Source organism: Shewanella sp. 10N.286.52.E4, assembly GCF_041468785.1.
Taxonomy (GTDB): domain Bacteria; phylum Pseudomonadota; class Gammaproteobacteria; order Enterobacterales; family Shewanellaceae; genus Shewanella; species Shewanella electrodiphila.
This window is the reverse complement of sequence record NZ_JBFRJJ010000024.1, coordinates 173,015-230,685: the sequence shown is the minus strand read 5'-3', so window position 1 is coordinate 230,685 and position 57,671 is coordinate 173,015. Positions and strand designations below refer to the sequence as shown.

Annotated in this window: 52 protein-coding genes, 2 tRNA genes and 1 pseudogene (2 of these 55 running past the window's edge); 13 read left to right on the top strand and 42 right to left on the bottom strand. The window is 38.9% G+C overall.

The features are described 5' to 3' along the window. The 4 genes from AB4153_RS14940 to AB4153_RS14925 all read left to right on the top strand — a co-directional run. Nucleotides 1–1,875, top strand: the 3' portion of a protein-coding gene (locus AB4153_RS14940; protein WP_102437152.1) for a tyrosine-type recombinase/integrase. Its footprint begins 327 nt before the window's first position; only the last 1,875 of its 2,202 coding nucleotides appear in the window; its start codon lies off the left edge, out of view; its stop codon occupies nucleotides 1,873–1,875. Then, a complete protein-coding gene (locus AB4153_RS14935; RefSeq protein ID WP_102437150.1) occupies nucleotides 1,875–2,360 on the top strand; it encodes a bacterioferritin comigratory protein in 486 nt (161 codons plus the stop codon). The genes AB4153_RS14940 and AB4153_RS14935 overlap by 1 nt, the downstream gene beginning before the upstream one ends. A 146-nt stretch (nucleotides 2,361–2,506) precedes the next feature. Next, nucleotides 2,507–2,971 (top strand): thioredoxin-dependent thiol peroxidase, encoded by a 465-nt coding sequence (gene bcp, locus AB4153_RS14930; protein ID WP_102437148.1) that lies wholly within the window; start codon nucleotides 2,507–2,509, stop codon nucleotides 2,969–2,971. A 39-nt stretch (nucleotides 2,972–3,010) separates the two neighbouring features. Beyond that, entirely contained in the window at nucleotides 3,011–3,667 is a 657-nt protein-coding gene (locus tag AB4153_RS14925) for a recombinase family protein (RefSeq protein WP_102437146.1), read from the top strand. A 309-nt stretch (nucleotides 3,668–3,976) separates the two neighbouring features. On the opposite strand, the gene AB4153_RS14920 is transcribed toward AB4153_RS14925, so the two are convergent. From AB4153_RS14920 to AB4153_RS14895, 6 genes are all read right to left on the bottom strand, one after another. Then, nucleotides 3,977–4,420 carry a YiiD C-terminal domain-containing protein gene (locus tag AB4153_RS14920; RefSeq protein WP_082419996.1) on the bottom strand — a complete coding sequence of 148 codons (444 nt, stop codon included), beginning with the start codon at nucleotides 4,418–4,420 and terminating at the stop codon, nucleotides 3,977–3,979. Between the two features lie 65 nt (nucleotides 4,421–4,485). Beyond that, a complete protein-coding gene (locus tag AB4153_RS14915; protein WP_055024797.1) occupies nucleotides 4,486–5,130 on the bottom strand; it encodes a DsbA family oxidoreductase in 645 nt (214 codons plus the stop codon). Nucleotides 5,131–5,250: 120 nt separating this feature from the next. Next, on the bottom strand, nucleotides 5,251–5,562 hold the full coding sequence (locus AB4153_RS14910) for an EthD family reductase (protein ID WP_055024798.1): 312 nt from the start codon (nucleotides 5,560–5,562) through the stop codon (nucleotides 5,251–5,253). Between the two features lie 45 nt (nucleotides 5,563–5,607). Continuing rightward, nucleotides 5,608–6,408: an SDR family oxidoreductase gene (locus AB4153_RS14905; RefSeq protein ID WP_055024799.1), complete on the bottom strand. Its 801-nt coding sequence runs from the start codon at nucleotides 6,406–6,408 to the stop codon at nucleotides 5,608–5,610. 141 nt (nucleotides 6,409–6,549) lie between these two features. Continuing rightward, complete coding sequence (locus AB4153_RS14900; protein ID WP_198589623.1) at nucleotides 6,550–7,371, bottom strand: AraC family transcriptional regulator; 822 nt, start codon at nucleotides 7,369–7,371, stop codon at nucleotides 6,550–6,552. 165 nt (nucleotides 7,372–7,536) lie between these two features. Further along, nucleotides 7,537–8,130, bottom strand: coding sequence for a TetR/AcrR family transcriptional regulator (locus tag AB4153_RS14895; protein WP_055024800.1), 594 nt, complete (start codon nucleotides 8,128–8,130; stop codon nucleotides 7,537–7,539). A 109-nt stretch (nucleotides 8,131–8,239) separates the two neighbouring features. Here AB4153_RS14895 and AB4153_RS14890 point away from each other — a divergent pair, with 109 nt between their 5' ends. Together AB4153_RS14890 and AB4153_RS14885 are read left to right on the top strand one after the other, a co-directional pair. After that, nucleotides 8,240–9,058, top strand: a complete 819-nt coding sequence (locus AB4153_RS14890) for a peroxiredoxin family protein (RefSeq protein WP_055024801.1) — start codon at nucleotides 8,240–8,242, stop codon at nucleotides 9,056–9,058. An 18-nt stretch (nucleotides 9,059–9,076) separates the two neighbouring features. After that, nucleotides 9,077–9,634, top strand: a complete 558-nt coding sequence (locus AB4153_RS14885) for a carboxymuconolactone decarboxylase family protein (protein ID WP_055024802.1) — start codon at nucleotides 9,077–9,079, stop codon at nucleotides 9,632–9,634. A 355-nt stretch (nucleotides 9,635–9,989) separates the two neighbouring features. Here AB4153_RS14885 and AB4153_RS14880 read toward each other — a convergent pair whose 3' ends face one another. Both AB4153_RS14880 and AB4153_RS14875 read right to left on the bottom strand, forming a co-directional pair. Continuing rightward, nucleotides 9,990–11,423 carry a DEAD/DEAH box helicase gene (locus AB4153_RS14880; protein WP_102437144.1) on the bottom strand — a complete coding sequence of 478 codons (1,434 nt, stop codon included), beginning with the start codon at nucleotides 11,421–11,423 and terminating at the stop codon, nucleotides 9,990–9,992. Beyond that, nucleotides 11,420–11,944 carry a hypothetical protein gene (locus tag AB4153_RS14875; protein WP_102437142.1) on the bottom strand — a complete coding sequence of 175 codons (525 nt, stop codon included), beginning with the start codon at nucleotides 11,942–11,944 and terminating at the stop codon, nucleotides 11,420–11,422. The genes AB4153_RS14880 and AB4153_RS14875 overlap by 4 nt, the downstream gene beginning before the upstream one ends. A 102-nt stretch (nucleotides 11,945–12,046) precedes the next feature. Here AB4153_RS14875 and AB4153_RS14870 point away from each other — a divergent pair, with 102 nt between their 5' ends. Continuing rightward, nucleotides 12,047–12,283, top strand: a complete 237-nt coding sequence (locus tag AB4153_RS14870; RefSeq protein WP_102437140.1) for a helix-turn-helix domain-containing protein — start codon at nucleotides 12,047–12,049, stop codon at nucleotides 12,281–12,283. Between the two features lie 204 nt (nucleotides 12,284–12,487). On the opposite strand, the gene AB4153_RS14865 is transcribed toward AB4153_RS14870, so the two are convergent. The 8 genes from AB4153_RS14865 to AB4153_RS14830 all read right to left on the bottom strand — a co-directional run bounded on the left by AB4153_RS14865 (nucleotide 12,488) and on the right by AB4153_RS14830 (nucleotide 18,227). Next, entirely contained in the window at nucleotides 12,488–12,886 is a 399-nt protein-coding gene (locus AB4153_RS14865) for a LexA family transcriptional regulator (protein WP_102437138.1), read from the bottom strand. 45 nt (nucleotides 12,887–12,931) lie between these two features. Then, nucleotides 12,932–13,138, bottom strand: a complete 207-nt coding sequence (locus tag AB4153_RS14860; protein ID WP_102437136.1) for a carbon storage regulator — start codon at nucleotides 13,136–13,138, stop codon at nucleotides 12,932–12,934. Between the two features lie 521 nt (nucleotides 13,139–13,659). Continuing rightward, on the bottom strand, nucleotides 13,660–14,133 hold the full coding sequence (locus AB4153_RS14855) for a hypothetical protein (RefSeq protein WP_102437132.1): 474 nt from the start codon (nucleotides 14,131–14,133) through the stop codon (nucleotides 13,660–13,662). A 107-nt stretch (nucleotides 14,134–14,240) separates the two neighbouring features. Next, the gene (locus AB4153_RS14850) at nucleotides 14,241–14,906 is read right to left on the bottom strand and encodes a hypothetical protein (protein ID WP_102437130.1); all 666 of its coding nucleotides are present in this window, start codon (nucleotides 14,904–14,906) and stop codon (nucleotides 14,241–14,243) included. 118 nt (nucleotides 14,907–15,024) lie between these two features. Next, on the bottom strand, nucleotides 15,025–15,552 hold the full coding sequence (locus AB4153_RS14845; protein ID WP_102437128.1) for a hypothetical protein: 528 nt from the start codon (nucleotides 15,550–15,552) through the stop codon (nucleotides 15,025–15,027). An 84-nt stretch (nucleotides 15,553–15,636) separates the two neighbouring features. After that, a complete protein-coding gene (locus AB4153_RS14840; RefSeq protein ID WP_102437126.1) occupies nucleotides 15,637–16,479 on the bottom strand; it encodes a hypothetical protein in 843 nt (280 codons plus the stop codon). Between the two features lie 80 nt (nucleotides 16,480–16,559). Further along, the gene (locus AB4153_RS14835; protein WP_102437124.1) at nucleotides 16,560–17,588 is read right to left on the bottom strand and encodes a glycosaminoglycan attachment site; all 1,029 of its coding nucleotides are present in this window, start codon (nucleotides 17,586–17,588) and stop codon (nucleotides 16,560–16,562) included. A 120-nt stretch (nucleotides 17,589–17,708) separates the two neighbouring features. Next, nucleotides 17,709–18,227, bottom strand: coding sequence for a GNAT family N-acetyltransferase (locus AB4153_RS14830; protein WP_102437122.1), 519 nt, complete (start codon nucleotides 18,225–18,227; stop codon nucleotides 17,709–17,711). A 186-nt stretch (nucleotides 18,228–18,413) separates the two neighbouring features. On the opposite strand from AB4153_RS14830, the gene AB4153_RS14825 reads away from it, so the two are divergent. Beyond that, entirely contained in the window at nucleotides 18,414–19,457 is a 1,044-nt protein-coding gene (locus AB4153_RS14825; protein WP_102437120.1) for an IS110 family transposase, read from the top strand. A gap of 495 nt (nucleotides 19,458–19,952) precedes the next feature. On the opposite strand, the gene AB4153_RS14820 is transcribed toward AB4153_RS14825, so the two are convergent. From AB4153_RS14820 to AB4153_RS14810, 3 genes are all read right to left on the bottom strand, one after another. After that, nucleotides 19,953–20,984 (bottom strand): DUF2157 domain-containing protein, encoded by a 1,032-nt coding sequence (locus AB4153_RS14820; protein ID WP_102437118.1) that lies wholly within the window; start codon nucleotides 20,982–20,984, stop codon nucleotides 19,953–19,955. 157 nt (nucleotides 20,985–21,141) lie between these two features. Beyond that, nucleotides 21,142–21,516, bottom strand: a complete 375-nt coding sequence (locus AB4153_RS14815; RefSeq protein WP_102437116.1) for a hypothetical protein — start codon at nucleotides 21,514–21,516, stop codon at nucleotides 21,142–21,144. A 643-nt stretch (nucleotides 21,517–22,159) separates the two neighbouring features. Next, complete coding sequence (locus AB4153_RS14810) at nucleotides 22,160–22,405, bottom strand: hypothetical protein (protein ID WP_102437785.1); 246 nt, start codon at nucleotides 22,403–22,405, stop codon at nucleotides 22,160–22,162. Nucleotides 22,406–22,782: 377 nt separating this feature from the next. Here AB4153_RS14810 and AB4153_RS14805 point away from each other — a divergent pair. After that, nucleotides 22,783–22,917: pseudogene (locus tag AB4153_RS14805) on the top strand (thioredoxin-dependent thiol peroxidase); the annotation flags it as partial. Nucleotides 22,918–23,025: 108 nt separating this feature from the next. Here AB4153_RS14805 and AB4153_RS14800 read toward each other — a convergent pair. From AB4153_RS14800 to dnaQ, 6 genes are all read right to left on the bottom strand, one after another. Continuing rightward, the gene (locus AB4153_RS14800; RefSeq protein ID WP_102528758.1) at nucleotides 23,026–24,975 is read right to left on the bottom strand and encodes a sodium:proton antiporter; all 1,950 of its coding nucleotides are present in this window, start codon (nucleotides 24,973–24,975) and stop codon (nucleotides 23,026–23,028) included. A 250-nt stretch (nucleotides 24,976–25,225) separates the two neighbouring features. Next, nucleotides 25,226–25,302: transfer RNA gene (locus AB4153_RS14795), tRNA-Asp, on the bottom strand. A gap of 61 nt (nucleotides 25,303–25,363) precedes the next feature. Then, a tRNA-Asp gene (locus AB4153_RS14790) sits at nucleotides 25,364–25,440 on the bottom strand. A 442-nt stretch (nucleotides 25,441–25,882) separates the two neighbouring features. Beyond that, nucleotides 25,883–27,103, bottom strand: a complete 1,221-nt coding sequence (locus AB4153_RS14785) for a DcaP family trimeric outer membrane transporter (protein ID WP_371997978.1) — start codon at nucleotides 27,101–27,103, stop codon at nucleotides 25,883–25,885. Between the two features lie 333 nt (nucleotides 27,104–27,436). Next, entirely contained in the window at nucleotides 27,437–28,747 is a 1,311-nt protein-coding gene (locus tag AB4153_RS14780; RefSeq protein ID WP_229370289.1) for a TIGR03503 family protein, read from the bottom strand. 23 nt (nucleotides 28,748–28,770) lie between these two features. Further along, nucleotides 28,771–29,505: a DNA polymerase III subunit epsilon gene (dnaQ, locus tag AB4153_RS14775; RefSeq protein WP_371997976.1), complete on the bottom strand. Its 735-nt coding sequence runs from the start codon at nucleotides 29,503–29,505 to the stop codon at nucleotides 28,771–28,773. Nucleotides 29,506–29,578: 73 nt separating this feature from the next. Here dnaQ and rnhA point away from each other — a divergent pair, with 73 nt between their 5' ends. Further along, nucleotides 29,579–30,052: a ribonuclease HI gene (rnhA, locus tag AB4153_RS14770; protein WP_102528755.1), complete on the top strand. Its 474-nt coding sequence runs from the start codon at nucleotides 29,579–29,581 to the stop codon at nucleotides 30,050–30,052. Nucleotides 30,053–30,059: 7 nt separating this feature from the next. On the opposite strand, the gene AB4153_RS14765 is transcribed toward rnhA, so the two are convergent. Next, nucleotides 30,060–30,791 carry a class I SAM-dependent methyltransferase gene (locus AB4153_RS14765; RefSeq protein ID WP_248955311.1) on the bottom strand — a complete coding sequence of 244 codons (732 nt, stop codon included), beginning with the start codon at nucleotides 30,789–30,791 and terminating at the stop codon, nucleotides 30,060–30,062. 367 nt (nucleotides 30,792–31,158) lie between these two features. Between AB4153_RS14765 and gloB the strand changes: the two genes are divergently transcribed. Both gloB and AB4153_RS14755 read left to right on the top strand, forming a co-directional pair. After that, nucleotides 31,159–31,950 (top strand): hydroxyacylglutathione hydrolase, encoded by a 792-nt coding sequence (gloB, locus tag AB4153_RS14760; protein ID WP_371997973.1) that lies wholly within the window; start codon nucleotides 31,159–31,161, stop codon nucleotides 31,948–31,950. 143 nt (nucleotides 31,951–32,093) lie between these two features. Then, nucleotides 32,094–33,611 (top strand): LysM peptidoglycan-binding domain-containing protein, encoded by a 1,518-nt coding sequence (locus AB4153_RS14755; protein ID WP_371997971.1) that lies wholly within the window; start codon nucleotides 32,094–32,096, stop codon nucleotides 33,609–33,611. Between the two features lie 154 nt (nucleotides 33,612–33,765). Here AB4153_RS14755 and AB4153_RS14750 read toward each other — a convergent pair whose 3' ends face one another. Genes AB4153_RS14750 through AB4153_RS14740 form a run of 3 tightly spaced genes read right to left on the bottom strand, consistent with a single transcriptional unit; the run spans nucleotide 33,766 to nucleotide 36,678 of the window. After that, nucleotides 33,766–34,308, bottom strand: a complete 543-nt coding sequence (locus AB4153_RS14750; protein ID WP_102528751.1) for a BsuPI-related putative proteinase inhibitor — start codon at nucleotides 34,306–34,308, stop codon at nucleotides 33,766–33,768. Then, nucleotides 34,308–36,125 (bottom strand): AsmA family protein, encoded by a 1,818-nt coding sequence (locus tag AB4153_RS14745; protein ID WP_371997970.1) that lies wholly within the window; start codon nucleotides 36,123–36,125, stop codon nucleotides 34,308–34,310. The genes AB4153_RS14750 and AB4153_RS14745 overlap by 1 nt, the downstream gene beginning before the upstream one ends. A gap of 58 nt (nucleotides 36,126–36,183) precedes the next feature. Continuing rightward, nucleotides 36,184–36,678, bottom strand: a complete 495-nt coding sequence (locus AB4153_RS14740) for a putative 4-hydroxy-4-methyl-2-oxoglutarate aldolase (RefSeq protein ID WP_102528749.1) — start codon at nucleotides 36,676–36,678, stop codon at nucleotides 36,184–36,186. A gap of 172 nt (nucleotides 36,679–36,850) precedes the next feature. On the opposite strand from AB4153_RS14740, the gene AB4153_RS14735 reads away from it, so the two are divergent. Further along, entirely contained in the window at nucleotides 36,851–37,171 is a 321-nt protein-coding gene (locus tag AB4153_RS14735) for a hypothetical protein (RefSeq protein WP_371997968.1), read from the top strand. 298 nt (nucleotides 37,172–37,469) lie between these two features. Here AB4153_RS14735 and AB4153_RS14730 read toward each other — a convergent pair whose 3' ends face one another. From AB4153_RS14730 to pepN, 13 genes are all read right to left on the bottom strand, one after another. After that, complete coding sequence (locus tag AB4153_RS14730) at nucleotides 37,470–39,116, bottom strand: methyl-accepting chemotaxis protein (RefSeq protein ID WP_371997967.1); 1,647 nt, start codon at nucleotides 39,114–39,116, stop codon at nucleotides 37,470–37,472. A 505-nt stretch (nucleotides 39,117–39,621) separates the two neighbouring features. Beyond that, nucleotides 39,622–40,776, bottom strand: coding sequence for a GGDEF domain-containing protein (locus tag AB4153_RS14725; RefSeq protein ID WP_102528746.1), 1,155 nt, complete (start codon nucleotides 40,774–40,776; stop codon nucleotides 39,622–39,624). Between the two features lie 256 nt (nucleotides 40,777–41,032). Then, entirely contained in the window at nucleotides 41,033–41,521 is a 489-nt protein-coding gene (locus AB4153_RS14720; protein WP_229370304.1) for a GNAT family N-acetyltransferase, read from the bottom strand. Between the two features lie 347 nt (nucleotides 41,522–41,868). After that, nucleotides 41,869–42,015 (bottom strand): hypothetical protein, encoded by a 147-nt coding sequence (locus AB4153_RS14715; protein WP_371997965.1) that lies wholly within the window; start codon nucleotides 42,013–42,015, stop codon nucleotides 41,869–41,871. Further along, nucleotides 42,005–42,538: a cell division protein ZapC gene (locus AB4153_RS14710; protein ID WP_102528744.1), complete on the bottom strand. Its 534-nt coding sequence runs from the start codon at nucleotides 42,536–42,538 to the stop codon at nucleotides 42,005–42,007. Before AB4153_RS14710 ends, AB4153_RS14715 begins: the two co-directional genes overlap by 11 nt. Before the next feature lie 189 nt (nucleotides 42,539–42,727). Continuing rightward, nucleotides 42,728–43,750 carry a quinone-dependent dihydroorotate dehydrogenase gene (gene pyrD / locus AB4153_RS14705; RefSeq protein WP_102528743.1) on the bottom strand — a complete coding sequence of 341 codons (1,023 nt, stop codon included), beginning with the start codon at nucleotides 43,748–43,750 and terminating at the stop codon, nucleotides 42,728–42,730. Between the two features lie 65 nt (nucleotides 43,751–43,815). Further along, entirely contained in the window at nucleotides 43,816–48,660 is a 4,845-nt protein-coding gene (locus AB4153_RS14700) for an NAD-glutamate dehydrogenase (protein WP_102528742.1), read from the bottom strand. Nucleotides 48,661–48,926: 266 nt separating this feature from the next. Continuing rightward, nucleotides 48,927–51,281, bottom strand: a complete 2,355-nt coding sequence (locus AB4153_RS14695) for an RND family transporter (RefSeq protein ID WP_102528741.1) — start codon at nucleotides 51,279–51,281, stop codon at nucleotides 48,927–48,929. Nucleotides 51,282–51,419: 138 nt separating this feature from the next. After that, entirely contained in the window at nucleotides 51,420–52,430 is a 1,011-nt protein-coding gene (locus tag AB4153_RS14690; protein ID WP_371997964.1) for a WD40/YVTN/BNR-like repeat-containing protein, read from the bottom strand. A gap of 48 nt (nucleotides 52,431–52,478) precedes the next feature. Then, complete coding sequence (locus AB4153_RS14685; RefSeq protein ID WP_102528739.1) at nucleotides 52,479–53,843, bottom strand: DUF1329 domain-containing protein; 1,365 nt, start codon at nucleotides 53,841–53,843, stop codon at nucleotides 52,479–52,481. Nucleotides 53,844–53,856: 13 nt separating this feature from the next. Further along, on the bottom strand, nucleotides 53,857–55,908 hold the full coding sequence (locus AB4153_RS14680; RefSeq protein WP_229370314.1) for a DUF1302 domain-containing protein: 2,052 nt from the start codon (nucleotides 55,906–55,908) through the stop codon (nucleotides 53,857–53,859). A 315-nt stretch (nucleotides 55,909–56,223) separates the two neighbouring features. After that, a complete protein-coding gene (locus AB4153_RS14675) occupies nucleotides 56,224–56,439 on the bottom strand; it encodes a DUF2835 domain-containing protein (RefSeq protein ID WP_102528737.1) in 216 nt (71 codons plus the stop codon). A gap of 85 nt (nucleotides 56,440–56,524) precedes the next feature. Further along, on the bottom strand, nucleotides 56,525–57,671 hold the 3' end of the coding sequence (gene pepN, locus AB4153_RS14670) for an aminopeptidase N (protein ID WP_371997963.1). Its footprint extends 1,415 nt past the window's final position; 1,147 of the gene's 2,562 nt are visible here — the last part of the coding sequence; its start codon lies beyond the right edge, outside the window — the gene reads right to left on this strand; its stop codon occupies nucleotides 56,525–56,527.

The window sequence follows — 57,671 nt, the reverse complement described above, 5'->3', positions numbered from 1 at the left end:
ATGTGGCTCTCGCCCAAAGATTATTCATTTATGAGCATTGCGCAAACTATCACTGGGTTAAAGAAAGTCGCCACCGCCCTACTGAATAAAGGCCACAATAGCTTTGAGTTATTAAGTTTTGAGCTGTTAGAGGCTTGGGTATTAGGTGATGTTACCGTTTTGGACTTCGAACGAGAACATACTTATGTAGCACTCAAGAAACTGTTCATAGAGGCAACACGACTACCGTTCAAGGTTAACCTGACCAAAGCGTTATCTGCCTCGGATTTTGGTTTAACCATTAACGAGCCAGTGCAGTACACGGTTATCCCGCAGCGGCTGTACTATTTGGGACTTCAACAATCAGAAGCATTAGTGAACGAGCTATACCCCATTCGTGACGAGCTGAGCAAACTATCTAATTACATAGCTGACTACAATGACAAAACCTACCAAGGGTATGCTAAATACCTTGTTAGCGATGAGGCACAGTTAAAAAATGACGGGCTTCGGTGGTATTTTTCTTCAGCAAATAAAGGTTCTAAGGAAAAGAATATAGCCTTTCAATCGGCTTTTCTCGCGCTCAATAACCCAACACAAGAATCAACCCTTGAACTACTCAACAAACACAAGCCTGCACTCCATTATGAATACGTCGACAAATTCCACCCTGAGCGAACATTGACGATTGGCAACAGGAAGATAACCGGACTTAGAGAGGCGCAATCATTATTTAAACAACTCAATGGTGGCTGCCTCTGGGCATTAATGTCCCGCACAGGTATGCGCGCTGATGAAACCTTTCACCTACATACCGCAAATGGGTGCACAACAGAAACCATATCAGGGCAAACCATTTACGTTATTCATGCAGACCTCTCAAAAACCGCCAAAGGCTCTCAGTCAAAGCAGGATGAGTTTGTCACCACAGAGGTCGGCAAAAAGGCTTACGAGATCCTGCAAGCGCTTCATTCGCCACTTAGACAGCGTCACCCCGATAGCCAAGCATTTTTCCACAAGACAAAAGAGGGCTGCGGTGCTACCAACAAAGATAACCTTACTAGACATACAAAGAAGTGGTTTGAAGGCGCACTAGGAAAGAAGCTAGCGCTAACCAATGACGATGTCATCGATTTGAAGATTTCCGACCCTAACCTTTCGTTTAATGTGGGGGATGACTATAACTTCTCAGGACATCAGCTGCGTCGCTCGTTTGCCTACTATCTTATCGGCTTCGAGCTTTGTGCGTTCCCCCAACTCAAGCAGCAGTTCAGCCATGTATCGATGGCGATGACACGCCATTACGCTAAGAATGCCAGTAAGTTCCAAAAAATCAGAAAGCAAAAACAAAGCTTGGCTCACGCCATTGATGAAGAAAGGATTGATCAAAAAGCGCAGGTGTACCTCAACATCTACAAGAAGCTAGCAAACAAAGAGCGTGTCGCTGGCGGCAAGGGCAAAGAGTTTGCCAAAAACATTATCAAGGCTGAGCGTAACCTTTTTAAAGATAAGGTCGATAACGACATGCTCTCGCTCAACTATTGGAAAAATCAAATCCGAGATCAAAAGCGCCACATCCACGCTGTCGCCCCTGGCGTTTACTGCACTTCAACAGGTTGTAGCCTACGTACACAAGTCAACCTATTAGAATGTGTAGACTGTAAGAACGACTATATTGTCGATGCCGTGTTTGCCGAAGCTAAGCGCAAGGAAGCCGAAATTCATATGCTATGGGACATTGAGCATGATGAATTAACGCCTCAAACAGCGTCAGAAGTGTATGTCAAAATCACGGCGGCTGAACGCATTATGAAAGACTTAGATATCAGCTATGAACCCGTTGTAATACCACAAGAAGTTCAAGACATGCTGATACCCTGCGGAGTGACTGCGTAATGACACAAACAACCAAGAATAAGCTCATAAATGCCCTAGAGCGACTGTTAGAGGGTAAGCCTGAAAACCGAGAGCTAAAGAAGAAAGCCCGAGAAGGTAAGCTAAAAATCAACAATAGTACCGTCGAGAAAGAAGCTGGACTTTCTGTTGGGGCATTGCGCAGGCACAAAGATGTTAAGGATATGGTGGAGAATAAGTCACTGGAATTTCGTGTAGCACAAGATGATTCAAGCCAGTCACCTATTGATGTTTTACAGGCGGAAGTGAAACAGCTAAAGCTCGACAAGACTCAAGCTAATAAGAAAAAAAAGGAGTACCTCGACATCGCTAGAAGCCATGAACAAGCACTAGCCAAACAAGCAGCAAGCCACATAAAAATGGTTAAGGAACTCATGGAGATGTTGCATGAAAGTGAGCGAGAGAAGGCAATGGATAAGGTCATCAAAGCAAGGCCAGACAACCTTATCAAAGGCGATTTTAGATAAAAGTATCCTGTTTAGTGTAATCACTAGACAGGACACTGAATTAACGTTAAAAATGTATACTCTAACGTAATATAAATGCACTAAATAGGACATAGCGAACAAAGCTACGCCACATACCATTAATTGAGAAAGTAAGGACAAAACCAATGGCAATCGAAGCCGGACAAACAGCACCAGATTTTACTTTAAATGACCAAGACAATAACCCAGTGAAGCTATCTGAGCTTCAAGGAAAGAAGGTCCTGCTCTACTTCTACCCACGAGCTTCAACACCAGGCTGCACAGTTCAGGCTCAAGGGTTGCGTGACACTAAAGCTGAGTTAGATGCTCACAACGTTGTTGTGTTAGGTCTAAGCCCCGACACCCCGAAAAAACTGACGAACTTTATCAACAAGCAAGAGCTGAACTTCACTCTGCTAGCCGATGAAGAGCACGAAGTGTGTGAGAAGTACGGTGTCTGGCAACTCAAAAAGTTCATGGGCCGTGAAAACATGGGCGTTGTAAGAACAAGCTTTCTGATTGATGAGTTTGGTAACCTTGAGCATGTGTTTAACAAGTTCAAAACCAAAGACCACCATGAAGTTGTATTGAACTACCTAAACAGCAAATAACCGTCCATGAGCAATTAACTCTTCAACTTGGGGGCAGGCATGATTGGCTACATTCGAATATCAGATCCACAAAGAGCCGATGGCGAATCACAAAGAGAAGCTATCAAGGCGTATGCCGCTAAACGTGGCATACAAATATCGGATTGGATAGAAGAACATGTGTCTGCCACCAAGACTGAACTTAGTGAGCGGAAGTTATCTTCCCTCATTACCTCTCAACAAAGCATCATTGTATCGGATATCACTCGGCTGGGTCGCCACAAGGTTATGGAGTTGGTCGGCGCTATCGGCCAGATAGCCTCATACGGTGAGCTGCATTTAGCATACAACGACATCATAATTAACTCTGAGAACGTTGATAATGCTGAAATCATTTTTACAGTTATTGGGCAGTCTTTTGCCAGCGCTGTAGAGGCTCAGAAACGATCTGAACGAGCCAAAGCAGGTCACGCTAAACGAAAGGCCAAAGGGCTATCATCTGGTCGTCAGAAGGGACAGAAGGTTAAGTCCAGGCTTGATGAGCATACGGCGTTTATATTGAACCTCCTCGACACCAAGGCCTCCAAAGCTGAAATCCTAAGAAAACTAAACGAACGCGGTGTTTCGATTACTAGAAGTAGATTTTATTCTTGGTTAGAAGACCGTGGACTTCATAATAAGAAGGCTGAATTCCAGACCGATATGTTCCAAACATAAAGCTAACTAACTTCAAGCCCCGCTAATCACTAACTCGTTTTTGGACAGAAATCATTTAGAGTACTCTGTCTACGTCGACTAATATTGATTAGAAAAAGTATCCGAAATTATCAAAGATCTATAATTAGTTTCACCCTCTTTATCTACAAAACGAGCGGTGAACGGTAGCCGAAGAGTACAGGGCAAGATCACGAAGCTTTACCTTGTGCTAAGTTTTTTATCTTATACTTCTTTTTGATAACAAACCAAGTCAACCATGTCTAAGCTCAATTTATTCAAGTACTTTGTAGCCTTCATTGCATTTTGACCTTATAACTCTTTATTAAAAACGACGTATACTCCCTCAAAAGTAGCAACCAACTCATCCGCACAAAATAGATTGCAGGCTATTTGAACACGACCTTTTCCCTTGCGTTGAAACGCACGATGAAACCGAGACCACGCCGTAAGGTTGTCATATTTACATACTGCTGTTACATCTTTGCTGGCGGGTTTCAAGTATCGAATGCTATTTTTTTGAATAACAATTTGATGTTTTTTACCCTCCAGCTGGGCATAAACTAAAGACCAACCTGCCAAAATACCAACAACAGACAAGCTGCCGCCAAACACCGTATTCATGTGGTTTGTATTCATTCTCAATGGTGCAGTAATCTCGATATTTTTGCTGCTACAAGTATTCACACCGATACCGAGAGACTTTGATACTGGTATATGATGATGAAGGTAGACTTCAAGCTCTCTATGTTTCATATAGACCGTTGCCTTTTTTAGACCGCCAAAATATTGCAAAAGTCCGTTTTAGAGGGATGCAGGAATTACATTTTAGCTAATTCAGTTAATACTTGCTTATACGTATCCACTGATTGGGCTCCAGAAATAGCGCTCTCGCGATTGAATACAACTGTTGGAACACCTGATATACCCGCTTGTTTCCATTTCTGTTCCAGCGACTGGACATGACTTCGCATATTATCGTCATCTAGGCATTGCATTGCTTCGTCAACATTAATACCAAGACTTTGCAACTCTTGCTCGAGGGTACTCTTGCTGGATATATCTTTTTGCTCGCTATAAAACGAAGCAAATAACCGGTTTTTAAGCTCGGTTTGCTTGCCTACACTTTTTGCATGCTCCAGAAGAATATGAGCATCAAGGGTATTTACAGCTTTTAGCCCGTCAAAGTAGTCGAATTTAAACCCAACGTCTTCTCCAAGCTCTGTCATCTCTTTTCTGAAACGAATGCTATCTTCTAATGTAGTACCGTACTTCCTTTTAAGGTGGGCACGTAGGTCTTCACCTTCAAGCGGCATATCTGGATTTAACTGAAAAGGTTGCCACTCAATCTCAATGCGATCTTCTATCCCAAGCTCTTTTATCGCGGTATTTAAACGCTTATAACCGATAATACACCAAGGACAAATCACATCTGACACTATATCCAATTTGATTTTCTTATTCATATTTAACTCTTTTTTATCAAGCGTTTAGCTTCAATTTTATTTCATTAAATAACACTAAGCTGAATCCAAATTGTTTATTATTCGGTATCCTGCTCATTTTCACCGTAGAGAGTTGCGGTTCTATATTTTTTGCTCACAAAGCTGAATTGTTGGAACGGTATTAGTGAAGTTCGGTACATCAGCTTTTATCTTCTCTGCATTTGGGCCAAATGCCGTTTGAAATGACTCTATAGATTCAAATGAAATTGTACTAATCGCCACATATGCCGCTGCTTCACCAGGAACAACACTTGTTAGCCCTGCATCTACTGTCGCCCCTTTTAGTGCGTCTCCCAGAAGCTCTCCTATCATAGGAACATGTTTGTTGCAGTAGTAATCAAAATCAAAAATCACATCATCGTTATTTGGGTATATTACGTATACTTTAATCATTGCTTTTTCCCTTTTTCTTTCACTAAAGTTTTAAACTGTTGGGGGTTACATTTTGTTCTTGGGCATTGCTTTTCCAATCATTGATTCACCCATTATTGCCTGCTTTTGGTGGGAGATGATCCCAGAAAGAATAGCGGTCATTCGATTACGTTTACCTGGAACCACAACTGCTTTTCTACCCAAACCATTGATAGCTATTTCTGCTACTTCCGCAGGATCTTTTGCAACCATAGGTAGTTTTGACCAGTCAACACCATTATCAGCAGTCATCGGTGTAGTTGTTAACCCAGGAGAAAGAACCGTTACATCAATACCTTTGGGTTTAAGTTCGCCATGAAGAGATGCACCTAGCTGAAGAACATAGGCTTTGGTACCTGCATAATTTGAAAAATATGGGGAAACCATATGACCAGAAAGACTTGATACCATTAAAATACCGCCTCTTTTTCTTTCGATCATCGCTGGTGTAAAGTGGTGAGTCAGTTGCAATACAGAGGTAACGTTAAGCTGTATCATCTTCAACTCTTGCTCTAGAGATGATTTAGCAAACGAACCATTAACTTCAATACCAGCGGCTAGTACAAGTAGCCCAATACTTTTGTCAATTTGCTTAACTTTTTCGACGCCTTCTGACGTACTTAAGTCAGCAGAAACTGTCATTGCTTTAATTCCGTAGCGTTCCGTAAGCAACGTAGCTTGCTCTTCAAGCTCTTTTTCTCGACGAGCGACCAAAACAACGTTCAATCCTTTTGCCGCAATCTGGCTTGCCATTTCTGCGCCAATGCCTGATGTTGCCCCTGTGATAAGTGCCCAATCACCATATTTTTCTTTAAAGCTGATACCCATAATTCGTTACCTTTCTCTGTGTTTAGTTGATGGGGTAACTATATGGAATTTGGAGGTACAGAGCTCTCCATAAAAGTTCAAAAATTGCTCACATTAGTTCAAACGAGCCAACCTGAATAGAAAGGTTAAAATGCGGTGGTGTCAAGTTAAACGAAATTGAGAAGGGGATAGGCCTGTTTGTCCTTTAAAGGCACGGTTAAACGTGGAAACCGACTCGAAACCCGTTTCAAAAACGATGTCGGAGATACGTAAGCTATTATCTTTCAGTAACACTTTAGCTTTGTTGATTTTTAATTTGCTAATGTATTTTATTGGGGGTTCTGAATACACCTCTTTAAACTTACGTTTAAAAGTAGAAACACTCATATGACACAGTGCTGCCAACTCATCCACACTCAGATCCGCATACAGATTACTTTGGATAATATCTTCAAATTTGGCAAAGTTAGGTTTAAACATAGAAGCAAGAAAATCGAGTTCAGAAGGTGCGCCGGTTCTTTTCGCCATAAGAATGACAAATTCACGTAGTTTGCTCTCGATAAGCAAATCATCCGCCAACTCTGGAGAATCCAGCAATATACTGATGCTATCACGATAGTGCTCTAGCAATTTGTCCACTTCAACCTGCAAAATATTATAATCGACCCTGTATTTTGACTGGCTAATATCAAAGTTAAACAGTGACTGAAATATTTCAGGATAGAGAAGGATACCAATCGCTTCACCTGCACCTTCATCATTATGATAGCTAGTGTTTTCATAAAAGTAGTTAGTGCATTTTGCCAGTATTCCGCAGTTTTTGTTCAATGAAGCAGATTCTGTCTGTTCCCTGACGTTAAAATCGCCATTTGTGACAAACGCAAAACACGCTTCACTGTCTACAAATACGCGCGGCATACGTTTGAAACTGGGTATATCTTGTTTTTGAAAAACAATACGTCCATTATATTTTATTGTTTTCATTTAAAGGCACCATTCAATAGTATTGCGATAAGGATAAAGCAGTCTACCTGCTCGATTAACTAATTGGCTCAACTAGAATCGTGTTGCTACGGTGCTGCATTCATAATCATTAGACATCTAAAACTCGACAACAAAACTAAAGCTCGAGAATAGCCTACGCATAATCTATTTTTCAAATGTACTCAATACAAGCATGAATACGTGTATAGATCGAGCGAGAGATTCATGTGGTCTTTGCCCTCTTGATTGAACTTTGAGTCCTTGACGAAACGTAAGGAAATAGTCGGTCAAATGCTCCGCATCTATACCATCAATAAGTCGTTCTGTTTTCTCATATTGAGTAAAAAATGCCAGTGTTGCAATACGACCTTGTTCAAACTTCTTAATAACATACTCATAGAGGGCTGGTTCGTTTGATTTTAATTCAACAATACTGTTTGTAATTAAGCAGCCGTAAGTGAGTAGATCATTCTCTGGATTTAAGAACTCACTATCAAATAAATATTGAAGATTCTCTGATATTAATTTATCTGAGTCGAGTTTCCTGAGTACCACAGACATGTGATGCTCAACATAGAAATCTACTATACATTTAAACACGGTTTCTTTGTTGCCAAACGCGTTGTAAATACTGGTTTTAGTTAATCCTGTAACGGTCGATAATTGATCCACCTTAGTCGACGCATAACCATGCTGCCAAAAATATTTGGCCATAACTCCAAGCACTTCTATCTCGTCAAACTGTCTTTTCTTTGCCATTTATCTATACAACTACATAAAATTCTTATTGACACCTATTGTACTAGTTAGTACATTAATTGCAAATGTACTAACTGGTACAATTAAACAAAACAATGAGGAACAAACGATGTTTTCAGCTATAGCACTATCACTACTTGGATTTGCCTCAACGGTGATTGGAAGTTTGCATTACTTTCTAAAAGTAAAAAAGAACAAGCCTCCCAAAAATCCTATCATCCTTATGCTAGCACTTGCGGCAGGTGTCCTTTTGGGGCTAGGTGCAATTATCAGTGGGATTATAAATATGCATTGGAGCTTTGTTTTCGTTGTCTTAATGTCCAGCTTTTCCATATTTCTTGGTGGTAAATTCATTTGGGTATTCAGTCAAAAAGATACTCCTCTAGGTGATATTAAAGTTGTAATTGGAGATAAGTTCCCACAATTCGAATCAACAACATATGACAACGAGATTTATTCGGCTGATGACATAAAAAATCAACGCGTTCTACTCAAGTTTTACCGAGGTGCTTGGTGTCCATACTGTAGTGCTGAATTAAAAATGTTTAACGATATGAAACCGACCCTAGATCGATATGGCGTTAAGGTCGTTGCGTTGTCGGGAGATACGGCAGAACAAGCAAAAATGCACATCGAACGAGATAGTTTAGATTTTCTTCTTTTGTCAGACCCAGAACTCAAAGTAGTTAAACAATACGGCGTTGAACACCACAAGGCTTTAGGGGCTGACTCGTCTAAAACAAAAACAGTATTAGGGCTGCCATTTCCTACTTCATTTGAATACAAATCAATGTCTATCCCAACATCGGTCTTAATTGATGAACATGGTGTCATCCAATGGATAGATCAGTCTGAAGACTATCGACTAAGAGCAAGCGAAGAACGATTAACTCAAGCCTTACGTAACGCTTTCACCATTAATAAATAATAAACCGAGAGAATTATTATGTTTAACTACCACAATATTGAAACAGCACCAGAAGCTTCAAAGCAAATGATGGAGCAATCTAAAAAATCACTTGGTTTAATTCCAAATTTACATAAAGTGCTAGCAGATGCTCCCGCAACTTATCAAGCTTATTTGAAGACTTATGAGTTATTCACGCAAAGTACACTATTCAGTCCACTCGAAGCTCAAGTGGTTCTGATGACCTCAAACTTTGAAAACAACTGTCACTATTGCGTTCCTGGTCATACGTGGATCATGAAATCAGCTAATATGCCAGAAAGCATTATTGAAGCACTACGGGAAGGAAATGAGTTACCTGATGTCAAACTACAAGCGTTGCATGTCTTTACTAAAGAGCTACTAGATAATCGTGGTCATATAGGTGATGAAAAGTTGCAGAACTTTCTAACGGTAGGATACACTGAGCGGCATGCACTTGAAGTGTTGACAGGCTTAGCTTGCAAACTCATTTCAAATTTCACCAATGCATTATCTCATACACCAGTTGATGCCCCATTAAAGGCTTTTGACTGGACTCACCCTTCAGAGAGGTAAGATCAATCTGAAGAGAGTATCTACTGATACTCTCTTTTAATGGCCGTGTATTTTCATAAGTATATGTGTTGTGGATTAGTAAATTTGGCCACATAGTCAGAACTCTAGGCATAAAGAAAAGTAAGTCAAATTACGAATCTTTAGTATAGCCTCATTCCTGCTCTAGCTTGTTATGGGGCATAAACGCGTTAAGCCCCTAACCCACTTCTGGACATTTCCAATGTTAGGAATGTAAGTAATACTAAAAACTTACAAATAATTTTTCTATATCAAGAGTGTGTTCAACTAAATGTTAGTGGCCAAATTCACTAAGCCACTACAATCCGATTCTTAAGTTTCTAGACCGTCCGTATAATCACCGCAATTCACTTAGCCCCAAAGCTATAGCTTCTTGCCGAAATCGCCCTAAAATATTAACGGTTTTGTCATACGAGCTTGTTAAAAAATGTTCTTCAACGGTTTCACTCTTTCCGTTAAAGGTTGAATGATCAATGAATTTATCATTCTCACAGAATTTGAGTTCTAATGAAGGGCTAGCCTTGCTTTCCTTAGCAAATGTTACCTCTGAAGAAGCTTCATTATTAGCATCTTTTTCATCACAATCTTTCATCTTTTCAAACTGAACGACATCAGCTTCAATAGGTACATCTTGCTTAACTCTATAAGCATATTCCAACAGCTTTGGTTCAGCAGGCATATACATAATAGCCTCTTGATTCGGGGAACTTGTCATTCTAAGTATTCGACCTAAAATTTGTCTATAATGCATTTCTGTTTTGATATTTGTTAGGTGGCAGCAAACCTGTAATCGAGGGATATTAGTTCCTTCACTAATCATGCCTACCGAAATAATCCATTTAGTTTTTGCATGTCTAAATTGTTGAATAATATTACTAGGATCATTTTCTTTGTACGTAACAACAACGGCATCTATGTTAAAATAGCCTTTCATTAATCTTGAAATCTGTTTTGCATGCTCAATGGATGAAGCGACGATTAATCCTGCTGCATCGGAGTTTTTCGCTCTTATTGATGTTAGTTTTTTTTGTGCTGAAGATACGATGTACTTAATGACCTTTTCGTTTTCAATAACTTCCTGATACGAAATGATTGACTCAGACAGTAAAGACTTAAAGCTCGTAAAGGTTTTAGTTTCATCGTCATCAATAACTGAAATGTTATTATTATCCACAGCTATTATCTGCGGAATTCGGCAAACACCATCCTGAATAGCCTCAGCAAGCCCATAAACGTAGTCACATGAAATTTTATAGCTTGGGTGTATATAGTTAGAAAGAACGATAGGAGCAGCGTCTGAGCGCCAAGGGGTTCCTGTTAGTGCTAGTGTGTATTTAGCTCTACCTTTGATGTTTAATATTATTTGTTCTCCCCATGCATTTGCATTCTCAATATTTGATCCTGCGCAGTGGTGGATCTCATCAAAGATTGCAAATACTCGATATCGAGAAAATAGCGCCCAAAATTTTGCATCGAGATGCTGTAAGTTTTGGTATGTCATAGATTGCCCTTTAGCACCCAACAAACCATCAAATCGTTCATTAATTCTCAATTGTAAACTTTGACTGAAGTCTTGAGATACGATGGAGGAAGGTGAAAAACAAATGACTAAATCAATCAGGTCGTTTTTCAATAATTGGTCGGCTAATTCAGATGCCATCAAGGTTTTACCTGCGCCAGGTGTTGCTAGGGCTAAAAAGTGGCAGTTGCCATTCAAGTATTGCTTTAATGCTTTATTGATACAACTCATTTGCCATTGTCTTAATTTCATATTTTCTCTAATGGTTTTAATTGCTTAAGTAGGCCTTCAATGGCTCTAATTTTCCCTAGGATTTTAGTGTTATTGTCTCTGGCTATGTTGTATTGCGGTTGTATTTCATCAACTAATTCAGGGCATTCTGAATAAAGCTCCTTGTATGCTTCTGACTCTCCTAAATTCAATAACAATTCAGCTTTATAGTGATTCAACTTGCTAAGTAATTGCTCTTGCTTACCATCAGGCTTCTTAAGTGATTTTATTGATTCAGACTTAACTTTTAAGGCTATTGCTTCAACGTCAAAACCAACTGTCTTTTTAAAACGAGTTAACCCTTTTTGTTTCGGTATTATTTTTTTAAGCCAGCCTTTTTTCACCAGCTTTAAAAGTTCGGCATATATTTTTCTTCGAACAATCGAAGGGTCTAAAGAGATATCTCCTTTCAATGCGAAATAGGCTGAACGGACATCATTGGTGGTGAAGTTGTCAAAGTTTTTCACCAGAATAATTTGAGCAACAATAGGGTCCAGTTTCAAAGTAAATCCTGATTCAATTAAATATAATAATGGGTATTATAGGGCGTGGTGCTTTAGCGCTCAACATGAAAATCTAATCATTTTACCTAAGGGAAAACTAGGGTGAGTGATTTAGTTAAACAGTTTGGTGATATGTTGCGCCTAAAGCGCAAAGACGCAGGTTATTCTCAAGAAGGTTTTGCCGCCTTTGTAGGTATTGAAAGAGGCAATTACGGCAAGATGGAGCGAGGCTTAGTTAATATAAAATTAGAAACCTTGTACAAATTGGCTAATGCGTTAAATTGCGAATTTGAAGAGATCATGCCGCCAAGAATAAAGTATAAAATTAATTTAGATTAGTCTAAAACATTCTAGTATCACATTCGTGATTCTTTAACCGCGACGTATACGACCTCTTGTCAATTGTGGCCTACGCAAAAGAAACCCACACGCGTAAAGAGCGCGTAGCAACAGGCAGTACAGGCAGTACAGGCAGTACAGGCAGTACAGGCAGTACAGGCATATCAAGTTTTGCTAAACCACTACAGTTACACGACAAGGATTTTATAGGAGCTTAGCGGGTCGGTGGCATCTTATTGAACGTGATACCACCCCTTCTAGCGTAAACATTTCACTGCTCGTTATTAGGGCAGGATCATAATCAGTATTAGCTGACAGCAGCAGTTGATTATGAGTATCAATAATTTTGCAAACAAATTCACCGTTATAACACCCGACGATCACATCGTTATTTTTAACGGTTAACTGCCTATCAACCACAAGAATATCGCCATCAAAGATGCCGACTCCATGCATCGAGTCGCCCTTAGCTTGACCTATAAACGTAGCGCTTGGGTGCTCTATTAGTAAATCATCAAGGCATAAGGGTGATTGCTTATATTCTGCGGCCGGGCTTTCAAAGCCTGTAATACCAGCACTTGCGTATATAGGAATAATCTTCATAACCAACACCACTGTACTTATATACAGTTATGGTAGTTAATTCTATTATTTTTGCAAGACTTTCTGAGTTCCATCTTGGAAGTATCGCTGCACTAGCTCTTTTCGCAGAATGGTAATTTTTTTATCAGCACTAATGCCCACTTTATCATTAGGCAATATCACGATTTCAATATCATCTAATAGATTGCCATGGGCATCATGCACCCCAGAGAGCACAACTGATTCATCTTTCAGGCGGGTTAAATACAACATAAAACATTCCTTGTTTTTAATATGTCGATAAAGTGTAGACCATTTTTATGAATTGCGAATAGAATAGATAAAGCCTAACGCTATAAATAATAAGGATGTTTAATGGGTCAAAGTGATAGTAAAAATACAAATATTGAATCCTACATCCATGAAGTTCTGTTATTAATTACTATTCAATCTCTGAATTTCTGCCCAAACGATATGCGTTTTGTTTCAAAAAAGATAAGACAGGCATAACTTCTAAGTTGAACGAGGCCCTTTCACATTAACGTTTCTAAAGCCAAAGCTTTATTAGGCCTACTTACTTTTTAAGTGCTAAATTGATTTGTGAGGTATAAATATGTTACGCCCCTAGCCCATTTATGGACATAAATAATTTAGACCTCTGACATGTTTCTGGACATTTTCGTGTTAGGACTTTGGGTAATCATGGCATTTCAGATTACCCAAAGTATGGATAAGCTCTAAACCTGTGGCCAATTTCAATTGGCCACTACAGTGTCCTTTGTTTAACGGCCTTGCTATATTTTTACTTGTTTATGCGTAGTTGACTGTTTACCCAAAACGCCTTTCATAGAAGGCGATACTGGCGTATCAACAGCAAACTCTCCAAACTCTGAGCAAAACTGTTTCCATTGGCGTGATAATAAACCTTTACCTCTGAAAAATGGATGAAACCAAACCCAGCATAATACCCATGTACCACTTACATTTTGAAATGCAGCTCCACCAATACAACGTGTGGGCATTTCAGAGTGCTCTTCTGTGCAAATATCCATTGCGCTTTCAGTAAATAAAAAGCCTACCGTATCACTGCTGTGGTTATTAGCATCGTATTGAACATAATCGTAGTGCATCTCTTTTTTAAAATAAGTTGCAAACTGTTCAAGAGCTTGCTTTTGCGAAATCTCACTTGCATCAGTTACTTTACGTAACCCACAAGCACTTAAACAAGTATCAAATACAGGCAATGATATTGTGTACTTATCGGACATTGAACTCTCCAAAAAAATATAACGCCCTAATAATGGGCAAAAATTGTTGGCTAAAATGTTGAGGAACGAAAACAGCCAACTGTTTTTTGTCCTTATTTATTAGCTTGTTATGTTGCAATGCCACAAGGGTAACCAATTTCTGAAATGTCCTTTTCTAGCTGTTTTAATGATACTTCAGAGTTTACTTCTTTAACCAATTCATCGGTTAAAGGTAAATGGTTATAAATCTTTGCAATAGTTGCAACATCCAGATCTACTTCATAGTACTCTTGAGCAAACACCCTATATGTTTCAGGGTTACAGTCAAAGATTTCTAAAAGATACTCTGAGCCATCAGGATCTTCGTCATCTGCAAATTCAAAGTCACCTTTACCCCAAAAGTTTGCCGAGTGAAGTTTCCAAATACAGAATGAAATATTATCCATAGAGAAAGCGGGTTCTTTAGAAGCAGCGATGAATTCAGAAGGTAATCCTTTTAATAAATCTGGCCATGGAACTTGCCCATCAGTACTCCAAGATGACATTGCTGATTCATGGTCAAAACCTTTAACAAAGCAGCCATTTTGATTGAAAAGTACAGAGAAGTCATCACCACAACCATTTCTCATCGAACCCATTTGTTCATTAACGTCCCAATTTGAGTTGAAGGAATAAAAACGTTCATCCCATTCAGGAGACATAATTGCATCTAGCATTGCGAGTGATTGGAGTAGCTTTTTTAACTCCAACACTTCTGGCATTGAGTTTAAATTTTTAGTTGATATAGCATCCAATGCTGGAGACTCCTTTGCAACATAACGCCGCATTAAGCGGACTAAAATTGTGGGTTATACTGTGAAGCGAAGCGGAACGTAACCCCCTGTTTTAGTTCAGTTAAAATGCCTTGCTAGGTTACTTTACCACTAGATCTTTCGGTTCAAGTCCTAATTCTGTTAATAGTTTTCTAATTTCAATAATTATTTGGTCTTTTTTAGATGGCCACTTTTTTTGGAGAACAGCTAAAGTGCGTTTAATCTCCTCACCATCATATGCATTACCACTTTTAATTGATTGCTCTTGTTTTTCAATCTCTTCTTTTAATCTATCTATTTCAGAGTTTAGTAGCTTCGATATAGCGATTAAGCTACCTCGATAATCGTCCCTTGTGCTCACAATCGCTCTCGCATCCACCAACAAATCATCTGATTTCCCAGGGGTTGCGTTATATATCATTTCACCTAATCGTTCAGTATAAAGTGACGGTGCGGATTCCGTTTTCTTTACATAAACCCTATTCGCGGTTTCGATTCCAATCTCAATTCCTCGCTTTTCTGCAAAAAAATCTGTTATAAAGAAAACTGCAACTCCTGTCAAAACACCTGAAATTATGCCAATTAGAATATTATCTATATATTTTTTAACCCGACTCTGTTCAGTCATATCACTCTCCTTGTAATCTAACGCCCAGCTCAGCGGGCAATTGGAGCGCAGCGGAAATTGTTCCGCTGCAGCTGTTTGTTATGTTTAAAATGGCAGGTCATCTGGTTCATCTAGCTTGCTTACCGTTGCCTCAACAGAGGCAGCGAGAGCTTCAACTTTTCCCAAGAGTTCCAATACGGACTCTATTGAAACCTCAATTGCTTCCCCGTCCTTGTTGTATCCTGCTCGATGAACACAATCATGACGCTTCATGACATCTTTGAATAACCACGATATATCACCAAAATCATGACCAAGAACATCCTTAAACATAGGCTTTACTTTCTTTAGATCATGAAATATTAGATCTTTGAGATAAGTAGCCACCGTGACCTTTAAACTTGATTGCTTTTCAAAAATCTCTTTAAGAGTAAATGTCCGTTTTGAGAATTCGGGGTCTGTTTCAACGAGTTTTCGTATCAACTCTTCAGAATTTGTAACTTTATGAATAAATGTTCCTGCCAAATAACCTTCAATTGCTGATACAACGTGACCATGTAGCATGACCCATAGGCTAAACAGGGTGTCAGGAGGAACTTCTACTTCTAGTAATGTTCTGACACTCTTCAAATGGTTTTGCAGAATTTCAAGATGAGTTTTACTATCGATATACCAGTAAAGCTCATCAGCTTCATCTTCTGGGTAATACGGCATCCCGTAATTTACATCCACATGCCCATAATCAATTGATGCCATCGCACTATAAAAAGTGTTAGTAACTTGAACCGTATATTCTTTATCGCAAGAAGGGCAAAGCACCTCCTGCCAAGAGTCGGTTTGGCTATCCTTATTCTTTTCGGCGGAAAAGTCAGGGTCTTGTACATAGACTATATCTTCTACATGCTCACCACATTCGCACGCAAACGAGATATCCATCTGTAAACTCATAACTCTCCTTTAAACATAACGCTTGCAACAGCAGCAAATTAAGAGCCTAAGCGAATAATTTGTCTGTCTGCTTGCTCTTGTTAAGCATCGCTACGTACGACTGCACTCATTAATTGTCTCAATAAAAGAAAATCGTCCGGTGCAATAACATCCATCATTCCTGTTTCAGGATCCACAAAGTATTGAGCTACTCGTTCATGATTGAAAGTACTTACATCCAAAGGGTGCTCTGCAAATGGGTTGTGTAAGATATGTAATCCATCTGCAATATCTTCTGCATAATCGGCTTTCATAGAATTACGCATCTCTGGGAAGATACTGTCATCAACAGGTAAATGACTAGTATGATAGACGGTTTGAGCACTTGGATTATCTGCCAAAGCACGAATTTTACCCCAAGTAGCTAAAGAACTATAAATTACAGCGCTAACATCTTTGAATTCATCCGTGGTGAAAAGACCTAATGGTATTGTGGCATTTTCATTTTTTATCACAGCATCAACTGGATATTTAATTAATTCATTAGCACCAGTTGCAATCGTTGTTTCCTCATCAACATATAGTCCATATAAGACTGCGACAATTGCTCTATTTACAGCATAGTGTGAATAAGGACGATCAAAAGATGCCAAACCAATAACATAGGGTTTATCTTTTACATGTTCTAGTTTGGAGTAACTAGTTCGATATTTTTTTATTTTGGACGAAAGGCTATTAGATATTCGAATTGCTGATTGTTGATTGAAAGTAGCAAAATCCGTTGGCGCAAATTTTTGAGAATGACCTGCAGGTGCTTCTCCGCCTTGGGGTGGTGCTGCAATTGTTGCTTCTAGTACAATAGGCCTGTCTAATTCAGTTACAAAATCTGGAGCATACTGAGAAAAGTCCGTATTAGCGCCAAGTTCATTTAAAAATGCATTAAGATATAACTCCCACATAGACGATTCGAAAGTAGTCTGAAGTTCATACACAAACTTTCCATCTCTATCTTCAAAACCTTTAGCCCATGAGTTTAAAACTTCTCGTTCAGGTCCGTATTGTTTCTGAAGCATCATTTTAAATATTGGATGTAACTTTTCATCCTCTGCTATAGGTGTAAATAAATCCATCATAACCCCACGATGTTGATGCGCTGCTTAACGGCCCAATTAACAGGCAAAAAATAGTTGGTTAAAATAAGCGACGAAGGAGCAAAAACCAACTGTTTTTTGTACTTGTTTAATTTCTTGTTAGGCAGCTATTGCACACAGTTTCAATTTCATGGGCTGAACAGATAATGCTGAACCTTCACGAAGAGCTTCTAATGCACCGTAAGGCTCAAAGCCATAGGCTTCATATAACTTTACTGCATTTTTATTAATGGTTGTTACCGCTAATGAAACATAATCTAAATTAAGTTCATTTGACCACGCTATGATGTTTTTAAGCAATAAACCACCTACACCTTGACCACGAACATTAGGAGAAACCCACATTTGATAAATATGAGCGGTTTTATCTTGAGGATTATGAAGTAATCCCCAAGCTAGACCAACTGCAAGCCCATTAAGCTCTGCAACAAGTGGTAGAGCAAATTTAACCATATTATCTAGGTCAAGACGAGAAACCCATTCCTCACGTGAAAATGAAAACTCTTTTTCATAACTACTACCAAAAGAGTTCGGAGAGTCCTGAAGAGAAAGAAGACGAAGCTCTCTGTATGTTGACCAATCATCTTTATTTAAGGCTCTAATGTTGAAACTACTCACCTAGCTTTCCTTTGCTGCCTAACGCCTCATTCAGAGGCAAAAAATAGTTGGTTAAAATAAGCGACGCAGGAGCAAAAACCAACTGTTTTTTGTCCTTTGGAATGACTTGATACTCATTGAGCCCCCTCCCTAGCAAGCCGCAACAGCGGTATGCTTAAGGTGACCAAACCAACAGGAGAAAGCTCAATGAGATTTTATAATAACTCACATCCATACTACTGTGGTATCGATTTACATGCACGTTTACTTTATGTATGCATCATTGATTCTAAAGGGGAAGTTGTCGTCCATAAAAAGATTGGCGCTGACAAAGATGACTTACTACTCATACTTGAACCCTATATCGGCAATGTCATTGTCGGGGTTGAGTGCATGCATTGTTGGTATTGGGTGTCAGACTGGTGTGCTGAACTGGGTATCGATTTTGTGTTAGGCCATGCGCTTTATATGAAGGCGATTCATGGCGGCAAAACTAAAAATGATAAAGTCGATTCCTTTAAAATTGCGACATTGCTTCGTGGTGGTAACTTCCCCATAGCCTACGATTACCCCAGTGAAATGCGCGCTGCACGTGATCTGTTACGCCGTCGTATGAAGATTGTCCGTCACGGCGCTATGCTCAAAGGTCATGTTGTTAACACCAACAGCCAATACAACTTACCTGCCACTGACCTAAACCTTAAAAACATCTCAGCAAGACAAAAACTGCGGGAGCAATATCAAGACCCTATTGTGCAACGTAATATCGATTTAGACATGGCACTCCTTGATTGCTATGCCAAGGAACTCGCGCAGGTCGAATGGTTCATTGAAAAACAGGCAAAAAACCATAATCCCGTCTATCTAGAACTGCTTAAAACCGTGCCTGGTATTGGTAAGGTTTTATCGCTGACAATTCTATATGAAATCGGTGATATAGCCCGATTTGAATCGGTACAAAAATTTGCCTCATACTCTCGTTTAGTAAAGTGCAAAGCTGAATCAGCCGGAAAAACCTACGGCACGAATGGCAATAAAATCGGTAATGCTCATTTAAAGTGGGCATTCTCTGAAGCAGCGGTGCTTTACCTACGTGGCAATGACAAAGCCCGTAACTACCTTAATCAATTACAAAAACGAATGAGTAAAGCCAAAGCATTATCGGCACTCGCTCATAAGCTTGGTCGCTGTGTTTATTTCATGTTGAAGAACAAAACGGTATTTGATGAGCAACGATTCTTGAAAGGATAAGTCGCGCAATAAGGTGAGCTGAACATCTAACTAGATACTCTTGAAAAGAGAAGCGAGCATGACCGTGAATGATGTGGCTAATGAAGCAATGACTTCACACCATCATCACTATGCCAAATGCTATTTAAGCTACATCGCCTTGATTAGACGCCTTATTGGCGCGCATTAATAAGTACAATTACCAAAGTCGTTTACACCTTAAATGAGCCTGAAACTAACTGTGCACAAAGCACCTCTGACTTGAATAGTGCCATCTTAGGGTTAACCGATAAATGTCTAGTGCCCCTGATATTTCAAAGGATTGAAAAGCGTCAGGCAGCGATAAGATCGCACTAAGAGAGCCTCTATATGTGTTTGCTGTAAACGATGATTTGACAGCTAAATGACAGACGAAGTAGATGAATTTGTTGATTGATTTTTATTTGACTGCAAAAGCAGTCAAATAAGTTAGGCTCGCCTATTGACTGGCGGAAGGCTCATATGTGTTAGATGCTATTACGCATGCTTATATTCTAATAATTCACGTAGCGCTTTTGGCAAAAAACTTCTTGCTTTGGATGTTATTATTAATTCATTTTTTTGCCAAAGAACTCCTAAATAGATAACGAACAAACCAAGCAGTGTTAAAGTTATAGGGAATAACCAGCTATCCTTAAAGATATCGGAGGCTAAATGACCTATATAACCAGAACAACCTATTGCACCAAATATAACAAATACTCTTCTGACAATTAGAACTCCAGTAAAAATCATAAATAGATTGATCGTAAAATAGATAAACTTCGATAATTCGCTATCAGAGTGTTGGAGAGACATTCCTCCCCAAAATGCAATTACGCCAAAGAGATATATCCAAAATGAATAATCAGCTTTATTGTGAGATCTAATATCAACCCAAAAAGCTAAAGCGATCATGAGTAGTCCAGAGTACATAGAAACTATTTTTCTGAGTTCCCAGCTATAATCTCCACCATTAATCATGACTGCAACATCCATAGTTAAATACCAAAGAGTTACTGCAATTGGCATAATTAAGAACGGATATTTATATTTCCAAGCAATAATAACTCCTACTGCTAGCGTACTTAATTCCATATAAAGCCAATGCCATTTGATATATCGATGGTATTCACGGTAAACACTGTCATCTGGCCAAACGCCTAAAGCATGCTGTAACCCATAAACCGCTAGTGGTGTTAATGCTATAACAAAAGTTCCACATATTCCTGCGGGGATAGCTAACTCTTTAGACTTAAAAATATTAGTAAGTTTCAAACCAACCGAACCATAAAACAAGGAGATAAAAACAATACCTACTCCACCGAACGACTCCCATCCTAAGTTCATAAAAAGAGTCATTGCTCCGATGGCAATCATTCCTCCGATGTAATAAAGAACGTGTGTAAAATCAAACTTAGGTGCTGTATTTGGTTGCTTGTTTAAAAATTCGATTAATTTTTCAGACTGCTCAAATGAAAGAATATTTTCATTTACAGCGGCTTCAAGGTTTTTCTTAGTAACGTTCAATCAAGACTCCTTTCTATGATGAGCATCTAACGCCGCATTAAGTGGTGAGCAACGCAGACCACTGAACTTAAAGCATTGTGCCGTAAACACTAAATTCAAAGCAAACCAAAAATGCCGAGCGTTGGGAATCCGTCTTAAATGCTTTGTTATGAAACAGTTACAGCAACTTTGACAGTTGCATTAGCAATTCAACTAAGACTTCTGACAACCGATCCAACTCTGGTAGATTGGGGAATATTTCAGTCAAGTAACTATGTGCGGTTCCAACTAAATCTGATTCATTCAACCAGCGTTCAAGCCCGTCGCTGACTAGTTCTTGGTTAGACTCAATAAAATCCTGTATATCGGTTTTTTCGCGCTTATCAAGTTCTTTTGTAGCTTCAACAACATTAGTGAACTTCTCCAAGACCGTGACTTTTAGTTGCTCATAATCCACTCCGTTCGTTGTCACCATAAATGGTTCCGGCTTTTTACCTGCTTCAGTAACAACTTCGAAGCCCTCTACCGACTTCCTATAGTACTCTTCTGCCAATGTAGCCTCCTTGTTTCATAACAGCTTATTCAATAGCAGCACAATAATGTTCCAGGCTGCTCAATTCAAACTTCAAAGATACCATCGCTAAGTTATTGTTGTAAATCGAATATTTTTGCGAATACGTAAATAATGCTCAAAATACTGCCGGAAAAACAATGCGTCTTTGTTTACGAGGTCTATACAACACTTTAAAAAATTTCGCAGTAGACTGATATGTATGGGTTTTCTAGAATGTTACAAAATTATCGATGCGTAAAAAGCTCATTTTACGCATCCTTTGGCGTCAGAATTATCTCAATTTGAAGAAAATCAGTTATACCTGTATAGGCAACCAGTCATTTGGACGACAAGTAAGGCGGTCATAATCGATTAGAAAAAGTGTAGTGGTATAGCGAATTTGGCCACTCTATTGAAGGTGATATTAGATTATTGTGGGTAAATACAAATGACTAAACCTCGAGAGATATCCATTTCAAACACATTTCGGGGCATAAGTGAGTTTCAAACTTTATTGTCGTGGTGATTGATTACTCCCGAATTCAAAATTCGTAGTACTCCTAGAAAACAAACAACTTGATTCTGTAACTTTTTCAAGATAACTTATAGGAAATTATATGTGCTGAATATATATGCGCTAGCCTCATTTAAAGGGTTTAGTAACGAAAGTTATATGTTGTTTTTTATCCTCTAAAGACCGAAGGTATAAAGGCTCTGATTCAGATTCATTAAAATGATGGCTTAGCCCAGCGGTGTTATCTAGATGGCTAATTAGATGCTTAATGACCTCTTTATACTTTTCAGGCACTCGCATTACCGTTGTTTTTTCATATTTAGTTTTTCTACCAGCACCTTGACGATATCCCCCATGCTTTTTCTCTTCTGACATCTTTATTCACCTCTTATTTTTAAGTGTAGACTTACCCTACTTGATTAAGTTACAAAATCAAGGCGCAATATTGTAACTCTCCCTTAAAATCCTAATAATTTAAGGGAGGCTTACAGGCCTGATAAATGTTCTTACCCAAATTTGCAGACTGCTCTTCCGTATGACAATCAGCTATGAACCATTGCACCGCCTAAACTTTTTATGACAGTTCACAACTCTAAAAAGCGTCAAAAACAGCCCTGTTTACAAAAAAATATGACAACTGATATAATTAGGATTCAAAAGGAAAATTTATTAATCTAACTCACTGTTAAGTATAGGCTTCATTGATATTTGTCAATTTTTATGTCTCAAATTATTTCCAAGGGTGATATCCTATGGGTAAAATCTACGATGGCATCCATCGTTTAAGTTTCTTAATTGGTCAAGACGGTAAAGTGGCGCACGTGTTTGATAAATTTAAAACTAAAAATCATCACGAAGTTGTCTTATCAGTTATCGCTGAACACTAATCACAGAATAATATAAGCATTTGAATTAATTCAAATTCTTATACTAAAAGGCTTCGTTAACACGAAGCCTTTTTTGTTACTGATTATTGATTCATTATAAACTGACTTTTATTCCTGAGGCTTTTGTTGACTGTTGGACGGTTTTTTATCCGTTGCTTGCGTTTCATTTTGCTCAGCTTGTTGTTTTTCCGCTTGCCCTTTTTCTGCTAGCAGTTTTGCTTCTCTATCAGCCACTTCTTTTAAGTTACGTTGGATGACATCCTGCTCTTGGGCCTCTTGTGGTAACAAGCTGATGAGCTCGATGCCTATCGGTAAGTCTTGCTCAATACCTGAGACAATTTTTACTTTTTGATCTTTAGTCAAATAAATTAATGGCATTGCAGTTTCGCCATAACGAGATTTAAAGTCTTCCAACGTAAAGTTTTCAGTGATGTTAGTCACCTTGATGACCGCACCTTTAGCCATATAACTGGCAATTCGTGCATATGAGACAGACTCACCAAATAAGCATAAACGTTGTAAATATGATTCAGACAATTGATGTCTAGCACTTCCGCCTTCAGCATTATTTAAACCATAAACTTTTTCACTGCCAAAATAGTCCTGAAAATGAAAACTCACTAGTGGGTTTAATTGTCGATAAGGTGACAGGATTAGTACTCGGCCTATACCGCTTAAGTCCATAAAGTTATCGGCATGCTCTGAAGCTGGGTTGCCAAAATACACTGGAATATTTGCCATACGCGCTTGACGAATATTATCCCAGTTATTATCAGCAAGCATGACTTTGACATTTTTCTCAGTTAACACTTTAGCTAACTCACGTGAAAATTTAGATGCGCCAAATAACAGTAAACCTTGTGATGAATCCGCTTTAACGCCTAAAAATTTTGCCCATGGGCCTGCAGTCAAACTTTGAATAACGACTGTACCGATAATAATTAAGAAAACTAATGGCACAATTGAGCTCGCGCCGTTAACCCCAATAGCTTCTAGCTTTATCGCAAATAGTGATGAGATAGCCGCTGCAACAATACCGCGCGGTGCAACCCAACTTAAAAACCATTTATCAGAGCGGGACAAGTTAGTGCCAATGCCTGAAATCCAAATGCTTAATGGTCTCGCCACCAGCATTACAACCATTAATACACCAATACCACCCCAACCCAGATCTAACATGGCTGTTGAATTTAATCTTGCAGCTAATAAAATAAAAAGTGCAGAAATTAACAGCACCGTTAAAGTTTCTTTAAACTCTAAAATATCCGCAATATCCACGCCGCGCATATTGGCCAGCCAAATTCCCATTACGGTTACAGTCAGCAGACCTGATTCTTCTTGAATTAAGTTAGAACCAACAAACATGCCTAGCATGATGGTTAGCACAGCCGTATTTTTAAGATAATGGGGAAAGACATTGGTTCTTAACGCGACACCAATTAAATAGCCAGCTATAGCGCCCAAGCCAAAACCCAGTAGTAAAGTAATACCTAATGCAGACAATACATGAGTGGTTGGGTCTGCTGCGGCAGCAACTGCGATATATTCATAAACTAAAACCGCAAGAATAGCGCCAATTGGGTCTATCACAATGCCTTCCCATCGCAATATACTGGCAAGGTTTGATTTAGGCCTTACTGTACGAAGCATAGGGACAATAACCGTTGGCCCTGTTACCACAACTAAAGCGCCAAATAACAGTGCCATAGGCCATTCAAAGCCCAATAACCAATGTGCAGCAGGAGCAATACATGCCCAAGTGATAAAAGCACCAAAAGTGACTAAATTCGTCACCATGCGGCCGTGATCTTTAATTTCTTTAAAGTTAAGCGTTAATGCGCCTTCAAACAGGATGACTGCAACCCCTAAAGAAATAATAGGAAACAGTAAATCACCAAAAATGGCGTCTGGATTTAAAATGTCTAAACCGGGTCCTAACAAAAGTCCACACAGCAATAACGGTAAAATTGCAGGTAATCGTAACTTCCAGCCGATCCACTGACACAATAAAGACAACACACCAATGAGTGCGAGCATGCCTGTGATGTGTTCCACCATGTATATATCCTTATAAAAGCGCTAACGTGCTTAGCTGTATCTTTGCCGATGTTCTTTGTATTTTACTTACAGTAATAAAATACTAAATACCTAAGTAGAGCAAGTGATAATTAATAGATTAGACGCATTTAATTAAAGATTCATTAACATCATAAGGTGTTGATTTGAAATACGTAAAAATTAAGCAAACTGTGAAAGGTAAATTTTGAACACAAAAAAGCCCTTGTCATATGACAAGGGCTGATCTGTTTGGCGGAGCGGACGGGACTCGAACCCGCGACCCCCGGCGTGACAGGCCGGTATTCTAACCAACTGAACTACCGCTCCTAAACTGTGCTATCTGTTATGAACAGTATCAAACAAATAAACATAATCTAAGTAACTTAACTGGCGGAGCGGACGGGACTCGAACCCGCGACCCCCGGCGTGACAGGCCGGTATTCTAACCAACTGAACTACCGCTCCACTTAAGTTGCGAAGAATAATAGAGATGTCGTCAAAAACCGTCAACCGTTTTTTTTATTTTTTTGTCTGTTTAGCCAAAAAATGTTCAACCAAGCTTAATTCATGAGCTTTTTGGATGTAAATAAACCAGTTTAGTGCCCTTCTTGTGATGTCATTATTTTCATCAAACGATAAAACTCATATCCAATAAATATCTAATCAGTAATTAACCACGGGGTTACTCTCTTTTTTCAAAAGAAGAACCTATTTATTGATAAATACTTAATCAAGCGTGAATACTTAATCAAGCGTGAATACTTAAGCAAGCTTGAGTCCATAGCTGATCTACTGTCTGGTCAGCTATAGACTTTTATAGCTTGATAAGCTGCTTTAAAGCTCCTATCAATACTGCTTTTAAACATGAAAAAGCTAGCATTAAAGTGAGCCACAAAACGTTAAGCAGTTACAATACGTATTTAGCTGAAAACATAATGCGATTTAACTCTCCTTCATCGCCATTTTCTTTACTGTTTTTAGCGTACATGTACTCAACACCTACTGTCAGAGGCTTAACAGGTGAATAGAGTAAATTAACATAGCCAGAGTATGAGTCTTTATTGACCTCATCTGCCATCAAGCTGGTATTGTTATCAGCACTAAAGGCTGAAGCTGTTAAGCTAGTACGCCATTTATCATTCCACCAGTGACGATAAGCAATAAAACCCCCATAGGATGAAATGGTGTCAATATCGCCATCAGCATCAATAACGCCGGCATTTACATAATTTAATGCCATATAACGACCTAAACCTTCTCCATATGTCGCTGTAAACTTTAAATCATCTTTTCCGACGGGAAGTATGCCGCTAACGCTTACACCGTAACCCATAGCTGTGGCATCTAACTGAATATCATTGATTTCGGTTTCTATATTGAGCTGTCTTGCAATACCGGCAACAGAAAACTTAGCCCCCTGCTCTGTTTTAATGTTATATCGTGCGACAACGTCTGGCACCATGCCACTACCACTCACAATTCTGCTTGTACTTTGATAAGCATTTAGTGTTGTTTCGGGGTTTTCTAATGAAAATTGAAACCCACCATTGGTATATCTAACTTGCGTTTGACGAACAAACGGTGTCCCTTCAGCAGCACCAACAAAATCAAGGTTTTCAGGTAACGCTGCTGGGTTTTGAAAAGTGGTCCAAGACTGGCCTACAGTCCAATTGTCAAAACTGACAAAGGCATGACGAATACGCGGCGAATAGCTATTAGAAACACGTTCATTGCCATCAGCATGTGTCATAAAATCTAACTCAATAAAACTCGTTAATTTATGATCGTCGATACTGCTAACCGTTTTAAAATTAAATCTTGATTCCCTAGCTTGAAAATCAACAACCTGACTGCCATTACCATCAACGCCATAGATAGTGCCAGGCACATAAAACTGCCTTGAGATTGAACCAGAGTCAGGTGCGCCATTACTATAATCACTGAACATGGTATCGACTTTTATATAGCCGCCAAAGTTCACGTCAGTGTCATCAATCACTGATGCGCTTACATTTGTTGCGGCAAGTGCGCTGGCGACCACTAGCCCTATTAGGCTCAATCCTTTGTTTAATTTAAAAGATTTAACATCTGATGACTTTAGCTTGGCGTTAACTACACAGTTTTTCATTACATCACCTTATTTTTATTTATAACCTTCCATCGCATCCGTAAATGATGAAAAAGATTGGGATTTAGGAATTTTTAATATCCATGGTGTGATGATAAAACTGGAATTTGTTCCAAAATGTGGGTTACTAGAAGGTTTACAAAAAGAAACCCAGCCGTAACAAGGAAGTTAAAAGTGAGTCCCAAAGATTTGATTTTAGTGATAAATGTCGCTTTTTGGATTGGGTGCCATAATGTGAATAAGCTTTATTTAACACGCTAAATGATTAGCTAATAGAAGATTGATGGTGAGATGATTAAAAATGGAGCTAACATTGTAGCTCCACCGTAGTACTTACTTTTCGTCTGGCATGGTTAAATCAAGATCATCAATGCTTGGTTCGTCAGTATTCTCAGCACCACCCTCTTGTTCTAAACGCAGTTTTGTTGCCGCTAACGCTTTGTTTAGCGCTTGTTTCTTGCGCCAAATAATTAAACCTAGAATGCCAATCACTAATAAACTGCCGTTGATGACTAAAATCCAGAATATGGCTTTGTCTTTTGCTGCTGCCTCTTCTTGCGCTGCTTTAATCGCTGCACGCTGGGCTAACTCTTCGGCTGATGGTGGTGGCGCAGGGGGTTCAATTAAATTGAAAAACTGCTCGGGTAAGTCCAGTACAATCTCACGGCCTTCGATAGTCGTTGAGACTGCAGAGCCTTTAATTCGATAGCTGCCAAAGCCAGTGACCGATGGGATAGCGAGTAAGGTTTCAGCGAACTGAACCTCATTAAAGCTTATCGGTAACTTAAGGCCAGCGGGTCCGACAATATCAAAATGAAAATGAGTTTGTTCAAGTTGTAAAACGTCGTCATCAACGTTTAACTGAAGATGCCAAACACCGTTTAATTTATCTTCGGGTTCAATTACATCTACAGCAATCGGTTTTTCTGATAAGTAAAATGGGTAGCTAATTTCTCGTTGAAATATATTATTTCGAGCTTCAACCGTTAAGGTGTAATTCCCCCACGGTTGATTGAGGTTTTTCTTACCAGTAAAGATACCATCATCAGGTACTTCATCTAGCCCTTCGCCATTGTCTTTATAGGAACCTACGATGACAGTTCCGGTGGTAAAGTTTGCGTCAGTGTTTTTATGATGACTGGCAAACTTGACTGTCCACTCAATCATGTAATCAAGCCCGGGCAGCCTGACTGTTAATCCATCCCCTAATAAACGCGATGTCACTTTTAAACGCTCGCCTTGAAATAAAGGCTGTGGAATTGGCTCAACGTCAATTTCAAGGTTAGACACTTTTTGAATGGTTGAATTGGGCGCTAAACTGCCCAATAGCTGCCATGGACCAGGCATTGGCTTTTGGATTTTTATCATATCACCAGTCAAGCCATCAACCCATTTGACAGACTCAGGATGCCTATCGGCATACCATTTAGAACCATCGGGTAATATGACAATAACGGGCGCGGAGCCGTATTCACGTTGCACTAATAATGTCAGTTCATCGACCATATGATCAATTCTGAACCTATTTTTAAGTTCAGTGGCCTGTGTATATGGCACAGCTAACGCCGATTGAGAAAAGGTGCTCGCAATCAGTATTAGCAGTGACAATGCCAGTGACATTAAATACGGTTTAATTCCATTCATTACTTGCGCTTTTACCTTAATTTTTAGGCTTCACCTCTCCAGAGGCACTTCCCCGATTTCTTGACTAAATCAAGACGTTCGTCATGTAATACTATTTCATCGGCCGTAGCTGAGATCACTTTAAGATTAAACTCATTTTGATCAATTAATTGTATCCCGCCACCCTCTTGCCCCGCTTTTTCATTGGACAAATTAAATTTAATTTGTCCGCCCGTCATGATCAGATAAACATCTGCAAGAATTTCGGCATCTAATAACGCGCCGTGATAGGTACGACGAGAAAGATCGATACCATAACGACGACACAGGGCATCAAGGTTGTTCTTTTGCCCAGGGTGAAGATGTTTTGCAACGGTTAATGAATCGAGAATGCCACAAATATCAGCAGTTTTGGGGCCGATGGGTTGAAGATTTGCAAATTCATGATCCATGAAGCTGATATCGAACGGTGCGTTATGTGCGACGATTTCAGCGCCATCAATAAAGTCGATAAATGCTTGGGCTATTTGATGAAAACGAGGCTCTTTTGCTACTCGTTCATCAGTGATGCCATGTACTTCAATTGCTTCAGGATCAATGAGCTGACCAGGGTTAATATATTGATGGTAAGTTCTACCGGTTAATTTACGGTCAATGACTTCAACACAACCAATTTCAATAATGCGGTGACCAATATAAACAGGCCCGCCTGCTTGGTTCATACCCGTTGTTTCTGTATCTAAAATAACCTGGCGACTTGCGCTAGAAATAATATTCATAGGTAACTCAATTAATAGTTGTGTATTTAAGTATAATTGCCGCAATTAATACGTATTGTATGGTAACAATTTGATGTCAGAACTAAAACAAATCAAAATTTATACTGATGGCTCATGTCTGGGTAATCCAGGTCCTGGCGGATACGGTATTGTAATGAAATATAAGCAGCAAACCAAAGAATTGTCTGACGGATTTAAATTGACCACTAATAATCGCATGGAATTATTAGCCCCAATCATAGCATTAGAAGCCTTATATGAACCGTGTAATATTATTTTAACGAGTGATAGCCAATATATGCGTCAAGGGATCACGCAATGGATCCACGGATGGAAAAAAAGAGGTTGGATAACATCCACTAAAACACCCGTTAAGAATGTCGATTTATGGAAACGCCTCGATGCAGTCAGTCAAATTCACCAAATGGATTGGCGCTGGGTTAAAGGTCATGCTGGACACGCTGAAAATGAACGCTGTGATGATTTAGCTAGGTGGGCTGCAGAAGCTAAACCGGAGCAAGAAGATGAAAACTATAAGCCTGAATAAATTTAACTTAGTTTGGGTTATTTAATTTATTTGAATGACCCGTTCTACCTGCTGTTGATGCTGGTGCCCATTGAGGTGCCCGCGCTTTTTTCTTTTCTCTAATCGGTGTCAAAGGTGACTCCATTTTTCGCGCCACAATAAGATAAACACTGCCAATACCAGGAAGCCATCGCTCAATTCGGTTTTGCCACCAAGCACCTTGGTTAATATCGCCAATAAGTGGATGATATATAAATCGTTCATCTTGCAATATTTTATAACCCAAAAGCCCTAGCCAATCTTTGACCCTTGCAGGCATGAAGAATTGTCCAGACCAAGGAAGTTTTGTTTGATATTTAGGCATAACCTTTCCAATAAATGCAGTGCTAACCGGATTAAACCCGCAAATAAAGATATAACCACCGCTGATCATCACTCTATCGACTTCCCTAAGTAACCGGTAAGGATCTTGTTCAAACTCTATAAGAAAGCTCATTAATACCGCATCCATAGAACCACTATTGAGCGGTAAATGGTGGGGGTCAGCAATTATTGATGCTCCTTCTCCATCGTGAATAGAAAAATGACGAGCAATGTTGCAGTGTAAACTGGAGATTTGATGGCTAAGAGGGCCAAGTTTAAGTAAATGATAACCGAATATTCTTGGCCACCAACTAGCCAGTTGCTGCTCAACTGCTAATTGGATCTCATCACCACAAGGTAATTGATGCCATTGCTGCGGTTTCTCATTTTTTGACATGAACAATAACCCTTTAAGATTGTAACGCCTCACTTGAGTATAACGATTTTTGAGTTTTTTTGAACTAAAGTCCCTAAGGCGATTCAATAAATTATGCTATTGACAACAGTAGGTAAATTAAGCTGAATTTTCGAATATCTGGACTTTGGCTACCAACATGCGAGCCGCTCAAAGTTTAACGATCAATACCAATTCTGTATCAACATATGCTCTTCATTTCTAGTCTGTATTTCCGCTTTAATAGATGATTCAATCAAGGTAATTTGTTCAGATAAGGTATACAAGACTCTCAAGTGGCAGGCCATTATTTGGCGTCTTTAAGATAATCCGTTAATCTGTAGCTTCATCTATTATCAAGGTTGCTTTCATGCTCTCAGTTATTACCATCCCAGCTTTTAATGACAATTATATTTGGCTTTTCCATCAAGCTAATTCTAACAAAGCTTATGTGGTCGACCCAGGTTGTGCACAGAGTGTATTAACCTATTTAAATCAAGCTGATGCTCAAGGCAATAAACTAGAATTAGTGGGTATTTTGATTACCCATCATCATGCTGACCACACCGGTGGTATCGCTGAACTACAGCAAGCTCATCAACAGCAGTTAGCGGTATATGGCCCTAGCAAAGAAACAATTAGTGGTCTGACTCAATTAATCGAACATGATCAGACAATGTCACTACCCCATATAAGCAGCCCTGTTAAGGTCATCGAAGTGCCAGGCCATACCCTTGGTCATATTGCTTATTCAATAGAGGACACCTTATTTTGTGGCGACACCCTTTTTAGTGGCGGCTGCGGACGATTATTTGAAGGAACGGCTGAACAAATGAGGGCTTCTTTAGCGAATCTATCATCCTTAAATGCAAATACAAAAGTCTATTGCGCCCATGAATATACCCAAGCAAATTTAGCCTTTGCCATCGCTGTTGAGCCGAATAATAGTGCACTGCAGCAATATCAACAGTCAGTTCACAAGGCAAGAGAGAACAACATTTCAACAATCCCTACTACTATTGCAACAGAATTAGCAATTAATCCATTTCTGAGAAGTAATTGTACAGAAATCAAACAATCTATTTCTGAGCAATTTAATGTAGAGAATCCGACCGATTTACAGACATTTACCCTATTAAGACAATGGAAAAATAATTTTTAAAAATACTGACAAAGCCAAGCAAACGTAACTAAGCAAAGACATTAAGCGTGTTTTGCTCTACAATGCCGCTTTAATTTTGACCAATACTTTAGGCTTACAACCTTGTTGAGCCTGTTTTGCAAGACTTAGGAATATTGTTTTTGATGCACAAATCTTTATATATTTTTATTGGTGGAATGGCCTTTTTAACAGGTTGTCAAACTCTTACAACACCAAAACCGACCCCAGAGCCGATTGCTATTCAAAAGCCTGTAGAGCCTGAAGACACTATCGTAAAAGTTGAAAAACCAGTTGAAATTACCGATGTATGGCAGCGTATTAGCCTACAAATGGAAATGCCGATAGATGATCATAAACTGGTTAATCAGTATCGTGACTGGTATCTGGCTAACCCTAGACATTTGGAAATTGTTTCAAAACGTGCTGAGCCATATCTTCATTACATTGTAGAAGAGCTAGAAAAACGTGATATGCCAATCGAAATCGCGTTATTACCTATTGTAGAAAGCTCATTCGACCCTTCAGCTTATTCAGCAAGTGCTGCGTCTGGACTCTGGCAATTAACCTCACCTATCTCCAATCATTTTGGCGTAAAGAGTGACTGGTGGTACGACGGTCGCCGTGATGTGCCAGCTGCAACGATTGCCGCATTAGATTTTCTTGAATACCTGTACGACCGTACAGGCGAGAACTGGTTGTATGCCATTGCAGCTTATAATACTGGTGAAGGCCGTGTAAATAATGCAGTGCGCCGTAATAAAGCTGCAGGTAAAAGCACAGAGTTTTGGGCTTTATCATTACCTAGAGAAACACAGCGCTATGTCCCGCAGTTAATTGCCTTATCTGACGTTATTAAAAATGCTGAAAAATATGGCATTAATCTAACACCTATCAGTAATGAACCTCATATCGCCATCGTTGATATCCAAAGTCAGATGGATTTAAAGCTTGCTGCTGATTTAGCAGATATGAATATTAATGAGCTTAAAAGTTTAAATCCTGGGCTTGACCGCTGGGCGACATCACCTGATGGTCCCCATACTTTGGTTGTGCCTTACGACAAAAAAGATGTTTTTGAGCAAAAGCTTGCCCAATTAGATCCAAAATCAAAGCTAAATTGGCATCGCTATAAAATTCAATCTGGTGATACGGTCAGTCACATTGCGAAACGTTTCGATACTTCACCCTCGTTTATCCGTTCTAGTAATAACCTAAAGAACAACAATATCCGTGCTGGCCGATATCTTATAATTCCAGTTCCACCTGAAGGGGCTGATTTAACAACCGATGAGCTATTAGCACAAAACCAGTTAACACCTAAAGCGATGACGTATACCGTTAAGTCTGGCGATTCATTATGGGTTATTGCACGTCAGTTTGATGTCTCTGTAGATGCGTTAATTCGCTGGAATAGATTACCTAAAAATGGCGCATTAAGCATAGGTAAAGTACTGACGATTGGCAGTACAACGTCTAGTAATGCCACAGAGCGTACGGTTAATTATAAAGTGCGTTCAGGGGATTCTTTAGCACGTATCGCTAGTCGGTTTAATGTTTCTGTCGATGACTTAATCAAGTGGAATAAGCTGCATAACACTAAGTACATTCAACCAGGTCAAATGTTAAGACTCGTTGTTGATGTGAGTAAAGTGAACGCGTAACATTGTTAATCTAATGAAGTGAAGATTGTCGATGAATGCCGCATTCTATAATCTAGCATTCATTAACATTCAATAGCACAACTAATAAAAACGGCCAGTGAAATCACTGGCCGTTTTTTATTTCATGCATACTAAATCAGTTCAATAAGCTATTTTATTTAACGATAAGCGGCGTTGAACCTGCATTGATTAACGGTAAGCTACTGCCTTCGGCTTTACCTGCAAATTTTACTTCAAAGCGATAACCAGGGCCTGAAACTTTTTCCATAATCGCAGCAGGAACACTGAATCTAGATTTAATCGTTTGTGCTGGTGCTAACGTCACATCTCTTAACGCTTGGGTGTACATCATATCTTGCGATGATGACCATACCTTTTGCCCTTTAGGATCGTATAACCACAAATCAGCTGTCATTCCCGAATTAAATCGTAGATTAACACTACGACTTTGGCTGTTAGTGACTGTATGTGTCAATGACATTGCTTTACTTGGATCGGTATATTCTTTAGCTTCTAAAAAACCTACTAACAGTGTTTCAGCCATTGTTGAGACTCCAGCGCCTAACATAATTGTTTTGGCTTGCATTACGGGTTTTACCTCTGCCGCTGCCTCTTTGCTGTTTTGTGCTGTAACATCGGTACTTGTCGCACTACAACCTACTAACAGTAAACTTAAGCAACCTATAAAACGTTTCATTAAAACCCTCCTAATTTTTTAAACAAGCTATCTTTTAGTTTATCAGTTTCACCTTTTAACTTAGCATCAAACAATGCGCTAGTATCAATACCAAATTTAGGGTCTTGCATACTGCCTTTAATGGTTAAAGGTATATCCACACCAGCTAACGCATCGCTGCCACCGCCTTGACCAGCAAGTGAACCAACGACAGATGTCGTAAGTTTATAATCAACAGTTTGCGAGTCAATATTGGCACTACCATTACCAGCTAAACGTATTAATGGCGAAGCCATTGATAAATCTGGGTTAGTAAATACCGCATTTTTCAGTGAATAAGAACCGGTTAAACTGGTGAAGTCAGTTTTGAGTTCTTCATCATTTTTAGCTGATAAATCCCCTTTTAACTTATCTTGAGCACTACGGATCATTTGCGGAATATTCACCCCGTAAAGCGAACCATCAGCAATAGCAAAATCACCATTTGCTAATAGGTTTTTCTTCAAGTTGTCAGGGATTAAACTCTTACCAGAACCTTTGACATTAAAGTTTGCAGCGCCAGAAATTAAATCAATATCAGCAGCATCTTTTAATAGCGGACGGAATTGTACCCCTGAAAGCGTTTGCTCGAAATTGTAACTTGCCACTTTTTGGCGTCCATCAAGTTTTGCTTTAGCTGTGATACTACCCTCGTACAAATTAGCTGAAAAATCACTCAGATTAGCAATACCATCTTTCACAGTCGCTTTCATTTTCCAGTCTTGAGTTAATAAATTTGAAACCTTTATCGACTTAACCGTCATGCCTAAGGTTAAATCAATCGTTTTAAGCGCCGATAAATCGGGCTCCTCGGCAGGTGTTGTTGAAGCAACTTGCTCTGTTTCTTTGGTTTCAGTTTGTTCACTTGCTGGCATTATGGAATCAAGGTCTATATCACCAAAATCCATCTGCACATTAATTTTCGGGATCTTATTGCCATAGTTCACTTTGATGTCACCAGTAGCATTAATATCCATTGCTGACAGCTTACTAATTGCAACCTGAAGTGTTTGCGAATCAAGTGCAACATTAATATCAGTGACTAGTTGGGTTGATAACTTCTTATTGGGGATACTGTCACCGGCTACATCAGTATTGATAGAAAAACCACTTATCATCACTTTCGATAAATCATGTTGCACAGTCAATTGGCCTTCACCGTTACTATTTACCGTCATATCAGGCATCTGCGCTGAAAAGTCATAAGCAAAATCAGCAGCATTGCCTAACGAGAACTCACCTAAGGTTAAGCTATTTAACATGAAGACTTGTTTGGTATCACTAATCTCATCAATGAGATTAATCCTAGTATTGGTAATTGATACGCCACCGATTTGTAGGCTTTGAAGTTGCAAATCGCTTTTTTCTGAAGGTGCGGCCTCTTCTTTAGGTGCTGTGGCAGCCTTGTCACCACTAAGACCATCTAAACTGTTAGCGCCATCTTTTTTTGTCACCATGTTAAGTGTCAAACCATCTAATGAAAGCATGGCAATTTCAACTTCTTGGCTTAACAGCGGCATCAATGCCACATTGGCAACCGCTTCATTGATTTCAACAAAAGTCGCTGGGGCGAAGTTCTCAGGGTTGGACAATGTTATTCCGCCCAAGTTAATGCCGATAGAAGGAAAGAAACTCCAACTTAAATCATCTTTAATAGCAAACTCACGCCCAGTTTGTTCTTTTACCGCATCTACAATTTGTGGTTTAAAACTATTGAGATCAAAAAATACCGTTAAATACACAACCAGTATTAAAATCAAACTAGCCATAATACCTAATAGCCATTTAAGTGCCTTCATGTTTGCATCCTTGTAAGCAAATTGAAATTTAATGAGAAATTCTGTTCTATATATGAGTTTAGCTTAATACCATTAAATCTAAAGGTTTTTCAGAGACTGCTATACCATTTTTATCGGCGTAAACCATCATATTAGGTTTTATTGTGACTCCAGCGATTTCAATATTCGCATTCACTAGGCCGACATCTTTTTTATCGGTTTTGATTGGGTTACTCGCAAGTGCTTGAACACCAATATCAATAGTAGCAAGGGTGCCAACATCACGCACTGCGCCATAAATAATGATCCCTTCCCATTCATTATTTGCTGCAGATTCAGCAATCATATCACCTAATAACGCACGTCGGCATGCACCGCCACCATCAACGACTAGGACTTTTCCTTTACCTGAACTGGCTAATGTTGATTTAACTTTTGAATTATCTTCAAAACACTTAACCGTCACTATTTCGCCATAAAAAATAGTTTTACCACCATATGTATTCCAATTCGATTGAACCAAAGTCAGTTTATCTTCGTAATAATCAAATAAATCAGGCAATAAATCTAACATCTCACACTCCATGTACTAATTTAATAAGACTATCATTAATATAAACGTGTATAGCTATTGAAACAATTCATTAATCTGAATAGACTGTCGCTATAGTTGATTGTTCATGGATGAAAACACTGCAATATCCTTATTGCTATTCATTAACCCACCTTTCTAAGTAGTTTTCAATATGACAGATATTAATTTACAAAATGTTATTAATGCTTTCGATGAATTAGATTTTGAAAATCGTACCACTAAGAGTTTAGAGAATGCTCGTAACAGAGTTCAAATGAAGACCTATTTGTCTTCTTTAGATTACAGCTTACGTCGTATCAAAATTCTTGAGGAAGTCGTTTCTGAGTTAGTTGAAGAAAAGCAAACCGAACTCGTAAAACAAGAGCATATTCAGACATATAAAGCCAAAGTTATTCTGCTTTCTAGAGAGTTCAAAATCTCTTATCAAGATGTGTTAAGTATTATGTTGAAATTAAAACAAGATGAGAAATGAATACAAAGTAAGTTATACACTCAACTCTGAAGATATTCATTATATTTTATTCAGATAAAACTGATGTCTTTGGGAAAATGACATTTCTGAAATACAGCATTAAATTATCTTAAATATAATCATCAATATCCGCTGTAGCAATTTACCTATCGTTAAACTCACTTAAGATAATATACCAGATAAACATATGACCTAAGTGAGTGATGACTTTTATAAAGCGAGTTAGCTTTTACAGTTAATTCTGTCATTGATAGAAAATTTGTATCAATGACACAAAAGCTGAGTATTCGAAAAGTTATTAGACTTTAAAATTACCAACAATACTTTCTAATTGAGTAGAACCTTCTGCTATTTGTATACTGCTATTAGAAAGTTGTTCATTGTGAGTTTTATTTTCAACAGACATGTCATTGATTCTTGTAATGTTCATATTAAGTTCAGATATAACAGCGCTTTGCTCTTCAGTTGCGCCAGCAATTTGAATGTTCATTTGCGATATGTCACCAATCGCTGTTTTAATCGAGTTGAGTGCAGCTTCTACTTTTTGGGTTTCTGTCACCGTTTCATCAGATTGCGTTATCGCGCGTTCGACTGACTGGTTAACATTTTCAATAGCTTCTCTGATAGCATCAATAATGCCATTAATTTCGCGGGTAGAATCTTGAGTTCGGCTCGCTAATGTTCTTACTTCATCAGCTACAACTGCGAAACCTCGACCAGCTTCACCAGCTCTTGCTGCTTCGATCGCTGCATTCAGAGCCAATAAGTTAGTCTGTTCCGCAATACCTACAATAACATCCAATATTTGCCCTATTTGGCTGGAACTGACCTTTAATCCTTTCGCTACAATTTCAGTTTGTTGAAGTTCCGTGGATAAATCGCCAATTTTCACTATCGCATTATCAACAATCTCAGCCGTTTTATCCGCTTCGCTATCAGCAACATTAGCACTTGATGCTGCAGCTTGGGCGTTTGAAGCCACTTCAGCTGCAGTCATCGACATCTCATTAATTGCAGTGGCGACATTTTCAGTTTCCATTTGCACGTTGGAAGATATTTGATTGGCCTGTGAAGAAATAGTCGATAAATCATTAGCCAGGGTATGACTCTCTGACACAGAATCCGCGACCGAGGTCACTAACTTCTGAATTTTATCAGTGAAAATATTAAAATTTTGCGCGATTTGATTTAATTCATCTTGACCAGCTTCAGACAACCTTAATGTTAAATCCCCTTCGCCTTTCGCAATATTCTCAAAAGCAGTAATGGTTTGCGACATGGGCTCAGCAATACTGCGAGTAATGACAAACAAAATAATGATGATTGGCAACCATACAATCAGTAAAAGTATTAAATATTGCATAGCAAATTCTGTCTTTTGAGCTTGGATATCATCGATATAAATGCCGGTTCCGATAATCCATCCCCATGGTTGAAAACGCTCTACCACACTCATTTTAGGACTAGGTGAATCTTGTTCTGGCTTATTCCACATATAATTCACAGTGGCATTCTTAGCGGAGTTTGTACGTTCAATCATTAACTGGAATAAAGGAACATTATCAGGATCACGCATTGATAACACGTTAGTATCGATTAATTTTTTAGCGAAAGCATGCTGCACCATTATCCCATCAAGGTTGATAGTAAAAAAATACTCATTGCCAGAATAACGTAGTTCATTTAGCGCTGTTATTGCCGCCGCCTTTGCTTCAGCCTCGGTTAATTTTCCTTCTTGTGACTGCTGATGAAACTGCGAAATAACTGAACTCGCTACCCCAACCAAAGAAGTTAACTTCGATTCTTTTTCTTGTACTAGAACATTATCAATACGATTAAAAGCGAAGAAGAACATTAGGATAGTGGCAAATGCAGCCACGATAATCATTGCTAGTAAGCGATTTGCAATGCTTGTTTTACGAAAGAAAAGATAGACAGCATTCATGATATATCACCGTATTCTTATAATAGGGATTAGATCACATGCGTGATCACTGTGAGGCTTCCCAGATCAAATACCACTTAATTAAGTTTAGAAATACCACACCTATACAATCGACCATATATGGGAATTATTTAGGGTTTAACGCTACAAATATCTAAATAAAAATATTATCGATAGATCTAGTCTGTTTTTCACACTACAACTAATGCAACAATTTAAACATCAAAGAGGCATAAAAATTGAGATAATTACTAGTGTTAACCATCTAATTTAACGACGAAAAATTTGTAATATAAAGAGTTACTATTCAGTAAAAGTAGTTGATGTATTTACATCTCGCAAGTACTTAACTGCCCGTCATGGTTAGTTATTCTTTAATTAGACAATAATATTTTATATTAGATATTAATGCTTAAATGAAGAAAATTAAAACAGAAACGCTGCTACCGCTTTATGGTTAGGGTTAGGGTTAGGGTTAGGGTTAGGGCTATAACTAGAGCTATAACTATGGCTTATCGCTATATATTTCGATTCTATTTTTACCTTTTTGTTTCGCTAGGTATAAAGCTTTATCGCCTTGATTAATTAACTCATGCATATTCAATGACTGATTTTTGTTGGTAGCTAAACCAATAGAAACGGTGACTCTTAAGTTTTTATCAGGCCAATAGAGTTTTGCCACGTCGGTTAATATTGATTCCGCAATTTGCTGTAGCTCTGACTCACTAAAGCAATGGAATACCGATAAGAACTCTTCCCCACCATATCGAATGTTCATCCCTGTATAACGTCCACAATGCTGCCTGATGATTTGTGCAACACCATAAATCACATTATCACCCACTTGATGCCCGTATACATCATTGATTGATTTAAAGTTATCTATATCAATCATGAGTAAACTCATACCTTGCTTTGATTGCTTTGCATTTTGGACAAATAGAGCTGCATTTTGGGTTAAGTAGAGTCTATTTTTTAATTCGGTTAATGGATCGGTTACCGCTTGTAGCGATAGTTTACGCTGGCTGGCTTTTAACTTAAGTTGCTGACTGCGGATTTGTGAATATTGTTCAAAACTTGTATGTGTTTCAGACTCTCGTCTTAAACAAGCAATAAGGCACATGATATAAATAGCCGACATGATAGATAAACGATCTATTTCTTCTGCAAAATCATGCTCTAACCTTAAAGGAGATATCATCCATACGTAACAAATTGCCATAAATGTAAGTGCGATAAAACTGGCTTTGAACGGCAAGCGTGACAAGGCGCCGACATAAGCCATGACCAATATACCGCCCGATTGATAGTTAAAATCCCCTCCGTGCATTGCCATTTGGCCAATATAAGTCAATGACCAATAAACACATAACACTAAAGTTAATTCAGCTAAATCTAAATGTTTTGGCGAATAACGTTTTAATAATAATAAAAGTGCCACACATAAAAAAGAAAAAAACAGGCGGGTCATTGTTGCTAGCCACGCATCTTCCTGTAAGTGCTGATAGTCAAAATAACCAAATAACAGGTATATCGGAATAACTGAAAGCACAAACCCCGAATAAGGCAACATGACTTGGTAAATGTGAAAGTGTTTAAAGCGCCAAAAGGTATATTCTGAACGATGTATTTTGGCAGAGCCTTTCAAATAATCGAACATATAAATCCCTGAGTTATTTTAAGGTTATACTTGTTTAATTTGATTGTAGGACAACTGAAATTAGGTAGCAATAATTGATCATAAAATCATAAAATAGTTATCGAAAACAATCTTTTTTGGAAATAATCTAATAGAACACGCTGTAATGACAATCTATCTGAGAGTTGTGAATTTCGATTAAAGATTGGTGCAATGGATGAAGGAGTACAGGGAACGTTGGAAAAGATCACTCGCCATTTAACAACCCGAATCTGTACTAAAACTTTTTAAGCATCCAAACATCACAGCCATCGTGAATGGTACCATCCAGAGGTTGGTTAAGATGCTCAAAACCTACTTTCTCATATAACTTAATCGCAGCGGTCATACTGGTTAGTGTATCTAAATAACATTGTTTAAACCCCATATCTTCAGCAAATTCCAAGCAAGCTTGAGTGAGTTGCATGCCTATACCTAATCCACGGCTCTCGGGTAGCAAAAATAACTTACGAAGCTCACAAGTATCTTCTGACTCATTAAAAGAAGCGACGCCACCACAACCTAAAATTTTCCCATCTAACGATGCCACTAAATAGATACTCTTATTATTGTAATGATAATGCTGACTCATTTGCTCTACTTCAGGATCTGACGGTCCAAAACCTTCGCCAATCGCACCAAATTCCTTGCCAACGGTTTTAATAATTAATGCAACTTCGCTATCTTGTTCTGCAACAATTGGTTTAATCACTATATTCATCTTCATGGTCTTTTAGTATTCCAACATTTATGACTTTTCACCTTACCAGCTAAATTTAACATTTCAAAGATTAGCGATATTCATTAATTCATATAAACATGATTATACTAAAACGAACCTTTAAAGCTCACGACGGCATCAAGTAATAGGTTTTGAGTTTTAGCTATTCTAGGCATTTTTACGATGAGTAATAACAAGAGTTGCTCAGTAAGACATGCATCTGACTAATAATAAGTGATGAAAGGAGTTAATGTTGTGAGAAGTAAACTTTGTTGCAAAGTCATCTTATACAGCAAAATAGATATAGAATAGTTAAACTTTATAGCTTCTAAAACAATAATAGATAAGCTTCGCTAAAGTGTGAAGCCTAAACTAATTTTGTAAAAAACGATGTTAAAGAAACCTATGTTAGAGAAACCAATGTTAGAGAAACCAATGTTAGAGAAACCAATATTAAAGAAGCTAACCTCGAAGAAACAATTTATTTGATTATGCAGCAACCACAAGTTGAGCTTTTCTAAGCGGGTTGAGTCTATTATGCATCACTTTAATTGTTTCAAATTGCTGCAGAGTTTTGTTCTCAGATAATGGACACTCTTTAGACAGTACCATCACTAATGCAGCTTGTAGGCTATTTTCAACCACCATGACTAAAACGCGAGTACCATTAGCATTGAGGTTAAATAACTTACCGACTTCACAATAAACACATTCTTGGCTTATTTCAAAAAACCAAGATTTAGGCATTTGTGGTTTTAACAAAAAATGCGCAGCGGTTGCATTTAGTGCTGTTTGAACAACAGCAGCATCTGACATATTGATAACTTTTGGAAGAGTTTCAAGCAAGTTGATATAGAATTTAGCGTGCTCGACACTAAATTCCGATGTTATTAATGCATCAGGAATGAGCGCTTTAGTTTTGTATGGGGTTAAGAACTCCATCTCGGAACCTAATGAAATACTTAATTGCTTATAGTTTTCATTATATTCCCACTGCCAGTCCTTATTTGGCATTAATAACATTTTTTAGTACCTAATTATAAGAATACAAGGTGATAATAGTTTATATTTCAGACAATATCAAAACATTATTGAATATTTTTGATATAAAGATCATAAAGTTACAACGATCGAAAGATCGTTATTTCGATCGCTATAACTTTATTAGATCTAAAAAAAGGATCTTTGGTTGGTTTTTAAACTATTCAGATCTTATTTTGCTTTATAGGCTTTTACAATATCATTAATTAATCCAGGACCTTGGTAAATAAAGCCAGTATATATCTGAACTAATTGAGAACCTGCGTCAAATTTAGCTAAAGCATCTTCTGCACTATTAATTCCGCCAACGCCAATAATTGGGATCTCACCGTTTAAATATTCAGCTAATTGTTTGATCACTTTAGTTGAAAGATCGGTTAACGGTTTACCACTCAAACCACCCATTTCATCCGCATTATCAAGGCCAACCACAGCATCACGACTTAATGTAGTGTTTGTGGCAATTGCGCCGTCAAATTTACTTTTCAATAATGACTCAGCAATTTTCTCAATTTCTTCAGTGGTTAAATCTGGCGCTATTTTCAATGCAACTGGAACATATTTATTATACTTTTTAGCTAGCTCTGCTTGCTTTTCTTTTAGCGAGCTTAATAAATCATCTAACAATTCACCGTATTGCATTGTACGAAGACCCGGTGTATTTGGTGATGAAATATTAACCGCAATATAATCTGCATGTTGATAAACTTTTTCCATGCAAATTAAGTAATCGTTTTTGCCTTCTTCAACCGGAGTATCTTTATTTTTACCAATATTCACACCAACAATAATGTCTGTTTTTTTAGCCATTAAGTTTCGGACTAAATTATCAACACCTTTATTATTAAAACCCATACGATTAATAATCGCTTTCGCTGGTTTTAATCTGAATAAACGTGGTTGCTCGTTACCTGGTTGTGGTCGAGGAGTGACAGTGCCGACTTCTACATGCCCAAAACCCATGGCATGGAATGCATCAATCGACTCACCGTCTTTATCTAAGCCTGCAGCAAGGCCTACAGGGTTATTGAATGTAATACCCATGCAAGTCACTGGAGCAGCGCTAACATTTTGACTATAAAATAGGTTTAAAGGGTTGTTTCCAGTGTTTTTTAAACTTCCAATAGCGATGTTATGCGCTACTTCTGGATCCATTTGAAACATTACTTTTTGTGCAACTTTGTAAAAAAACATGCTTTCTCCTAAACCTAAAAAAAACCCCGGCTATTTGCCAGGGCTTGTTCACTTATTATAAATAATTATCTCGGTCCTTCGCAATGAAGGATCAACAAATTAAGTTCACGTAACGCCACCGAGAATTTGGCAAAGTCATGACTTTGAGAGACTTTAAAGTCTGCTAATAGGTGGAACCAACGTTCCAATAGCTTCTCGTTATTGTCTATCCATTGCTGAATAATTGAATCGGCATTACAAGTATCTGTACACGCTCGTAGCACAGTAGAGCTCAGTGCGCGTTGCTGCCAATCTAATTCTTCTCTGAAGGCGGCACGAGCAAGCGCTTGCCAATGGTTAGATACGGGCTGATTACTAATTTGTTCAAGGAACCAATGTAATTCAACTTTTGCACCAAGTCTGAAATAGGTTTCAGCCACTAGCTGAACTGACTTACCTTCGATTTGGGCTATTTGGGCGATATCTAACGCTGAGAACAAGGTACTCATTTTAGCAACAACTTGTGCTAAAGACTCAGGTACTTTTTGTTCTGTTAGTGATTTTATTTCAGTTGAAATCGCAATCACTTCAGCAGCAATCATATACTGATCAACATTGGTCTTTAATTCTTCAAATACAGGTTTGAAGAACGCCACTGTTTGCTCAATATTTTCACCTTTGGTGCGATGACGGATGAACCAGCGACAAGCACGGCGCATATTGCGACGTAATTGATGCAGCATTTCACTTTGCACGTCAGCAGACACAATACCGTTTAATTCAGTAATTGATTGAGTTAAATCAGCTAAACCGAAAACTTCGCGAGCCATAGTATAACAAATTGCGGCTTCGGCTACTGTGGCACCTGTCTCATCTTGCATGCGTTGCACGAAATTAAAGCCCATGTCATTAACAAGTTCATTAGCTAATGAAGTCGCAATAATTTCACCGCGCAATGGATGCGCAATCATTTTATCAGCATATTTGTCTTGTAATTTCTGAGGGAAATAAGCCGTTAGCAATTTACTTAAGAATGTATCTTCAGTGATTTCTGCTGTAACTAATTGCTCTTTTAATACCATTTTTCCATAAGCAACTAACACAGATAATTCTGGACGAGTTAATGCTCTGCTATTGGCTAAACGATCTGCAAGTTCATCATCTGTTGGAAGGAACTCTAACGCTCTATCCAACTTGCCATCTTTTTCAAGATACTGAATATAACGAATGTGTTCTTTTAATTGTGAAACACCGTGAGCCTGCGTCACTGAAATTGTACGAGTTTGATCATTACAATCTTGAAGTACAATATCCCCCACTTCATCAGTCATTGATTCTAATAAGCGGTTACGTTGCTTAACGGTAAGTTCACCGTCTGCCACTAACGTATTGAGTAAGATTTTAATGTTCACTTCATTATCTGAACAATCAACACCGCCAACATTATCAACAAAGTCAGTATTAACTCGACCACCATTAGCCGCAAATTCAATACGGCCTAATTGTGTCGCACCTAAATTACCACCTTCACCAATGATCTTAGCGTTTAATTCATTACCATTGACACGAATAGCATCATTTGCACGATCGCCAACTTCAGCATGCGTTTCAGAAGTTGCTTTAACGTAAGTACCAATACCACCATTCCAAATCAAATCAACACGCATTTTTAGCAATGCTTGCATTAACTGGTTCGGGGTCATGGTGTCTGAATCAGTTTCAAGCATTCCCTTGATTTCTTTAGTCAACTTAAGTGACTTAGCAGAACGATTAAAAATCACCCCACCTTTAGACATCAATTTAGTGTTGTAATCTTCCCAGCTTGAACGCGGTAGATTAAACAAACGCTCACGCTCTACGTAACTCTTTTCAGTATCCGGGTTTGGATCAACAAAGATATGCATGTGGTTAAATGCTGCAACGAGCTTAGTATGGCGCGATAACAACATACCGTTACCAAATACATCGCCAGCCATGTCACCCACTGCTAAACAGGTAAAATCAGTTGTTTGGCAATCAATACCTTCTTCACGGAAATGACGTTTGACCGATTCCCAAGCGCCTTTCGCAGTAATACCCATTTTTTTATGGTCATAACCGTTACTGCCGCCAGATGCGAAAGCATCACCTAACCAGAAGTCATACTCAATGGCAATTTCGTTGGCAATATCAGAGAAAGTCGCAGTACCTTTATCAGCTGCAACAACGAGGTATGCATCATCTTCATCATGACGTACTACATCTTTTGGCGGTACCACTTTGCCTTCAATGATGTTGTCGCTGATATCAAGTAAACCACGGATAAATAATCGGTAACATGCTTGGCCTTCATTAAAGAATGCCTCGCGGCCACCTTCAGTTGGTAGCTGTTTACACACGAAGCCACCTTTTGCACCAACAGGTACAATAACGGTGTTTTTAACCTGTTGCGCTTTTACAAGACCAAGCACTTCAGTACGGAAATCTTCACGTCTGTCAGACCAACGTAAACCACCACGCGCTACTTTACCGCCACGTAAATGAACACCTTCAACTCGCGGAGAGTATACGAAGATTTCAAATTTCGGTAATGGGCGAGGCATTTCAGGAATGTCTTCAGGTAAGAACTTAAACGAAATGTACGGCTTGTTTTCGTTTTTGTTCAATGTTTGATAGAAATTGGTACGTAGTGTTGCGTTGATCAAATCTAAATAACGACGAATAATACGATCATCATCTAAGCTCGATACGTCCTCAAGACGCAAATCCACCTGTTCTAAAAACTTATTTAACGTACGAGTTTTTAATTTTGGATTAAATTTTCGAATGAACATTTTAACTAGTAAATCAGCTATTTGCGGATAGCGATTAAACGTTTCTTCAATGTATGACTGACTAAACGTTGCATCTATTTGACGCATATATTTAGCGTAAGCACGCAAAATAGACACTTCACGACCCGTTAAGCTGGTCGCTAAAATCATTCGGTTAAAGCCATCATCTTCAAGTTCTTTATCCCAGACTTGTGATAATGCATTTTGAAAACGATCTTGGCTATCTGCAAGGTTTTCAATGGCAGCGCCCTGCACTGTCATTAAGAAGTCTAAAATCCAGAAGGTTTGACCATCTGCAGTTTTAACTTCGTACGGGCGTTCATTAATGACCCGCAAACCAAAGTTTTCAAGCATAGGTAGCACATCAGAAAGATGAATAGGTTCATCTTTATGAAATAGCTTTAAGCGGACTTTATTATCATTTAATGCCGTTTCTTGTGGCTGATAAAAAAGCATGCCCAATTTATGTTCGTCGTTCAATGCTTCAAGGTGTTGAATATCAACCACTGCTGAACTAGGCAACACATCTTCTTTATAACTCGGTGAAAATGCCGTGAAGTAACGCTTAATAAGACCCGTTCCTGACTGCTCACCAAGAGCATTATTCAGTGAACTATGTAGTTTATCTTCCCAAGAGCGAGCTGCTTCAATTAGGTTTTTCTCAATAGCAGCCACATCGACGTCCATATTATTATTGTCAACTTTAATGATGTAATGAGTACGCGCTAAAGTTGATTCTGAGAAGTAAGTGGTAAATTCAACATCTTCACTACTGTTAAAATGTTGAGCCAAAATGCGTTGTGTATCTTGACGTAATTTGGTGTTGTAACGATCTTTTGATACATACACCAAACAAGATAAGAAACGACCAAAACCGTCTTTACGGACAAATAACTTTAATTTGTCACGATCTTGCATTTCTAAAACGCCGCGAGCGATATGAGCAAGCTCATCTTCTTTAGCTTGTATCAGCTCATCGCGAGGTAAGTTCTCAAGGATATTCATTAACGCTTTATAGTCATGAGAGCGAGGCGTCAAACCAGATTGCTCCATAACGCGTTCAACTTTACCAGCAAGTAGCGGAATTTCACGTGGGCTTCGGTTATATAAATTAGAAGCATATAGGCCTAAGAATCGGTCTTCGCCTATGACATTACCTGCTTTATCAAAACGTTTGATACCCACATAATCGACATATGCAGGGCGATGTACACGACTTTTGGTAGAGCTTTTAGTAAGCACTAATAAGCTTTCATCCAGCGCTTCTTTACGGGCAGAAGCTGAGAACGTAGACAAAAGTAATCCACGATCTGCATGTTCGGCACTCGAGCGGCTCATTAAGCCTAAGCTTGAATCCAAATCTGGTACTAACTCAACATCACCTTCAACACGCTTTAACTCGTAATGTCTGTAACCAAGTAATGTAAAATGATGATTATTGAGATAAGTTAGGAATTTAGTCGCTTCTTCCATTTCAGCTTTATCGCCTGGAAATGGTTGTTTCGGTAATTGCTTAACCGTCTCGGTTAACTTATCTGACATTTGCTGCCAATCATCAACTGAAGACACAACATCAGCAAAAACTGATTCAAGTTCTTTACCAATGGCTTTAATATCGGCTTCGCTACTTTGACGATCGATTTCAATTAAAAATACCGCAACATTTTCAGTTGCTTCAGGTGCATCTTTAATAAAAGAAACTTCTTTAACCAATTCCTCATCACGAACTAATGCTAACGGTGTATGTAACACCATGTGCGCCGTAATGCCCATGCGGTTTAATGCCATAGTCACTGAGTCAACCAAGAAAGGCATATCTGGTTGAATGATTTCAATAATACTATGGGTAGACTGCCAGCCATGTTTCGACTGACTTGGGTTAAACACACGGATGTGGCTGTTGGTTTTAGCTGATTTGTTTAGCGCATTCCAAAGGCTTAGTACGGCACCATAAAGGTCGCTGTCATTACGAGCATTTAAGTCGTCTTTTGACATATGGGCGTATATACAATTGGCAAATTGCTCAACTTGTTTAGCTTGAGAATTAGGGATTTTTTTATGAATTAAATTGACTACATTTTCTAGTAGTACTGAAGGCATTGCATCTTTAAAGGCCATGTTGCAGTTTCCTTAAGCGTTTATGGCAGCGCTTTTATCATTATATTGGATGCTTCGGCTTGTTGATTCAGTCTAAAACTGAGATCTGGAGCAAAGTTTATTACTAATTAACTGCTATATCGAGCACTATTTTAGTGGTAGATCCTCTAAAATCCTTGTTAACTATAGAATTATAGTCACTATTTGACCAATCAAGCGTTTAGATAGACTAACTATGCAAAAAAAAGAGGAGCCTAAGCTCCTCTTAATATTTTCAAACCGTTTATTTACTTGGGTTTGCGCCAGAATACCGCTGACAACGCAGGTAAAATAATTATCGCACCCAACATATTTACTAAAAACATGAAAGTTAACAAAATACCCATGTCCATTTGGAACTTAAGTGCTGAAAAGAACCAAGTACTCACACCAATAGCTAAAGTTAACCCTGTAAAGATGACCGCACTACCACGTTCAACTAAGGCTTCAAAGTAGGCTTGCTGGACTGCCATACCTTGAGTAAGTTTACCTGACATGGTCGATAAAATATAAATACCGTAATCCACGCCAATACCCACGCCCAATGCAATAACAGGTAATGTACTCACCGCTAAACCGATATCTAGCCACGTCATTAATGCTTGCGCTAATGTTGAAACCACATATAAAGGCACAATCACGGCGATAGTCGCTTTAATTGAACGGAAGCTGATGAGACATAAAACAAACACCGCGCCATACACATAAATCATCATAGGTAGCTGTGCTTCGCTAACAGCCTCATTTGTCGCTGCCATCACGCCAACTGGCCCTGAAGCTAATTTAAACTGCAATGTGTCAGTATTAAGCTGCTCAGCAACTTGTTTTACTTTGGCTGTCACAACTTCAATGGTTTCTGCTTTATGATCTTTTAAGAACAAGAAAACTGGCATCACTGAACAATTACCGTTAAGTAATCCAGAGGTAGTTGGCACACGGCCTACAGCTTGCACTAAGCTCGCTGTGGTACGAGGAAGCACTTGCCATTTAGGATTACCTTCGTTGAAACCGGCATTCACTCGCTTAGAGACTGACGCTAAACTTGCGGTCGACTCAACACCTGGTGTATTGCCAACCATCCATTCAAACTGATCAATTTCATTTAGAATGGAATGATATGTACAGGCTTCAGGTGTCGCTTCAACAATCACAGTCATATAATCAGTCGTAATTGAATAATTATCTGTTATATGGAAAGTATCTTGGTTGTATCGAGAATCTAAATGAAGTGCTGGCGCACCGCCCTGCAAGTCACCAATTTTGATATTGCTTGCTTGCTGAAAACCAAAGCCGTATAGCACTGCGGTGCAAACTAATACAATGACAGCATATTTAGGTGTCGCGAATTTTGATAAGCTGCGCCACAAACCTTCAATTTTGGCTTTTTTAACTGGATCTTCTTTTTCTGGCTTAATCGTGGTGTATGAAATCACCAAAGGCAATAGAATGAGATTGGTTAAAATAATAACAGCCACACCCAGTGAAGCTGAAATAGCGAGTTCTCGGATAATACCAATATCAATCGCCAATAACGTTAAAAAACCAACGGTATCTGATAATAGCGCTACGCCACCCGGCACTAATAAACTGCGAAATGCCGATGCTGAAGCTGCTTTGGTATTTTGACCATCGAGTACACGACGTCTAACAGCATTGATCATTTGAACGCCATGACTAACGCCAATTGCGAACACTAAAAACGGTACTAGAATTGACATAGGATCTAAGCCAAAACCGACCACAGTTAATAACCCTAGCTGCCAGAAAACAGCGACAAGGCTGCACACAAGTGGGAGAACCGTTAGAATTAACGACTTAGAAAATAAATACACCATGACTGCAGTAATCAAAATCGCAATCAAGAAAAACAGTAATACGCCTTTTGCCCCTTCTGCGACATCACCTGCCATTTTAGCAAATCCAATAATATGGATTTTAATCGTTTCCGTTTCGTATTTGCCACGTAATTGATTTTCTAATTGTTTAGCGAATTGAATCGTGTTGAGTGGTTTAGTCGTAATATCTTTTTCAGCACCTTCAGACTCGGCCATTTCTTCGTCTGTTTTAGCCACAAAATCCATTAACTGCGCTGTTAACATCGCTGATGAATAATCATTTGATACTAAACGACCAACAATACCTGCCTTTTCCACATTGTCACGAACAACATTCAGGCCATATTCATCGTTACGAAAATCTGCAGGTATCACTGGTCCGCCAGCAAAACCATCTTCAACAACTTCAGTAAAACGTGTTGAAGGAGAATATAAAGACTTAACTTGGGAACGCTCTACACCCGGGATAAAAAACAGTTCATCATGAACCTGTTTCAGGGTTTCGAAATATTCAGGATTAAATATATCACCGCTAGTGTCTTCAACAGACACCATAATCCTATTCGCACCACCAAAATCTTTTTGATGCTTTGTATAGGTTTTCATGTACTCATGATTAAGCGGTATGTTTTTACTAAAAGCCGCATCCATTTTTAATTGGCTTGCTTGATAACCAAGAAAAAGTGTAATTAACATGAATGACAAAATCACCCACATGCGGTTTCTGAAAAGATGGGTTTCAAATCCATTGACCAGTTTTTCTAACATCTTATCGGCCCTATTATTGTTGTTTTATTTTTACACTAACTTAGTGTTTATTTTGCTCAATTTACACCGTAACCGTATATTCCAGACACGTTTACTTGCCCCGTCACTGAACAAATCCATCGTAAAGCTTAAGCGACTCTATTTGAGCTGAAATAAACCTTTTGAACCAGCAAACCAAACTTGACCTTGATTATCACTTTCAATAGCGACGATATTTTCGCCTTGTCTACGTGCAATGATATTAGCTGTATCTGTATTATCTAACTCGATAACAACACCTGCGTTACCAACAAGGTACAAAGATCCAGAATCAGTAATATAAGCGTTATTAATTGAAGACTTCACCGGTAAAGCGATTTCTTGCCATTGACTGAATAGCTTATCGGTTTTGAAAACATGGCCACGTAAGCCCATGACAAACACTGCGCCGTCCGTTTCAATAGCATTAAACATTGAACCTTCATAATCAAAAGGCTGTGTAACAAACGTTACGCCATTATCATCAGATGTGGCGACAAGTCCTAATTCACCTACCATCAACAGGCGATTATCAGCTAATTGGATGACACGGTTAAAGTGAGGTAATAACGCTGATCTTTCTGATAAATATAAAGCTTCATCTTCAGCTTTTAAATCAGCAAGATATGAGACATCTTCAGGGAATAGTAATTCTTCATGAAACTCTTGAACCCAATGCTTGCCACCATCAGCGGTGCGATAAAACAAACCATACGCGCCAACGGCAATACCTTCATTTTCATTAAAAAATAAAATATCCAAAAGCGGTTTTTCAACTTCTGTAGATTGGAATTGCACTTGCCAAGTTAACCCACCATCTACAGTGTGAATGATGGTTGCATCATGACCTACCGCCCAGCCTTGTTTCTCATTTAAAAAGAACACTTTGGTTAATTGGGAAATTACTGGTGAACTCACTTGTTGCCAATCTTGTTGTTTAACTAACACATGACCGCGTTCACCCACCGCAACAAGGTTTTCACCTGCTTTGGCAATATCTAGAACTAATGAAGACTCAGCGAGTGGCTGTATTTGAACGGTAAGAGGATCGAATTGAGCATGGACTGGCGCAGTAGAAATTAAACAACCTAAGCTGATTGCGACAACATTGCGAAGTGTGCGAAACGACATACAAACTTCCTTAGAAATAATAGGGGCGCAATGCGCCCCATAAAGGTCTTAGCGAATACCTGCGCGACGTAATGCGTCAGGTGTGAAATTAGCTTCAGAAAGCTTAGCATCGAAATCGTACATGCGGCCTTCATTATCTAATCCCATTGCTAAATAACGACGAGATTGCAAATCGTGGAAAATTTCTAACGTGCTCCAATGTGTTGGAACTTCGTAGTAGTTAATCGAATGTGCTGTACCTACACGGTATAACTCATCACGGTTATCGTACATATCCGTTAGCGAAACCTGCCATGAATCTTCATCGATATAGAAAACACGTGTTTTATAAATATGACGCATGCCATCTTTAAGGGTTGCTTTAACTTCCCAAACACGGTGCTTTTCCCAACGAGCAAATTCAGGGTTGATATGACCTGGTTTTAAGATTTGATCATATTCAAGTGAATCTGAATGAAGTTTGTAATCGTTGTAAGGGATATAAAGCTCTTTCTTACCGACCAGTTCCCAGTTATAACGCACAGGTGATCCGTTAAACATATCGAAATCATCAGTTGTTCTTAGACCATCAGACACTGTACCTGGTGTATCAAAGGCAACATTTGGCGCTTTACGAACACGGCGTTGACCTGTGTTATAAGTCCAAGCTTGGCGCGGAAGTGCTTCTTGATCCATTGTCTCTTTAACAAGCAAAGCAGTTCCTGCAAGACGCGCAGGTTGACGTACAACTTGTTTAAAGAAGAACAAAGTATTTGATTCTTTTAATTGATCCAGAGTCACTTCAGGACGGCTGTAGCTAAAGCGAATCTCTTCAGCCGTTTCAATTAACGTATAAGAACCACCTGCCGTTGGAGCCGCTTGGCTACGAGCAGTTTTGATATCAACACCACGATAACGCAGGATGTGGTTCCAAATCACTTCTAAACCATTATTTGGAATTGGAAATGGCACACTAATAGAAGCGCCACTTACACCGTTACCATTAGCAACCAACTCTGCATTTAAGGCATTAGCTTTAGTTGCATCATAGACATACTGAGGCAAAGAAGCCGTACGACGACTTTCATACACATTCATTTTGTATGTATCTGGGTATAATTCAAAAAGCTTGTTTTGACCCGGCGTTAAAAATTCAGCGTACTGTGCTTTGTTAGCATTTGTAATGGTGAACAAAATTTTATCAGAAGGAAAAGGATCTGGATGATGCATTCCCTTTTCATAGCCAGCAACTGGAGAAGTAATACCATTATCCCAAGCAGGGATAGAACCGTCAGCATTACCCGCTTTAACAGCACCTATTGGCGTAAGTTCATTACCCAATTTAGCTGCTTCAGCTTCAGATACTTTCGCCATCGCTGCCGGCGCACTAAACGCCATGATCATTGCAGCCGATAATATCGTCAGTTTCTTCATTATTATTATCCTTCTAGATAGAATACTTGACGTTAAACGAGACGTAATCTCGGTCAGTCATTGCATTTGTTGTTCCTACACCACCAAAGAAGTTGTTGTAAGAAATATCTGCTCCCCAGCGGCTGCGATAATCAAAACTAACGCCTAAAGCAACTGATTTACGACCTTCAGTAAATAAGAACATTGGATCAGGAGTGATACCGTCTACATCGTGAGAGAAAATCACACGTGGAGACATGTTCACGCCAGCAAAGATATTATTGTAGTCAGCTTTAGCCACTAAACGATAACCCCAAGCAAAATCAGTTGGGAATGGATTCGTTTCAGGACCATCATGCAAGGCTTCGATAATACCTGGCATATCAGGGTTACCACCTGAACGCGCGGTTCCAGGACCATTTAAGCGTAGTTCATCAAAACCAGGCATGTCATGGATCCACACACCACCGACTTCAGCAAGCATGGTTAAATTATCTGTTCCAAAGGTAGGACCAAATAAATGTGTCAATGTAAATTGAGCTTGAGTCGTATCAGATAAAATGAAACCATCAATGGTTTCACCAGCCTCTACACCTTCAATTTGCGACACACCATCTAAATCAGGGCGTATACCAGCATTAGCAAGTTGCTGTGGCATACCTGCAAATAACAGTTCAACGTCATCAATTTGTAATGGTTCATCAACACGGTGAGAAACTTCACCCGCAACAGATGTGTCACCGACTAAGGTGTTAAAACTCGCGCCGTACAATTGAATATCTTCAGGGTATACCACTTGAGCCTTAGTAAACGATTCCATACTAAGCATCAACTCACGGTCAATTTCACCGCCACTTGCAGCTAAACGGCCGTAGTCTCTTGCTAAAGCTTCACTGCTAAAGTTAGATGCTGTACCGCTGATAATAGGGCGGCGACTGTGATAATTCATGTAGTACAAGCCAAATTCAGTTTCACCTAAACTCGGCGCGTAATAACCTAACTTGATACCGTATTGACCATCATCACTTGGTTCTGCTTCATCTTGAAGTAAAGCCACTTTAGTAGCATATGGCACCATGTAAGCTGCGAATGCAGGATCAAAATTAGCCGCAGCTGCTGCACCATAAAGCGCGGCATACTCAGACATTAAAAAATCAAGATTGATATCAGGGTTTGAGTTGAAACCTAACTGAGCGTTTTGGTTATAACCACCAAAACCAACAAAGTCATTGGTTGCAAAGTTAGAACCCGCAGATGGAACCCAAACTGGCTCCCAATCATATTGATAATAAGCTTCAACATTTAAATTTTCAGTAACACCTAACGATGCCCATACCATTCCTTGCGGACGGAAAGCTTCTTTAAGTTCAGCACCAGGTGTATTCAAGATATTTAAATCAACTGGGTTAATGACACCAATACCGTGAGGAATTAATGTGCTTTCACCCCAAGAAACAACTTGGTTACCGATACGAACTGATAATGGGTTTTTACCATCATTTAAGTCAAAGTTACCGTAAACAAATGCATCTAATAAACGAATGTCTTTACATTGAACTTCTTCTGCTCGGCTATCCTCACAAGGATCATATTCTTTGCCAGTCAATGGATCGTTATAATCAAAATCGCCATCACTTAATTTGCGATCATAAAAATACATGCCACGTACAAACAAACCGAAGTTCTTATATTCTAAAGATAGCTCGTGCAAACCTTTAAAACGTTCAGAGGTAGTGTCACCCTGAGAATAGAGTAAGTTACTTAAGTCGTTGTTACTTGAGTATGAACCAGGCTGGCCCCAAATTTGAGCTGAAGAGTAGATAGGCGTTTGCCCAAATGGCGCACCGAAACCAGAATAACCAGACCAATCAAACTGTGGCTGGTTAACTTTACCGATTTGGCCTTCCCAATCACGCTCAGAAACACGCCAGCTTGCGCCGACTGTCCATGTTGAGTCAAAGGAGCCTTGTACTTCACCCCAATCAAATGATACAGCATTAGCGCTACTGCTCATCCCTAAAGTCAATGCCGACACCACCCCCAAAGCGAGTGCCGACTTGTTAAAGCGTCTTTTAACAATATTCATTTTTGCTTCTCTCCGTAACCTGCCGGATTCGTTGTTATAGGATTTGAACCAACATTTTGTTAGCCTGCAGGCAACACCATTGTTACAGCAATTAACATCATTGAGCAAGTTCAAAAAACAGAAAATTTGTTAACGAATTGGTGCAGTTAGGAGAAATTAATACAGAATAATCGAACGCTTATTTGAATTGGATCACACGAATTGACTACAAGCAGTAAAAATGAAAGAAAAACAGAACTTTTTCAGTAGCTTACACAAAACCAAGTGAAGCTAAATTACCATTTAACAATCAATTGGTCGTTTGAAGTAATTGCTCTAAACTTTATTAAGAGAAATAAATTTTCCAGCAGGTTCTAGTTGCAAAATGAATTGCCCCTGTATCCCTGCAGAGGTCACAAATGGTCTAAAATATTTACCATTTATGTGTAAAATTTTGCCATTAATATCCTTTACCTCGACATTTTTAACTGTGCCTTGGTAATAAGGAAGAAAATCTTTAAAACTGATGTACATTGAAAATATAAATTGCATAACTCAATTACTACAAATTATAGAGTGAAATAGTGATAGGCAACGATCTAGCATTTAAAATGATAAACCGTCACCCAATTTTAGATTAAGCGTGTTCTAACGCCTTTTCTACTTTCTCAAACAAATCTTTCGATAGGTTAGGTAGCGCTTTTAATCGTAATAAACAGGCTTTCATTTTTTGTTGGCGGCCATAATCAAATTTACTGAACTGAATAAGTGGTGTGATCATTCTGGCAGCAATTTGCGGGTTCAACTCATTCAGTTTAACCAAGATATCCGTTAAGTATTCGTAACCACTGCCGCTCGCATCATGGAACTGGTAAGTATTTGCAGCGACAAAGAAGCCAATTAACGAACGCACTCTATTTGGATTGTTAAAGCTAAAACTTTCGTGCTCAGTGAGTGCTTTGATTTCTGTTAAGACTTCTGGCGTGTTTTGTGAAGCTTGTAAACTAAACCATTTATCCATAACCAGTGGCGTTGAAACCCACTTTTGCTCAAAGTCTGCCATCAACGTTTGTTGACAAGTTAACTGACCTGAAACCGCAGCTTTAAGTGCTGCTAGGCTATCGGTCATATTCGTAGCTGCATGATATTGCTCAGTCACTAAGCCTTCATATTCTGATGACACACGCGATAACAATACTAAACAGATATTCTTAAAGGCTCGCGAAGCTGCATTATCTTCCTTAATCAATGAACGATAACGCGTCACTAACTCATCTAAACAGGCTTCAGCAAGTTCATCGATAACAAATTCTCTAGCAGCTTGTAGAGCATCTAAGTCGACAGTTTCAACCTGTTCAATTAAAGCAGCCGCACTCGGGAATGCCAGTATTTCTGCCACTAACGCTTTGTCTAAGCTTTCATCTAGAATAATGCCTCTTATTGCTTCAATCACTCTAGCATCGAGATGCATTGCCTCTTTAGCAACTAAACTGGCGACATTTTGCCAAACAGCTTGGCTGAATAAACCAACAGAAGCTTCCCAACGTGCTACTTCGCTTGATGCAAAACGTGTTAGATGTACAAGTTGGTCAACATTAAATTCATAATCTAAGCGAACTGGTGCTGAAAAATCTTGCAGTAAAGAAGGCACTGGCATTGCGTCAATATTATCAAATACAAATGTCTGTTCAGCTTCTTTCACATCAAGCACTTGGTTTGTTAAAGGTTGACCAGCAGAATTCAATAGCTCAAGGCTGAATGGAATATGCAGAGGGTTTCCTTTC

Bases quoted from the DNA above. Each gene is read 5' to 3' on its own strand.
- AB4153_RS14935 (WP_102437150.1), top strand. From the start codon at position 1,875: ATGACACAAACAACCAAGAATAAGCTCATAAATGCCCTAGAGCGACTG.
- bcp (WP_102437148.1), top strand. From the start codon at position 2,507: ATGGCAATCGAAGCCGGACAAACAGCACCAGATTTTACTTTAAATGAC.
- AB4153_RS14925 (WP_102437146.1), top strand. From the start codon at position 3,011: ATGATTGGCTACATTCGAATATCAGATCCACAAAGAGCCGATGGCGAA.
- AB4153_RS14920 (WP_082419996.1), bottom strand. From the start codon at position 4,420: ATGAAACATAGAGAGCTTGAAGTCTACCTTCATCATCATATACCAGTA.
- AB4153_RS14915 (WP_055024797.1), bottom strand. From the start codon at position 5,130: ATGAATAAGAAAATCAAATTGGATATAGTGTCAGATGTGATTTGTCCT.
- AB4153_RS14910 (WP_055024798.1), bottom strand. From the start codon at position 5,562: ATGATTAAAGTATACGTAATATACCCAAATAACGATGATGTGATTTTT.
- AB4153_RS14905 (WP_055024799.1), bottom strand. From the start codon at position 6,408: ATGGGTATCAGCTTTAAAGAAAAATATGGTGATTGGGCACTTATCACA.
- AB4153_RS14900 (WP_198589623.1), bottom strand. From the start codon at position 7,371: ATGAAAACAATAAAATATAATGGACGTATTGTTTTTCAAAAACAAGAT.
- AB4153_RS14895 (WP_055024800.1), bottom strand. From the start codon at position 8,130: ATGGCAAAGAAAAGACAGTTTGACGAGATAGAAGTGCTTGGAGTTATG.
- AB4153_RS14890 (WP_055024801.1), top strand. From the start codon at position 8,240: ATGTTTTCAGCTATAGCACTATCACTACTTGGATTTGCCTCAACGGTG.
- AB4153_RS14885 (WP_055024802.1), top strand. From the start codon at position 9,077: ATGTTTAACTACCACAATATTGAAACAGCACCAGAAGCTTCAAAGCAA.
- AB4153_RS14880 (WP_102437144.1), bottom strand. From the start codon at position 11,423: ATGAAATTAAGACAATGGCAAATGAGTTGTATCAATAAAGCATTAAAG.
- AB4153_RS14865 (WP_102437138.1), bottom strand. From the start codon at position 12,886: ATGAAGATTATTCCTATATACGCAAGTGCTGGTATTACAGGCTTTGAA.
- AB4153_RS14860 (WP_102437136.1), bottom strand. From the start codon at position 13,138: ATGTTGTATTTAACCCGCCTGAAAGATGAATCAGTTGTGCTCTCTGGG.
- AB4153_RS14855 (WP_102437132.1), bottom strand. From the start codon at position 14,133: ATGTCCGATAAGTACACAATATCATTGCCTGTATTTGATACTTGTTTA.
- AB4153_RS14845 (WP_102437128.1), bottom strand. From the start codon at position 15,552: ATGACTGAACAGAGTCGGGTTAAAAAATATATAGATAATATTCTAATT.
- AB4153_RS14840 (WP_102437126.1), bottom strand. From the start codon at position 16,479: ATGAGTTTACAGATGGATATCTCGTTTGCGTGCGAATGTGGTGAGCAT.
- AB4153_RS14835 (WP_102437124.1), bottom strand. From the start codon at position 17,588: ATGGATTTATTTACACCTATAGCAGAGGATGAAAAGTTACATCCAATA.
- AB4153_RS14825 (WP_102437120.1), top strand. From the start codon at position 18,414: ATGAGATTTTATAATAACTCACATCCATACTACTGTGGTATCGATTTA.
- AB4153_RS14810 (WP_102437785.1), bottom strand. From the start codon at position 22,405: ATGTCAGAAGAGAAAAAGCATGGGGGATATCGTCAAGGTGCTGGTAGA.
- AB4153_RS14800 (WP_102528758.1), bottom strand. From the start codon at position 24,975: ATGGTGGAACACATCACAGGCATGCTCGCACTCATTGGTGTGTTGTCT.
- AB4153_RS14785 (WP_371997978.1), bottom strand. From the start codon at position 27,103: ATGAAAAACTGTGTAGTTAACGCCAAGCTAAAGTCATCAGATGTTAAA.
- AB4153_RS14780 (WP_229370289.1), bottom strand. From the start codon at position 28,747: ATGAATGGAATTAAACCGTATTTAATGTCACTGGCATTGTCACTGCTA.
- dnaQ (WP_371997976.1), bottom strand. From the start codon at position 29,505: ATGAATATTATTTCTAGCGCAAGTCGCCAGGTTATTTTAGATACAGAA.
- rnhA (WP_102528755.1), top strand. From the start codon at position 29,579: ATGTCAGAACTAAAACAAATCAAAATTTATACTGATGGCTCATGTCTG.
- AB4153_RS14765 (WP_248955311.1), bottom strand. From the start codon at position 30,791: ATGTCAAAAAATGAGAAACCGCAGCAATGGCATCAATTACCTTGTGGT.
- gloB (WP_371997973.1), top strand. From the start codon at position 31,159: ATGCTCTCAGTTATTACCATCCCAGCTTTTAATGACAATTATATTTGG.
- AB4153_RS14755 (WP_371997971.1), top strand. From the start codon at position 32,094: ATGCACAAATCTTTATATATTTTTATTGGTGGAATGGCCTTTTTAACA.
- AB4153_RS14750 (WP_102528751.1), bottom strand. From the start codon at position 34,308: ATGAAACGTTTTATAGGTTGCTTAAGTTTACTGTTAGTAGGTTGTAGT.
- AB4153_RS14745 (WP_371997970.1), bottom strand. From the start codon at position 36,125: ATGAAGGCACTTAAATGGCTATTAGGTATTATGGCTAGTTTGATTTTA.
- AB4153_RS14740 (WP_102528749.1), bottom strand. From the start codon at position 36,678: ATGTTAGATTTATTGCCTGATTTATTTGATTATTACGAAGATAAACTG.
- AB4153_RS14735 (WP_371997968.1), top strand. From the start codon at position 36,851: ATGACAGATATTAATTTACAAAATGTTATTAATGCTTTCGATGAATTA.
- AB4153_RS14730 (WP_371997967.1), bottom strand. From the start codon at position 39,116: ATGAATGCTGTCTATCTTTTCTTTCGTAAAACAAGCATTGCAAATCGC.
- AB4153_RS14725 (WP_102528746.1), bottom strand. From the start codon at position 40,776: ATGTTCGATTATTTGAAAGGCTCTGCCAAAATACATCGTTCAGAATAT.
- AB4153_RS14720 (WP_229370304.1), bottom strand. From the start codon at position 41,521: ATGAAGATGAATATAGTGATTAAACCAATTGTTGCAGAACAAGATAGC.
- AB4153_RS14710 (WP_102528744.1), bottom strand. From the start codon at position 42,538: ATGTTATTAATGCCAAATAAGGACTGGCAGTGGGAATATAATGAAAAC.
- pyrD (WP_102528743.1), bottom strand. From the start codon at position 43,750: ATGTTTTTTTACAAAGTTGCACAAAAAGTAATGTTTCAAATGGATCCA.
- AB4153_RS14700 (WP_102528742.1), bottom strand. From the start codon at position 48,660: ATGGCCTTTAAAGATGCAATGCCTTCAGTACTACTAGAAAATGTAGTC.
- AB4153_RS14695 (WP_102528741.1), bottom strand. From the start codon at position 51,281: ATGTTAGAAAAACTGGTCAATGGATTTGAAACCCATCTTTTCAGAAAC.
- AB4153_RS14690 (WP_371997964.1), bottom strand. From the start codon at position 52,430: ATGTCGTTTCGCACACTTCGCAATGTTGTCGCAATCAGCTTAGGTTGT.
- AB4153_RS14685 (WP_102528739.1), bottom strand. From the start codon at position 53,843: ATGAAGAAACTGACGATATTATCGGCTGCAATGATCATGGCGTTTAGT.
- AB4153_RS14680 (WP_229370314.1), bottom strand. From the start codon at position 55,908: ATGAATATTGTTAAAAGACGCTTTAACAAGTCGGCACTCGCTTTGGGG.
- AB4153_RS14675 (WP_102528737.1), bottom strand. From the start codon at position 56,439: ATGCAATTTATATTTTCAATGTACATCAGTTTTAAAGATTTTCTTCCT.